At 59.1% G+C, this 56944-nt stretch carries 53 protein-coding genes (1 of these 53 cut by a window edge); 36 read left to right on the forward strand and 17 right to left on the reverse strand.

Annotated elements, in window-relative coordinates:
* Positions 1–367 precede the first annotated feature (367 nt).
* Positions 368–952, forward strand: coding sequence for a polyhydroxyalkanoate synthesis repressor PhaR (phaR, locus tag ACOYNB_RS08395; RefSeq protein ID WP_422838649.1), 585 nt, complete (start codon positions 368–370; stop codon positions 950–952).
* Here the strand turns inward: phaR and ACOYNB_RS08400 are convergent.
* On the reverse strand, positions 935–1480 hold the full coding sequence (locus ACOYNB_RS08400; protein WP_422838650.1) for an arylesterase: 546 nt from the start codon (positions 1478–1480) through the stop codon (positions 935–937). The two genes, phaR and ACOYNB_RS08400, sit on opposite strands and share 18 nt — an antisense overlap.
* Before the next feature lie 155 nt (positions 1481–1635).
* Between ACOYNB_RS08400 and ACOYNB_RS08405 the strand changes: the two genes are divergently transcribed.
* Both ACOYNB_RS08405 and rlmB read left to right on the forward strand, forming a co-directional pair.
* Positions 1636–2307, forward strand: a complete 672-nt coding sequence (locus tag ACOYNB_RS08405) for an ABC transporter ATP-binding protein (RefSeq protein ID WP_422838739.1) — start codon at positions 1636–1638, stop codon at positions 2305–2307.
* Between the two features lie 9 nt (positions 2308–2316).
* On the forward strand, positions 2317–3051 hold the full coding sequence (gene rlmB / locus ACOYNB_RS08410; RefSeq protein WP_422838651.1) for a 23S rRNA (guanosine(2251)-2'-O)-methyltransferase RlmB: 735 nt from the start codon (positions 2317–2319) through the stop codon (positions 3049–3051).
* On the opposite strand, the gene ACOYNB_RS08415 is transcribed toward rlmB, so the two are convergent.
* The 4 genes from ACOYNB_RS08415 to bfr all read right to left on the reverse strand — a co-directional run bounded on the left by ACOYNB_RS08415 (position 3052) and on the right by bfr (position 6774).
* The gene (locus ACOYNB_RS08415) at positions 3052–4221 is read right to left on the reverse strand and encodes an MFS transporter (RefSeq protein WP_422838652.1); all 1170 of its coding nucleotides are present in this window, start codon (positions 4219–4221) and stop codon (positions 3052–3054) included. It lies immediately after the preceding gene.
* Between the two features lie 44 nt (positions 4222–4265).
* Complete coding sequence (locus tag ACOYNB_RS08420) at positions 4266–5273, reverse strand: D-2-hydroxyacid dehydrogenase family protein (protein WP_422838653.1); 1008 nt, start codon at positions 5271–5273, stop codon at positions 4266–4268.
* A gap of 732 nt (positions 5274–6005) precedes the next feature.
* Positions 6006–6254: a (2Fe-2S)-binding protein gene (locus ACOYNB_RS08425; RefSeq protein ID WP_422838654.1), complete on the reverse strand. Its 249-nt coding sequence runs from the start codon at positions 6252–6254 to the stop codon at positions 6006–6008.
* A gap of 40 nt (positions 6255–6294) precedes the next feature.
* Positions 6295–6774 carry a bacterioferritin gene (gene bfr / locus ACOYNB_RS08430; protein WP_422838655.1) on the reverse strand — a complete coding sequence of 160 codons (480 nt, stop codon included), beginning with the start codon at positions 6772–6774 and terminating at the stop codon, positions 6295–6297.
* Positions 6775–7058: 284 nt separating this feature from the next.
* Between bfr and carA the strand changes: the two genes are divergently transcribed.
* The 4 genes from carA (at position 7059) to ACOYNB_RS08450 (ending at position 12549) form a co-directional block, all read left to right on the forward strand.
* A complete protein-coding gene (gene carA, locus ACOYNB_RS08435; RefSeq protein WP_422838656.1) occupies positions 7059–8237 on the forward strand; it encodes a glutamine-hydrolyzing carbamoyl-phosphate synthase small subunit in 1179 nt (392 codons plus the stop codon).
* Positions 8230–11505 (forward strand): carbamoyl-phosphate synthase large subunit, encoded by a 3276-nt coding sequence (gene carB / locus ACOYNB_RS08440; RefSeq protein WP_422838657.1) that lies wholly within the window; start codon positions 8230–8232, stop codon positions 11503–11505. The genes carA and carB overlap by 8 nt, the downstream gene beginning before the upstream one ends.
* 124 nt (positions 11506–11629) lie before the next feature.
* Entirely contained in the window at positions 11630–12106 is a 477-nt protein-coding gene (gene greA, locus ACOYNB_RS08445; RefSeq protein ID WP_422838658.1) for a transcription elongation factor GreA, read from the forward strand.
* A 2-nt stretch (positions 12107–12108) separates the two neighbouring features.
* A complete protein-coding gene (locus ACOYNB_RS08450) occupies positions 12109–12549 on the forward strand; it encodes a DUF4149 domain-containing protein (protein ID WP_422838659.1) in 441 nt (146 codons plus the stop codon).
* A gap of 54 nt (positions 12550–12603) precedes the next feature.
* On the opposite strand, the gene ACOYNB_RS08455 is transcribed toward ACOYNB_RS08450, so the two are convergent.
* Positions 12604–13071 (reverse strand): YhbY family RNA-binding protein, encoded by a 468-nt coding sequence (locus tag ACOYNB_RS08455; RefSeq protein ID WP_374255990.1) that lies wholly within the window; start codon positions 13069–13071, stop codon positions 12604–12606.
* Positions 13072–13088: 17 nt separating this feature from the next.
* Here ACOYNB_RS08455 and ACOYNB_RS08460 point away from each other — a divergent pair, with 17 nt between their 5' ends.
* From ACOYNB_RS08460 to glmM, 4 genes are all read left to right on the forward strand, one after another.
* Positions 13089–13763 carry an RlmE family RNA methyltransferase gene (locus ACOYNB_RS08460; RefSeq protein WP_422838660.1) on the forward strand — a complete coding sequence of 225 codons (675 nt, stop codon included), beginning with the start codon at positions 13089–13091 and terminating at the stop codon, positions 13761–13763.
* 223 nt (positions 13764–13986) lie between these two features.
* Positions 13987–15891 (forward strand): ATP-dependent zinc metalloprotease FtsH, encoded by a 1905-nt coding sequence (gene ftsH / locus ACOYNB_RS08465; protein ID WP_422838661.1) that lies wholly within the window; start codon positions 13987–13989, stop codon positions 15889–15891.
* A 57-nt stretch (positions 15892–15948) separates the two neighbouring features.
* A complete protein-coding gene (gene folP, locus ACOYNB_RS08470; protein WP_422838662.1) occupies positions 15949–16779 on the forward strand; it encodes a dihydropteroate synthase in 831 nt (276 codons plus the stop codon).
* 59 nt (positions 16780–16838) lie between these two features.
* Positions 16839–18170, forward strand: a complete 1332-nt coding sequence (gene glmM / locus ACOYNB_RS08475) for a phosphoglucosamine mutase (protein ID WP_422838663.1) — start codon at positions 16839–16841, stop codon at positions 18168–18170.
* Positions 18171–18237: 67 nt separating this feature from the next.
* Here glmM and ACOYNB_RS08480 read toward each other — a convergent pair whose 3' ends face one another.
* The gene (locus ACOYNB_RS08480) at positions 18238–18747 is read right to left on the reverse strand and encodes a fasciclin domain-containing protein (RefSeq protein ID WP_422838664.1); all 510 of its coding nucleotides are present in this window, start codon (positions 18745–18747) and stop codon (positions 18238–18240) included.
* Positions 18748–18982: 235 nt separating this feature from the next.
* On the opposite strand from ACOYNB_RS08480, the gene pstS reads away from it, so the two are divergent.
* The 7 genes from pstS (at position 18983) to phoR (ending at position 25652) form a co-directional block, all read left to right on the forward strand.
* Positions 18983–20017: a phosphate ABC transporter substrate-binding protein PstS gene (pstS, locus tag ACOYNB_RS08485; RefSeq protein WP_422838665.1), complete on the forward strand. Its 1035-nt coding sequence runs from the start codon at positions 18983–18985 to the stop codon at positions 20015–20017.
* A gap of 165 nt (positions 20018–20182) precedes the next feature.
* Positions 20183–21142, forward strand: a complete 960-nt coding sequence (gene pstC / locus ACOYNB_RS08490) for a phosphate ABC transporter permease PstC (protein WP_422838666.1) — start codon at positions 20183–20185, stop codon at positions 21140–21142.
* The gene (gene pstA / locus ACOYNB_RS08495; protein ID WP_422838667.1) at positions 21139–21996 is read left to right on the forward strand and encodes a phosphate ABC transporter permease PstA; all 858 of its coding nucleotides are present in this window, start codon (positions 21139–21141) and stop codon (positions 21994–21996) included. The genes pstC and pstA overlap by 4 nt, the downstream gene beginning before the upstream one ends.
* Before the next feature lie 37 nt (positions 21997–22033).
* On the forward strand, positions 22034–22819 hold the full coding sequence (gene pstB, locus ACOYNB_RS08500) for a phosphate ABC transporter ATP-binding protein PstB (protein WP_420817498.1): 786 nt from the start codon (positions 22034–22036) through the stop codon (positions 22817–22819).
* A gap of 46 nt (positions 22820–22865) precedes the next feature.
* Positions 22866–23573 carry a phosphate signaling complex protein PhoU gene (phoU, locus tag ACOYNB_RS08505; protein WP_374256007.1) on the forward strand — a complete coding sequence of 236 codons (708 nt, stop codon included), beginning with the start codon at positions 22866–22868 and terminating at the stop codon, positions 23571–23573.
* Positions 23574–23590: 17 nt separating this feature from the next.
* Positions 23591–24292 (forward strand): phosphate regulon transcriptional regulator PhoB, encoded by a 702-nt coding sequence (gene phoB, locus ACOYNB_RS08510; RefSeq protein WP_422838668.1) that lies wholly within the window; start codon positions 23591–23593, stop codon positions 24290–24292.
* 151 nt (positions 24293–24443) lie between these two features.
* Positions 24444–25652: a phosphate regulon sensor histidine kinase PhoR gene (gene phoR / locus ACOYNB_RS08515; RefSeq protein ID WP_422838669.1), complete on the forward strand. Its 1209-nt coding sequence runs from the start codon at positions 24444–24446 to the stop codon at positions 25650–25652.
* A gap of 9 nt (positions 25653–25661) precedes the next feature.
* On the opposite strand, the gene ACOYNB_RS08520 is transcribed toward phoR, so the two are convergent.
* The 4 genes from ACOYNB_RS08520 to trxA form a co-directional block, all read right to left on the reverse strand.
* A complete protein-coding gene (locus ACOYNB_RS08520) occupies positions 25662–27371 on the reverse strand; it encodes a hypothetical protein (RefSeq protein WP_422838670.1) in 1710 nt (569 codons plus the stop codon).
* Between the two features lie 105 nt (positions 27372–27476).
* Positions 27477–27734 (reverse strand): type B 50S ribosomal protein L31, encoded by a 258-nt coding sequence (locus tag ACOYNB_RS08525; RefSeq protein WP_374256014.1) that lies wholly within the window; start codon positions 27732–27734, stop codon positions 27477–27479.
* Positions 27735–27893: 159 nt separating this feature from the next.
* On the reverse strand, positions 27894–29159 hold the full coding sequence (gene rho, locus ACOYNB_RS08530) for a transcription termination factor Rho (RefSeq protein ID WP_422838671.1): 1266 nt from the start codon (positions 29157–29159) through the stop codon (positions 27894–27896).
* Between the two features lie 282 nt (positions 29160–29441).
* Positions 29442–29771 (reverse strand): thioredoxin TrxA, encoded by a 330-nt coding sequence (trxA, locus tag ACOYNB_RS08535; protein WP_374256017.1) that lies wholly within the window; start codon positions 29769–29771, stop codon positions 29442–29444.
* 302 nt (positions 29772–30073) lie between these two features.
* Between trxA and ACOYNB_RS08540 the strand changes: the two genes are divergently transcribed.
* Complete coding sequence (locus ACOYNB_RS08540; RefSeq protein WP_422838672.1) at positions 30074–31834, forward strand: HDOD domain-containing protein; 1761 nt, start codon at positions 30074–30076, stop codon at positions 31832–31834.
* Here the strand turns inward: ACOYNB_RS08540 and ACOYNB_RS08545 are convergent.
* Positions 31821–32858, reverse strand: coding sequence for a quinone-dependent dihydroorotate dehydrogenase (locus ACOYNB_RS08545; RefSeq protein WP_422838673.1), 1038 nt, complete (start codon positions 32856–32858; stop codon positions 31821–31823). The two genes, ACOYNB_RS08540 and ACOYNB_RS08545, sit on opposite strands and share 14 nt — an antisense overlap.
* A 193-nt stretch (positions 32859–33051) precedes the next feature.
* Between ACOYNB_RS08545 and ACOYNB_RS08550 the strand changes: the two genes are divergently transcribed.
* Positions 33052–35397, forward strand: a complete 2346-nt coding sequence (locus ACOYNB_RS08550) for a Tex family protein (protein ID WP_422838674.1) — start codon at positions 33052–33054, stop codon at positions 35395–35397.
* 12 nt (positions 35398–35409) lie between these two features.
* Here the strand turns inward: ACOYNB_RS08550 and ACOYNB_RS08555 are convergent, their stop codons facing one another.
* Together ACOYNB_RS08555 and ACOYNB_RS08560 are read right to left on the reverse strand one after the other, a co-directional pair.
* Complete coding sequence (locus tag ACOYNB_RS08555) at positions 35410–37701, reverse strand: heavy metal translocating P-type ATPase (RefSeq protein ID WP_422838675.1); 2292 nt, start codon at positions 37699–37701, stop codon at positions 35410–35412.
* Positions 37702–37738: 37 nt separating this feature from the next.
* On the reverse strand, positions 37739–39226 hold the full coding sequence (locus ACOYNB_RS08560; RefSeq protein WP_422838676.1) for an acetyl-CoA hydrolase/transferase family protein: 1488 nt from the start codon (positions 39224–39226) through the stop codon (positions 37739–37741).
* 145 nt (positions 39227–39371) lie between these two features.
* On the opposite strand from ACOYNB_RS08560, the gene ACOYNB_RS08565 reads away from it, so the two are divergent.
* The 9 genes from ACOYNB_RS08565 (at position 39372) to ACOYNB_RS08605 (ending at position 49656) form a co-directional block, all read left to right on the forward strand.
* Positions 39372–40253 (forward strand): LysR substrate-binding domain-containing protein, encoded by an 882-nt coding sequence (locus tag ACOYNB_RS08565; RefSeq protein ID WP_422838677.1) that lies wholly within the window; start codon positions 39372–39374, stop codon positions 40251–40253.
* 20 nt (positions 40254–40273) lie between these two features.
* Complete coding sequence (locus ACOYNB_RS08570) at positions 40274–41344, forward strand: phospholipase (protein WP_422838678.1); 1071 nt, start codon at positions 40274–40276, stop codon at positions 41342–41344.
* 52 nt (positions 41345–41396) lie between these two features.
* The gene (locus ACOYNB_RS08575) at positions 41397–42743 is read left to right on the forward strand and encodes a hemolysin family protein (protein ID WP_422838679.1); all 1347 of its coding nucleotides are present in this window, start codon (positions 41397–41399) and stop codon (positions 42741–42743) included.
* Between the two features lie 137 nt (positions 42744–42880).
* Complete coding sequence (locus ACOYNB_RS08580) at positions 42881–43615, forward strand: TetR/AcrR family transcriptional regulator (RefSeq protein ID WP_422838680.1); 735 nt, start codon at positions 42881–42883, stop codon at positions 43613–43615.
* 103 nt (positions 43616–43718) lie between these two features.
* Positions 43719–45128 (forward strand): 3-oxoacyl-ACP reductase, encoded by a 1410-nt coding sequence (locus ACOYNB_RS08585; RefSeq protein ID WP_422838681.1) that lies wholly within the window; start codon positions 43719–43721, stop codon positions 45126–45128.
* 28 nt (positions 45129–45156) lie between these two features.
* Positions 45157–46017, forward strand: a complete 861-nt coding sequence (locus tag ACOYNB_RS08590; RefSeq protein ID WP_422838682.1) for a MaoC family dehydratase — start codon at positions 45157–45159, stop codon at positions 46015–46017.
* Between the two features lie 57 nt (positions 46018–46074).
* Positions 46075–47364 (forward strand): acetyl-CoA C-acetyltransferase, encoded by a 1290-nt coding sequence (locus tag ACOYNB_RS08595; protein ID WP_422838683.1) that lies wholly within the window; start codon positions 46075–46077, stop codon positions 47362–47364.
* Between the two features lie 36 nt (positions 47365–47400).
* Positions 47401–49146 carry an AMP-binding protein gene (locus ACOYNB_RS08600; RefSeq protein WP_422838684.1) on the forward strand — a complete coding sequence of 582 codons (1746 nt, stop codon included), beginning with the start codon at positions 47401–47403 and terminating at the stop codon, positions 49144–49146.
* 57 nt (positions 49147–49203) lie between these two features.
* A complete protein-coding gene (locus ACOYNB_RS08605; RefSeq protein WP_422838685.1) occupies positions 49204–49656 on the forward strand; it encodes a GNAT family N-acetyltransferase in 453 nt (150 codons plus the stop codon).
* On the opposite strand, the gene ACOYNB_RS08610 is transcribed toward ACOYNB_RS08605, so the two are convergent.
* The 3 genes from ACOYNB_RS08610 to ACOYNB_RS08620 are packed head-to-tail and all read right to left on the reverse strand — an operon-like array spanning position 49648 to position 51939.
* Entirely contained in the window at positions 49648–50631 is a 984-nt protein-coding gene (locus ACOYNB_RS08610) for an NRDE family protein (RefSeq protein WP_422838686.1), read from the reverse strand. The two genes, ACOYNB_RS08605 and ACOYNB_RS08610, sit on opposite strands and share 9 nt — an antisense overlap.
* Positions 50632–50640: 9 nt before the next feature.
* The gene (locus ACOYNB_RS08615; RefSeq protein ID WP_422838687.1) at positions 50641–50970 is read right to left on the reverse strand and encodes a DUF4936 family protein; all 330 of its coding nucleotides are present in this window, start codon (positions 50968–50970) and stop codon (positions 50641–50643) included.
* A 6-nt stretch (positions 50971–50976) separates the two neighbouring features.
* A complete protein-coding gene (locus tag ACOYNB_RS08620) occupies positions 50977–51939 on the reverse strand; it encodes a YgfZ/GcvT domain-containing protein (RefSeq protein WP_422838688.1) in 963 nt (320 codons plus the stop codon).
* A gap of 87 nt (positions 51940–52026) precedes the next feature.
* On the opposite strand from ACOYNB_RS08620, the gene mltG reads away from it, so the two are divergent.
* From mltG to ACOYNB_RS08655, 7 genes are all read left to right on the forward strand, one after another.
* Positions 52027–53019: an endolytic transglycosylase MltG gene (gene mltG, locus ACOYNB_RS08625; protein ID WP_422838689.1), complete on the forward strand. Its 993-nt coding sequence runs from the start codon at positions 52027–52029 to the stop codon at positions 53017–53019.
* On the forward strand, positions 53016–53633 hold the full coding sequence (tmk, locus tag ACOYNB_RS08630) for a dTMP kinase (protein WP_422838690.1): 618 nt from the start codon (positions 53016–53018) through the stop codon (positions 53631–53633). Before mltG ends, tmk begins: the two co-directional genes overlap by 4 nt.
* Entirely contained in the window at positions 53630–54700 is a 1071-nt protein-coding gene (gene holB / locus ACOYNB_RS08635; protein ID WP_422838691.1) for a DNA polymerase III subunit delta', read from the forward strand. The genes tmk and holB overlap by 4 nt, the downstream gene beginning before the upstream one ends.
* Before the next feature lie 96 nt (positions 54701–54796).
* Entirely contained in the window at positions 54797–55237 is a 441-nt protein-coding gene (locus ACOYNB_RS08640) for a PilZ domain-containing protein (RefSeq protein WP_374256044.1), read from the forward strand.
* 40 nt (positions 55238–55277) lie between these two features.
* The gene (locus tag ACOYNB_RS08645) at positions 55278–56063 is read left to right on the forward strand and encodes a TatD family hydrolase (RefSeq protein WP_422838692.1); all 786 of its coding nucleotides are present in this window, start codon (positions 55278–55280) and stop codon (positions 56061–56063) included.
* A gap of 142 nt (positions 56064–56205) precedes the next feature.
* Complete coding sequence (locus ACOYNB_RS08650; protein ID WP_422838693.1) at positions 56206–56418, forward strand: hypothetical protein; 213 nt, start codon at positions 56206–56208, stop codon at positions 56416–56418.
* A 144-nt stretch (positions 56419–56562) separates the two neighbouring features.
* On the forward strand, positions 56563–56944 hold the 5' portion of the coding sequence (locus ACOYNB_RS08655) for a DUF47 domain-containing protein (protein ID WP_422838694.1). Its footprint extends 266 nt past the window's final position; the window shows 382 of its 648 coding nt (coding positions 1–382); it begins with the start codon at positions 56563–56565; the stop codon falls past the right edge of the window.

Here is a 56944-nt window from a genome sequence, read left to right on the forward strand (position 1 = left end):
GCGTAGCTCAGTTGGTTAGAGCACCACCTTGACATGGTGGGGGTCGTTGGTTCGAATCCAATCGCGCCTACCAGATTTGGTAGAAAAGCCGATCAGCGTCAGCCGATCGGCTTTTTTGTTGCCTCACTGCGGATCGGTCTCTGGATCGGGTTAGGGTAATGTCTTATATAAGATATAATTTCAGTCATTGATTACCCCCCAATCCAGCCCCCGACCCCGGGACCTCTGGAAAAAGTGAAGAAACCGCCCACAAGGCGGTTTCTTCCTTTGTGCGCTCAATTTGTTGAGTTCTGCGCGGCTCGTGGCGCTTAGAGAATTCAGTCGCTGAATCCCCTCCTACAATGCTTCGAGAACACAGGAGCAGCTCATGAGCGTAACGCCACGAAAGTCCACCCGCAAAGAAGCAGAACCTTCAACCTCCGCCGAATCGACGGAGCAGGGTGCGCAGTCGGGCGCCAGTGCTGGTAGCGTCCGATCGATCAAGAAGTACCCCAATCGACGCCTGTACGACACGCAGACCAGCAGCTACATCACGCTGGCTGACGTGAAGGACATGGTGCTGGCTTGTCAGCAATTCGTGGTGCTGGACGCCAAAAGCGGTGAAGACCTGACCCGCAGCATCCTCTTGCAGATCATTCTGGAAGAAGAAACCGCCGGGGTGCCCATGTTCTCAACGCAGGCCTTGGCTCAGATCATCCGTTTTTACGGCCACACCATGCAAGGGTTGATGGGGAACTATCTGGAGCAGAACATCCAGTCCTTCATCGACTTGCAGGGGCGGTTGGCAGAGAACTCCGTGGCCAACCTCCAGCAAAACCCGCTGATGCAAAACTTCATGGGCGGCTACATAGAGCAAACCCAGCAAATGTTTGCGCAAATGCAGCAGCAAATGAGCAAACAGGCCGAGACGCTGATGGGGAGCCTCGGGGCAGGCCTAGCGCCCAAGAAGTAATGGCTTGAGAGCAGGCCACACGTTGTCCAGCAAAATGGGGTGGCCTGCAGCCGTTGGGTGAATGCCATCGGCCTGGAACCATTTGCTCGCATCGGGGCGGTCGGCGATGCCCTTCAAGAAAAACGGCACCAGTGCGCACTTGGTTGTTTTTGCCAAGTCGGCGTACATCGCGGCGAAATCCTGTGTGTACCGCTTGCCGAAGTTGGGGGGCATCTGCATGCCCACCAGTACAACGCGCGCACCTTGGCGGACTGAGGCCTCAATCATGTTTTGCAGGTTTTGGCGCGTGCTGGTTAGCGCCAAGCCCCTGAGCGCATCGTTCGCGCCCAACTCAATGACGACCACCGACGGCTGATGCGCCTGCAGCAAAGCTTGCAACCGAGCCTGCCCGCCAGAAGTCGTTTCACCGCTGATGCTGGCGTTTTCAACCTGCCAGTTCGGGCGCTCAGCCTTCAGTCGGGCCGATAGCAAAGCCACCCATCCCGCACCACGAGGCAACCCATACTCGGCAGACAGACTGTCACCCAAGATCAGGATCTTTTTTCCTGACCTGGTGTTGGCCCGGGCTTGCGAGCCCCAGGCAAGTCCCCAAAAGAGCGAAAGAGCGACGCGTCGCGTAAAGTTCATCTGACCGGACCCTTAATGCGCAGCACATGAATATCAACACCACCCAGCATGATTTGATGGACAGTCATGCCCTCGTCGCCAAACGGTTGGGTAAGCGCGTGGGTGACTCTACAGGTGAGTTGACCATCTTGCACGACATCGATCTCCAAATCCCACGCGGTGAGACGGTTGCGATTGTGGGGGCGTCCGGCTCTGGCAAAAGCACACTTCTGTCTCTGTTGGCGGGGCTGGATACACCCACCGATGGCGAGGTTTGGCTGTGTGGTCGCGCCCTGTATGCGATGACTGAAGACGAGCGCGCTGCTCACCGAGCCCGACACGTTGGTTTCGTTTTTCAGAGTTTTCAACTCATCGGTCATCTGACCGCGCTTGAAAACGTGATGCTTCCGCTGGAATTGCGGGGTGACAAACAAGCCAAGGCCAAGGCCGAGGCCATGTTGATCCACGTGGGTTTGGGGCAACGTCTTGAGCACAAGCCCGCGCTCTTGTCCGGTGGAGAACAGCAACGTGTTGCCCTCGCGCGCGCCTTTGTCGTTCGGCCGGATATTTTGATGGCCGACGAGCCAACGGGCAGTCTGGACCATGCAACCGGGCAAAACATCATGGATCTGATGTTCAAGCTCAACGCTGAGGCTGGCACCACACTGGTACTGGTGACGCACGATCTGGGCATTGCTGAACGCTGTCATGCGCGAATTCAGATCAATGCGGGGCGCCTGAGCGGTTAGGATGCTCGCATGAGTCTGAAACTGCTATTTGGCTTCCATGCCGTTACCGTACGCCTGAAGGTTGCGCCTAAAACCATTCGTGAATTGCATGTTGACGCGTCTCGGCGCGATCAGCGGATGAAGCAGTTTCTCGCCAAGGTCGAAGAGGCAGGACTGAAAGTCATCGAAAGCGATGACGATCACCTGCAAAAACTGTGCGGCACCCATCGACACCAAGGCGTTGTGGCCCGTGTTGAAGTGGTGCAGCAGGCGCGCTCGTTGGACGACCTGCTCGATTCTTTGACTGAGCCACCACTGCTGCTGGTACTGGATGGCGTGACGGATCCGCACAATCTGGGCGCCTGCTTGCGCGTTGCAGACGGCGCGGGGGCTCATGCGGTGATTGCGCCGAAGGACCACGCTGTGGGCATCAATGCTACCGTCGCCAAGGTGGCTAGCGGTGCAGCCGAGACGGTTCCTTACTTCATGGTGACCAATCTGGCCCGTACGCTCAAGGAATTGAAAGAGCGGGACATCTGGATCATTGGTACGTCTGATGATGCGCCACACGGTCTCTATGACGTGGACCTCAAGGTCGCTACGGCGATTGTGCTGGGCGCTGAGGGCGATGGCATGCGCCAACTGACCCGCAAGAACTGCGATGACTTGGTCAGCATTCCCATGATGGGCTCGGTGGACAGCCTCAATGTGTCCGTGGCCAGCGGCGTGTGCCTTTACGAAGCTCGTCGTCAGCGCATGGCTTGATCACGGAGATCGCTGTAGCAGTGCTGCATCTCGACGCTGCTGCACGGACCAAGCCCAGCCACTCAAGCTCAGCGCTACCATCATCCATGTCAGGCTGAGCCAATGCAACTGGCTGTAGCCATGATGATCGAGTACCCATCCGCCGCCCGATGCACCCATGGCGTGCCCCAGGTAAATGGCGGATGTGTTCAGTGCCATGAGCGCGGGAGCCAACCTGGGTGACAAACCGCCCAATCGGGCTTGCTGTCCAGAGTTGGTGGCAAAGCCGCTCAAAGCCCAGGGGATGAAAACCAGCGCCAGAGCTGGCAGTGTGTGCGCCAAAGGCCAGATCAGCAAACTGATGGCCATCAGTCCCAAAGTCAAGGTCACCGCAGGGGCAGCGCCCACGCGGTCGACCATGCGATTGAGCAACAGATTGCCCCCCAAGGCCAACGAGCCAAACCAGGCAAACATCAAGCTGATCTGCTCCGGACTGGCGCCAAAGTCGTACTTGTAATAGGGGGCGGCATAAGCTAGCAGGGAGTACTGCCCTGCGCTCTGACATGCCGTCACGAGGACGACAGCCATCAGCAGTGGTGATGTCAGGACTTTGCGCCAGGCGCGCCAAGACAAGGCAGGGGGGCGAATACCGGTCGGGACGTGACGATGAATCAGCCATGCAACTGCTATTGCGCTAGCGGCGATCAACCACATGGCGATGCGCCAGCCAAGCCGCTCACCGATCCACGCTGCCATGGGCATGCCGACGACGGATGCAATCGACCACCCCATGAAAACGAACGTGATCGCCCGCCCACGGTGTGCGGGGGTGCTCATATAGCCCATGGCTGCCGCCGCCTGGGGTGTGAACACCGCTGCAGACAGAACAGTTAGCGCCCGAATGGGCCATAACCATTGGTAGGTGGGCGCCATCGCACAAAGAGCATGCCCTATACCGTACCAAATCATGGCCCAGCAAAGCAGTGCACGCCGATCAATACGCGATATCAGCCCTGCCAATATGGGGGCGCCGCCCCCCATCATCATGGCCGCAATGGCGATCAATTGACCGCCAGTGGCGACTGTGATGTCCAGATCCATGGTCAGATCGTTGAGCGTTCCGCCCACAACCATGACACCGCACCCAATCACAAAGTTGCCCGCCAGCAAACTCCAGCGGATGCGAGCCATGCTCGCAGAGGACCGCGTTCGTTCAAGCTCCACGTCTGGCTGCCTTAGTGCGGGACGCGAAGGGCCTCGGGATTCAGGATGTTGGTTGGCTTGCCAGCGATGTAGTTCAGCAGGTTATCGAAGGCCTCGCTGAACAAATGCTCGTAGTGATCCTGCTCGACGAAGCCAATGTGCGGTGTGCAAACAGCATTCTCTAGGCGCAGCAACGGGTGCCCCTGGAGAATGGGCTCACTTTCAAACACATCCACTGCCGCCATGCCGGGGTGCCCACGGTTGAGCGCTGCGACCAAGGCGCCGTCTTGCACCAATTCTGCGCGGGAGGTGTTGACCAGCAGTGCGGTGGGCTTCATGCGCGCTAAATCTTCCAGCGTCACGATGCCGCGCGTGTCGTGACTGAGGCGCAGGTGAATGCTCAACACATCGGACTCGGCAAAAAAAGCCTCACGGCTTTCTGCTGCCATGTACCCGTCGGCCAAGGCCTCATTTCTGGCGCGCTCACTTCCCCAAACGGTCACGTGCATGCCAAATGCCTTGCCGTAGCCTGCCACCAGTCGCCCGACTCGGCCATAGCCCCATACGCCCAGATTCTTGCCGCGCAAAAGCATGCCGACGCCGAAATTGGTTGGCATGGAGGCCGACTTCAGTCCCGCCTGCTGCCAGGCGCCGTGCTTAAGGTTGCCAATGTACTGGGGCAAGCGCCGCATGGATGCCATCACCAGCGCCCACGTCAACTCTGCTGGCGCAACAGGGTCACCAGCGCCTTCTGCCACGGCGATCCCCAACCTTGTGCATGCATCAATATCAATGTGGTCACCCGCTCTGCCGGTCTGACAGATCAGGCGAAGCTTCGGCAGCTTTTCCAGAAGTGCCTTGGGAAGGTGGGTGCGCTCGCGAATCAGCACAAGAGCTTCAGCATCTCGCAGGCGGATGGCCAACTGGCCGGTGCCTTTGACGGTGTTGGTGAAGACTTTGGCGGAAAGCCCATCCAATTTGGACGCGCAATGGAGTTTGCGTACGGCGTCCTGGTAATCGTCAAGAATGATGATGTTCATGGGGCTGTCGGCGTTTCAGCCCGTCATTGTGCAACAACGCCTGCGTCAAATGCGCAGTGACAGCATTAAATTTCATCACCAAGTCGTTGATTTAACGGACCCGCAGGAGGCTGGGTTGGTGATCTCTTGAGGACGAATCGGGAAAACCATGTCCAGTGCATCCAGTCGTTTTTGCGCTTCCATCTGCCCTCTGTGAAGCGCGACAACGCGAAATACGGCTGGGCGCAAGTGCCAGAGCTCCCTCAGTGAGCGTGACACGGCAATGCTGTCCCTGACCTCATCTGCCTGAGCCGACTGAAGGTCCCACAGTGCACGCTCAAACTGAGCCTTGACGCCAGCCAGGCCCGACAGGGGAGGGAGTGTGGATGGCAGGTGTTCCAGGTCTCGAACCCAGCGCCAGAACATCTTGGGCCATTTCAACCAGACTGGATCTGGCTTTCTACGCAATGGAGGTGGTGGCGTATGAGTGCGGCGTGCTTCGACTGAGCTAGACGAATCGGGCACGACACTCAGTCGTGAGCCATTGAAGGTTGGCCTCGCCAGTCGCCCCGACGGCTTGCAGCGCACCGCGTTGCTTGCCCCTGAGGGCGATTGGCTGTCAGAAAAGAATTGTGAAGCCATGACATCCTCGCTTCTGCCGCTTGAGTCGGCCACTTGCTTCGGATATCGGACAAATGCTGTGCTGAGTTGATTGGAGTTTGGGTGAACAAATACCGAAAGGAGGGCGGTGCATCAAGCCGCTGAGGCCAGCATGAGGGAGGGCTTGAGATCGAGACGTTGCCACCCTCGGCTGGAAGCGTCATCAAAGACAGTTCGTGCACAGTCCTCACAACGACCACAACATGTCGCCACGCCGGTCTCCATCTGCAACTCATCAAAAGACGAGCAGCCTTGTTGCGCGCGCCGCGTGATTTCGCGATCGGAGATGCGGTTGCAGACACAAACAATCATGGGGGCCCCACAGCGTTTCGATGCGCACATTCTAAATGCGAATGATTTGCATGTAAACAGTGGTCGCGCATCAAGTTGGGATATCACCCATGATGGACTGCAGATAGTTCTGGACGCCGACCTTGGTCAGGAGGTCGATCTGCGTTTCCAGAAAGTCGATGTGCTCCTCGGTGTCATCCAGAATTTTCTGGAAAATGTCTCGGGAGACGTAGTCGCGTACCGCCTCGCAGTGCGCAATACCTTCCTTCACAGTTGCCTGCGCGGCAGTCTCCAATTTCAAGTCGCACTCGAGAATCTCGGGGACGTCCTCCCCGATCAGTAGTTTGCCGAGGTCTTGCAGATTGGGTAGGCCATCCAGCGTGAAGATCCGCTCCATCAGCATGTCGGCATGCTTCATCTCGCCGATCGACTCTTCGTACTCTTTCTTGGCGAGCTTGCTGAAGCCCCAGTGCTTCAGCATCCGATAGTGCAGAAAGTACTGATTGGTTGCAGTCAATTCGTTTTTCAGTTGCGCGTTCAGCAACTCGATCACACGTGCATCGCCCTTCATGGTGAACCTTTCGTATCTGCGGCCTTTGCCGAAGGTGAAGATAGACAAAGTACTGTCAGAGTGTGAACCAAATGGCATCTATATGCCATGCGTTCCCACCCTAAGGCTGCGGAAAGCCCGCTCTTCGGTTATACTCCTAAGGTTTACCCGCAACCATCCCCGCCTAGCGAAACCCCGAACGTTTCCTTAACTGGACTCGACCTGTCACGCGCGCGCTCAGCTTCAGCAGAGTGCGGCGTCACGAGGGCAGAGCTGGGCGCGCACAACAAACGGAGAATGAACCCGTGCTGCCCGTACTGCCCCAAGCTCTTCTGGCCCTCGCAGACGGCACGGTCTTTCTAGGCACTTCGATCGGCGCTGCCGGTCACACAGTTGGCGAAGTGGTGTTCAACACCTCTTTGACCGGCTACCAAGAGATCCTCACCGACCCGAGCTACTGCAAGCAGATCGTCACGCTGACGTATCCGCACATCGGTAACTATGGCGTGAACGGTGAAGACGTCGAAGCCTCGAAAGTCCATGCCGCTGGTCTGATCATCAAGGATCTGCCCATCCGCACTTCCAACTTCCGCCAGAACCAAACGCTGTCGCAGTACCTGCAAGCCGAAGGCACGGTTGGTATCTCCAACATCGATACACGCAAGCTGACCCGCATTTTGCGCACCAAGGGTGCACAAAATGGTTGCATCGTTGCGCTGACTGTTGGCGAGAAGATCACTGACGCCGTCATCGCCGATGCCGTGGCCAAGGCCAAGGCAGCACCCAGCATGGCTGGCCAGGATCTGGCCCAAGTGGTCACCCGCAACGACGTGGCCGAATGGACCGAAACCGAGTGGAAGCTGATCAACCCTCAGCTGGACGGCAAGCCTGGCTTTGGCAAGGTTGAAAACGCCCAGTTCCACGTTGTGGCTTACGACTTTGGCGTGAAGCGCAACATCCTGCGCATGCTGGCCGAGCGCGGCTGCAAGGTCACCGTGGTGCCTGCCAAGACGCCTGCGGCCGAAGTGCTGAAGTACAACCCCGATGGCATCTTCCTGTCCAACGGCCCCGGGGACCCCGAGCCTTGCGACTATGCCATTGCCGCAGCCAAGGAACTGATCGAAACCGGCATCCCCACCTTCGGGATTTGCCTGGGTCACCAGATCATGGCCCTGGCCTCTGGCGCCAAGACCTACAAGATGCCTTTCGGCCACCACGGCGGCAACCACCCCGTGAAGGACTTGGACACCGGACGCGTGAGCATCACCAGCCAGAACCACGGTTTCGCTGTGGACGCCAAGACGCTGCCCGCCAACATGCGCGCCACGCACATCTCTTTGTTCGATGGCACGCTGCAAGGCCTGGCCCGTACCGACAAACCCGCTTTCTGCTTCCAGGGTCACCCTGAAGCCTCGCCCGGACCGCATGACATCAGCTATCTGTTCGATCGCTTCGTGGCATTGATGGAGAAGAAGAATGCCTAAGCGTCAAGACATTAAAAGCATCCTGATCATTGGTGCCGGCCCGATCATCATCGGTCAGGCCTGTGAATTTGACTACTCTGGCGCCCAAGCCTGTAAGGCCCTGCGTGAAGAGGGTTACAAGGTCATTCTGGTCAACAGCAACCCTGCGACCATCATGACCGACCCGAACACGGCCGACGTCACCTACATTGAGCCCATCACGTGGCAAGTGGTAGAGCGCATCATCGCCAAAGAGCGCCCCGATGCGATCCTGCCCACCATGGGTGGCCAGACCGCGCTGAACTGCGCACTGGATCTGCACAAGCATGGCGTGCTGGACAAGTACAAGGTTGAAATGATCGGTGCCAACGAGCACGCGATCGAGAAGGCCGAAGACCGCCAGAAGTTCAAGGAAGCCATGACCAAGATTGGTCTGGACTCCGCCAAGTCGGGCATTGCCCACAGCATGGAAGAAGCCTGGGCTGTGCAAAAGCGCATTCAGGCCGAAATCGGTGGATCCGGCTTCCCCATGGTCATTCGCCCCAGCTTCACGCTGGGCGGCACCGGCGGTGGCATTGCCTACAACCCTGAAGAATTCGAAGAAATCTGCAAGCGTGGTCTGGACCTTTCTCCGACCAACGAGTTGCTGATTGAAGAATCCCTGATCGGTTGGAAAGAGTACGAAATGGAAGTGGTTCGCGACAAAGCGGACAACGCCATCATCGTTTGCTCGATCGAAAACCTGGACCCCATGGGCATCCACACCGGTGACTCGATCACTGTGGCACCAGCCCAGACCCTGACCGACCGCGAATACCAACTGCTGCGTAACGCATCGATCGCCATCCTGCGCGAAATCGGTGTGGAAACTGGCGGTTCGAACGTGCAGTTCTCGATCAACCCCGACAACGGCCGGATGATCGTGATCGAAATGAACCCCCGCGTGTCGCGTTCGTCGGCACTGGCTTCCAAGGCAACCGGCTTCCCGATTGCCAAGATCGCGGCCAAGCTGGCTGTGGGCTTCACCCTCGACGAGCTGAAGAACGACATCACCGGTGGCGCCACCCCGGCCTCGTTCGAGCCGTCGATTGACTACGTCGTCACCAAGATCCCTCGTTTCGCTTTCGAGAAGTTCCCCGCCGCCGACAACCGTCTGACCACTCAGATGAAGTCTGTGGGTGAGGTGATGGCCATGGGTCGCACCTTCCAGGAATCCTTCCAGAAAGCCCTGCGTGGTCTGGAAACCGGCATCGACGGTCTGACCGAGCGCAGCACCGACAAGGATGAAGTGATCGAAGAGATCGGTAACGCCGGTCCCGAGCGCATCCTGTTCTTGGGTGACGCCTTCCGTCTGGGCATGACCCTGGATGAAGTCTTCGAAGAGACCAAGGTGGACCCCTGGTTCCTGGCTCAGATCGAAGACATCATCAAGACCGAAGAGCAAGTCAAGGCGCGCAAGCTGGAATCGCTGTCGGCTGAAGAGTTGCGCTATCTGAAGAAGAAGGGCTTCTCGGATCGCCGCTTGGCCAAGCTGATGGGCACCGACCAGCACGCTGTGCGCAAGGCCCGTCACGCTCTGGGCGTGCGTCCTGTGTACAAGCGGGTGGACACTTGCGCTGCCGAGTTCGCCACCCAAACCGCCTACATGTACTCGTGCTACGAGAACGAAGGCGGCGAGTGCGAAGCCGATCCGACCGACAAGAAGAAGATCATGGTGCTGGGCGGTGGCCCGAACCGCATCGGTCAAGGTATTGAGTTCGACTACTGCTGCGTCCACGCTGCCCTCGCGATGCGCGAAGACGGCTACGAGACCATCATGGTCAACTGCAACCCGGAAACCGTGTCGACCGATTACGACACCTCGGACCGTTTGTATTTCGAGCCCGTCACCCTGGAAGACGTGCTGGAAATCGTGGCCAAGGAAAAGCCGGTTGGCGTGATCGTTCAGTACGGCGGTCAAACCCCGTTGAAGCTCGCGCTGGACCTCGAAGCCAATGGCGTGCCCATCATCGGCACCACGCCTGACAGCATCGACATCGCGGAAGACCGCGAGCGCTTCCAGGCGCTGCTGCACAAGCTGGGCCTGAAGCAGCCGCCTAACCGCACCGCTCGCGCTGAAGACGAAGCCATCAAGCTGGCCAACGAGATTGGCTATCCGCTGGTGGTGCGTCCGTCTTACGTGTTGGGTGGTCGTGCGATGGAAATCGTGCACGGTGACAAGGACCTGGAGCGCTACATGCGCGAAGCGGTTCGTGTCTCCGAGAAGTCGCCTGTGCTGCTGGACCGCTTCCTGAACGACGCGGTCGAAGTCGACGTGGACTGTATTGCTGATGGCACCGACACCATGATCGGCGGCATCATGGAGCACATCGAACAGGCTGGCGTTCACTCCGGTGACTCTGCTTGCTCGCTGCCTCCTTACACCCTGAGCGCCGAACTCCAAGATGAGTTGCGTCGCCAGACCGCGCTGATGGCCAAGGCCCTCAACGTGGTGGGTCTGATGAACGTGCAGTTCGCCATCCAGGGCGATGTGACCAAGGGTCTGAACGACGCGACGGTCTACGTGCTGGAAGTGAACCCGCGTGCCTCGCGCACCGTGCCGTACGTGTCCAAGGCCACCGGTCAGCCTCTGGCCAAGATCGCCGCGCGTTGCATGGCTGGTCAAAAGCTGTCGACCCAGAAGTCGCCTGACGGCCAAGCACCTCGCGAAGTCGTGCCGCCTTACTTCACGGTCAAGGAAGCCGTTTTCCCGTTTAACAAGTTCCCAGGCGTGGACCCCGTCCTCGGCCCTGAAATGCGTTCGACCGGCGAAGTCATGGGCGTGGGCGAAACCTTCGGCGAAGCCATGCTGAAGTCGCAGTTGGGCGCGGGTTCACGTCTGCCGACCAAGGGGACCGTGTGCATCTCCGTCAAGGATGGTGACAAGGCGCGTGCCGTGGCTGTGGCCAAGGATCTGATCGATCTGGGCTTCAGCGTGGTGGCCACAAAGGGTACTGCTGCAGCCATTGCGGCGGCTGGTATCCCTGTGAAGCCGGTCAACAAGGTGAAGGATGGCCGTCCGCACATCTCTGATGCGATCAAGGCCGGTGAAATCCAGCTGGTGTTCACCACCGTGGACGAAACCCGCACGGCAATTGCCGATTCGCGCAGCATCCGTCAGGCCGCACTGGCCAACCGGATCACCTACTACACGACCATGGCTGGTTGTGAAGCAGCGGTGGAAGCGATGAAGCATCAGGCAGACCTGACCGTTTATTCGCTGCAAGAACTGCACGCCAAACTGCACTAAACTGTGCGCTTAGCCCCGGGTGCTGCGGCACCCGAGGCACCCTGACACATCCACGGGCCGCGCCCTCTCTCCACCGCAAGGTGGTGCCTGGGACGCGGCTCGGTTTATTTTGCGAGACAAAACCATGTCCACAATTCCTATCACCAAGCGCGGCGCCGAAAAGCTCAAGGAAGAGTTGCAGCGTCTCAAGCACATTGAGCGTCCTGCCGTGGTCCAAGCCATCGCCGAGGCCCGTGCTCAAGGTGACCTGTCGGAAAACGCAGAGTACGACGCCGCCAAGGACAAACAGGGCTTCATCGAAGGTCGTATCAACGAGATCGAAGGCAAGCTGTCGGCTGCCAAGATCATCGACCCCTCCGAGCTGGACGCTGGTGGCAAGGTCGTGTTCGGCGCCACGGTCGAGATGGAAATCGAAGCCACTGGCGACATCGTGACGTACCAGATCGTGGGTGACGACGAAGCCGACCTGAAGCACGGCCTGATTTCGATCAGCTCGCCGATCGCGCGCGCGCTGATTGGCAAAGAAGCGGGCGACGTGGCCGTGGTGCAAGCCCCCGGTGGCGAGCGCAACTACGAAATCATCGAAGTCCGCTATATCTGACGATGAAGTTGACTCGCATTCAAACCTTGCTGGCCACGCTGTGGGCTGGCATGGTCTTGACGGTCGGTGGCTTGGCGGCTCCGGCGCTGTTCAGCGTGCTGGAGCGTCAGGCTGCGGGGCTCGGGGCAGGACGCATGTTCTCCATCGAAGCCCGCGTCAGTTTCGTGTTCGCGGTGCTGATCTTCTTGCTGGAGCGCCGCAGGGTGCGCGATGCGGTCGAGGCAGGGCAATCGGCCAGCGCCGTGAGTGCAACGCTCTTGCTGGCATTGGGTGCGCTGTTTTTGACGATCATGGGTGAGTTCGTCTTGCACCCGTTGATCGAAACCGCCAAAGCCGGGCAGGCGACCACACTGTCGTTCGGTGCCTTACATGGGATTTCCTCATCCCTCTATTGGGTAAAAGCCCTGCTGATTGGCGTGCTGGCCTGGCGCCAAACCCAATAAAAAATGCCACATCGCCCAAGTGGGCGTGTGGCATGGACGAAACCCGTTCGGGAATCAGCTTGGCTTTTTGCTCGCAACGCGCTTCTTGGCGCGCTTGATCAAGCCGCCAGCGGTCACACGTTGGTTGCCCATCACCTGAACCTTTTTGATCTCAGGGCGGCGCAAGCCGCTCTTGGAGAACTTCAGAATCTTCACTTCGCGAGGCGCAGCGCCTCGGCCTTCCTTAGGTTCAGCGCTCACCTTTTCGGGAATCGGGCGCCACAACACCAGCAGTTTGCCGATGTGTTGAATGGGGGCTGCGTTGAGTTGGTCGCACATTTGCGCGAAGATTTCTTCGCGGTTGGCGCGGTCGTCGCCCAGAACACGAACCTTGATCAGGCCATGGGCCTTGAGTGCGGCATCGGTTTCCTTGAGGACGGCAGGAGTCAAGCCATCGCCACCGATCATCACGACCGGATCCAGATGGTGGGCGTCAGCGCGCAGTGCGCGGCGCTCGGAGGTAGTCAATTGAATTGCAGGCATACCGCTATTATCCAACCATGAAAGTCAAAACCAAAAGTAAAAAGGTCAACAAGGCATGGTTGAACGACCATGTGACCGATCCCTACGTGCGTCTTGCACAAAAAGAAGGCTTTCGATCGCGTGCCGCCTACAAGCTCAAGGAAATTGACGAGGCGCTCCATCTGATCAAGCCCGGGCAGTTGGTCGTCGACTTGGGTGCGGCCCCAGGCGCCTGGAGCCAGTACGTCCGACGCAAGTTCGCCCCCAAGGATGCGGGTACCGGTGGCGCGGCAGTGGGTGAATTGAACGGCACCATCATCGCGCTGGATTTGCTCGATTTTGAACCCGTTGAAGGTGTGAACTTCATTCAGGGAGACTTCCGCGAAGAAGAAGTCCTGCAGCAATTGCAGGCCGCAGTGGGTGATCGCCCCGTTGACGTGGTGATCTCGGACATGGCTCCCAATCTCAGCGGGATTCAGGTGTCAGACGCCGCGCGCATCGAACATCTGATCGAACTGGCCATCGATTTCGCCCAGCATCACCTCAAGAAAGACGGTGCGCTGGTCTGCAAGGTCTTCCATGGCAGCGGGTACAACCAACTGGTTGAAATGTTCAAGGCGAACTTCCGCATCGTGAAACCAATCAAGCCCAAAGCGTCCCGAGACAAATCTGCTGAAACTTTCTTGGTCGGCATCGGTCTGAAGGGGCGATGAATTTTCTTGATCGCGGTGTTTATGCCCTGGAAAACCGGGGCAGATAAGGGGTATGAGGCGAGCAGGGCTACTCTTGACTCGTCTAGAATCATCCCCACATACCGCGAAGACCTTGCAGATTTTTTTCAATTTCGCAAGGTCGATGAGGTTTTCGATAGCTGTTTGGGTCGGGAGATGCGTCCGCATCAGCCCAGACAGGTTTGAATGGGTTTAAGGAGCCGCGGTGAACAATCAATGGTTCTCCAAGATTGCAGTCTGGCTGGTTGTGGCACTGGTGTTGTTCACCGTGTTCAAGCAGTTCGATCGTGTCAGCACGGGTGGTAGTCAGATCGGCTACTCCGACTTCCTGGAGGAGGTCCGTGCCAAGCGCATCAAGAACGTCACCTTGCAAGAAGGCAATGGCGGCACAGAAATCATTGCTACCACCACGGATGACAAGCGCATCCGCAGTACCGCGACCTATCTGGACCGCGGCCTCGTGGGCGACCTCATCAACAACGGCGTCAAGTTCGACGTCAAGCCCCGCGAAGAGCCTTCGCTCATCATGAGCCTGCTCATTTCCTGGGGTCCGATGCTGCTGCTGATCGGCGTGTGGATCTACTTCATGCGCCAGATGCAGGGCGGCGGCAAGGGTGGGGCATTCAGCTTCGGCAAGAGCCGTGCACGCATGCTTGATGACACGAACAACAGCGTGACCTTCGCAGATGTGGCCGGTTGCGATGAAGCCAAGGAAGAAGTCAAAGAATTGGTGGACTTCCTGCGTGACCCCCAAAAGTTCCAGAAGCTGGGCGGGCGGATTCCGCGCGGCGTGCTGATGGTCGGCCCTCCCGGTACGGGTAAGACCCTGCTGGCCAAGTCCATCGCTGGCGAAGCCAAAGTTCCGTTCTTCACGATCTCGGGTTCCGACTTCGTGGAAATGTTCGTCGGTGTCGGCGCCTCGCGCGTCCGTGACATGTTCGAACAAGCCAAGAAGAATGCACCTTGCATCATCTTCATCGACGAAATCGACGCGGTCGGTCGTCACCGTGGTGCCGGCTTGGGCGGCGGCAATGACGAACGCGAGCAGACCCTTAACCAGATGCTGGTCGAGATGGATGGTTTCGAGACCAATCTGGGCGTGATCGTGATCGCGGCCACCAACCGTCCTGACATCCTGGATCCGGCCCTGCTGCGCCCCGGTCGTTTCGACCGCCAGGTCTATGTGACCCTGCCCGATGTGCGCGGCCGTGAGCAAATCCTGAACGTCCACATCCGCAAGGTGCCGGTCGGTCAGGACATCAAGGTCGATATCTTGGCCCGTGGCACCCCCGGTTTCTCGGGTGCTGACTTGGCCAACTTGGTGAACGAAGCGGCTTTGTTCGCTGCGCGTCGCAACGGTCGCGTGGTGGAAATGCAGGACTTCGAAAAGGCCAAGGACAAGATCATGATGGGCCCCGAGCGCAAGTCCATGGTCATGCCAGAGGAAGAGCGCAAGAACACCGCATACCACGAAGCTGGTCATGCGCTGGTGGCTCGCCTGCTGCCCAAGACCGACCCTGTGCACAAGGTCACCATCATCCCGCGTGGTCGCGCGCTGGGTGTGACCATGCAGTTGCCCGAAGGCGATCGTTACAGCATGGACAAGAGTCGCATGCTGGACACCATCTCGGTGCTGTTCGGTGGTCGAATTGCTGAAGAAGTGTTCATGAACCAGATGACCACCGGTGCATCGAACGACTTCGAGCGTGCCACGGCCATCGCGCGTGACATGGTGACCCGTTACGGCATGACCGATGAACTTGGCCCCATGGTGTACGCCGACAACGAAGGTGAAGTTTTCCTGGGTCGATCGATCACCAAGACCACCAACATGTCTGAAGAGACCATGCAAAAGGTGGACAAGCAGATCCGCAAGATCATCGATGAGCAGTACGCCATTGCGCGCAAGCTCATTGAAGACAACCAGGACAAGATGCACACGATGGCAAAGGCCTTGCTGGATTGGGAAACCATCGATGCCGAGCAAATTGACGACATCATGGCTGGCCGTGAGCCCCGTCCCCCGAAGGATTGGACGCCCCCCAGCAATCGCAACAACGGGGGCGCCAAGCCTCCGATGAGCGCAGACGGCGCGCCTGCTGCGGTCTGATCGCTGTCGCAGCATCACCAACGGGGCTTCGGCCCCGTTTTTTCATGCGGGATCCAGATGTTTTGGCACACCACACGCTTTCAGATTGACCTGAGTTCGCCCAAGGTGATGGGCATCGTCAATGTCACGCCGGACTCGTTTTCGGACGGCGGGCGCCACAACCAGACGGCAGACGCCTTGGCGCATTGCGAGCAACTGCTGCGTGAGGGCGCCGACATGCTGGACATTGGGGGGGAGTCGACCCGTCCGGGGTCGCCCACCGTTCCTGTGGAAGAGGAATGGCGGCGTGTGGCGGGAGTGCTCCAGGGGGCTCTGGCCCTGGGAGTTCCGATATCGGTCGATACCTGCAAGCCGGAGGTCATGGTGCGCGCGCTCGACATGGGAGTCGACATCATCAACGATGTCCGTGCCTTGGAAGCGCCTGGCGCCATCGAGGCCGTGGCGCGTCATCCGCAATGCGGGGTGTGCCTGATGCACATGCAGGGCACGCCGCAGACCATGCAAGATCGCCCGTCGTACCCCGACGTGGTAAGTGAGGTGTTCGCTTATTTGGCGTCCAGAGTGCAAGCCTGTCTGGATGTAGGTTTGCCTTCCGCACACATTGCGCTGGATCCCGGCATCGGCTTTGGCAAGACTCCCGAACATAACTTGCTGTTGTTGAGGGAGCAGAGCCGTTTGCTTGCCCTGGGTTACCCCTTGCTGATCGGGTGGTCGCGCAAGTCCACGCTTGGGCACATCACCGGCAAGCCGGTGGGCGACCGATTGGCGGCCAGCCTTGCAGCGGCCTTGGCCGGTGTTCAGCGGGGCGCGCACATTGTGCGGGTTCACGATGTTGGCGCAACGGTCGATGTCCTCAAAGTATGGGCTGCAGCCGGATTGCCGGGTTGATGCGGCAATTCGCGCGACAATCCACCGATTGACTTGAAATTACAGAAGCGTTCGCTGACATGTCTCGACAATTCTTCGGCACAGACGGTATTCGCGGTACCGTGGGCCAATCTCCCATCACCCCTGATTTCGTGTTGCGACTGGGCCATGCGGTCGGGCAGGTTTTGCGCCGAAACGAGGCGCGTCCCACCGTGTTGATTGGCAAGGACACGCGGATATCCGGCTACATGCTCGAATCTGCGTTGGAAGCCGGTTTTTCGTCGGCTGGCGTGGATGTGTTGTTGACCGGTCCGCTGCCGACTCCGGGCGTCTCTTACCTGACGCGGGCTTTGCGCCTGAGCCTGGGCGTGGTGATCAGCGCCTCGCACAACCCCTTTGGTGACAACGGCATCAAGTTCTTTTCTGCACAGGGCGAAAAGTTGCCCGATCAGTGGGAATTGGATGTGGAGTCGGCCTTGCAGGATGCGCCACGTTGGGTGGACTCGGCCACGTTGGGGCGTGCGCGCCGCATTGAAGATGCACGGGGACGCTACATCGAGTTTTGCAAGGCCACTTTTGCGCCTCATCTGTCGCTGCGCGGCTTGAAGCTCGTGGTGGATGCCGCCCACGGCGCGGCGTATCAGGTTGCCCCGGCTGTGTTTCACGAGCTTGGCGCGGAGGTCATATCGATCGGTTGCGCCCCGGACGGGCTGAACATCAATGCAGGCGTGGGTGCAACGCACCCTGAGGCGCTGATAAAAGCCGTGCAAGAGCACAAGGCAGACTACGGCATTGCCCTCGACGGGGATGCCGATCGACTGCAATTGGTTGACGCCTCGGGGCGTTTGTACAACGGCGACGAGCTTTTGTATGTGATGGTTGCCGACCGCCTGGCTCAGGGCGAAGCCGTCAAGGGGGCTGTAGGCACATTGATGACCAACATGGCCGTGGAACTGGCGCTGCAGTCGAAAGGCATCGAGTTTGTTCGCGCCAAGGTGGGCGACCGGTATGTGCTGGAGGAGTTGACTGCGCGCGGCTGGCAACTTGGTGGAGAGGGGTCCGGGCACCTCTTGGCGTTGGATCGCCATACCACTGGAGACGGCATCGTCAGTGCGCTGCAAGTTTTGCAGGCGGTGGTACGCAGCAAAAAGTCTGTGACAGATTGGCTGGACGGTGTCTCCCTGTTTCCTCAGCGCTTGATTAACGTGCGGCTCCAACCAGGGCAAGACTGGAAGAGCAATGCCAAGTTGGCAGAGGTTCAGCGCGAGGTCGCCTCAGAGCTGGAGGGGAAGGGGCGCGTTTTGATCCGGGCATCTGGGACCGAGCCCCTCCTTCGGGTGATGGTAGAGGCTCAGGATCAAACGCTGGCTGATGTGTCGGCGCAGAAACTCGCAGACGCCGTCACGGCTTGATCTGATTGGGCATGAAAAAGCCGGCCACATGGGCCGGCTTTTTTATTGGATGACAGCGCGTTTGCAGTTATTTCTTTTTGGGTGGGGTCAGAACGGTGTCGATGACATGGATGACACCGTTGGTGGCAACCTTGTCTGCCGAGGTGACCATGGCGTCTTCCACGGTCACAAAGTCGCCAGCCTTTGAGATGCTGATCTTCGCGCCTTGCAGTGTTTCCTTTGTGCTGCTGCCGGTGATGTCGGTCGACTTGATCACGCCTTGCACGATGTGGAAGTTCAGCAGATTCTTCAGCGCTTCAGGATCTTTGCTGAGCTTGCTCAAGGTTTCTGCGGGCAGGGCCTTGAACGCGGCATCGCTAGGGGCAAAGATGGTAACAGGACCATTAGCGCCGAGTTGTGCCGCCAAGCCAGAGTCTTGGGCCAGTTTGTTAAATGTGCTCAGTTCCTGCTCAGCAGCAATGGTGGCGCTCAACGTCACAGGCCCATTGGCCACCTGAGTGTTGGCACAGCCTGTGATGTTCAGGGCCGTTGCCAGGACTGCGGCCAGAATCAGGTGGTGGCGAGGGATCAGTTTCATCTAGGTCTCCGCGTTCAGCTATATGACTTACAGAAGTAATGCCGACACGATAGAAATCAACCGTGACGAATTGGTGACGAGATGGTGACGGATGCTGTCACAAACACCAATTTGAGCGCGGCGAGTCATTTGTGACAGCTTCTTCTTGTTTGTCACATGGCCGTCACAATCGACTCATAAAGTCTGCCTTGACCAAATTCTGACTGTCATTAGTTTTGACAAGAAAGGCGTACTCATGAGCTTCAAGATGATTCGCACCGCAGCAGCCGTCGCGCTGGCCGTGATGTCGGGTGCAGTGTTGGCCCAGGATGTGACCGGCGCGGGCGCCACATTCCCCGCTCCCGTTTACGCCAAGTGGGCGGCCGGTTACAACACCGCGACCGGTGTGCGCATCAATTACCAGTCCGTTGGTTCTGGCGCCGGCATCAAGCAAATCAAGGCCAAGACGGTGGACTTCGGTGCATCCGACATGCCTTTGAAGGACGACGAACTGGCCAAGGACGGTCTGATCCAGTTCCCCACGGTGATTGGCGGCGTGGTGCCTGTGGTCAACGTGAAGGGCATCCAGCCCGGTCAACTGAAGTTGACGGGCGAAGTGCTGGGCAACATCTACCTGGGCAAAGTGACCAAGTGGAACGACCCCGCCATCGTGGCGCTGAATCCTGGCTTGGCTTTGCCTGATGCGCCCATCGCACCGGTGCGCCGCGCCGATGGTTCGGGCACCAGCTTCATTTTCACGAACTACCTGTCTAAGGTGAACGCTGAGTGGAAGGCCAAAGTTGGTGAAGGTACCGCTGTGAACTGGCCCACCGGTGCCGGCGGCAAGGGCAACGAAGGCGTGTCGGCTTTCGTCCAACGCCTGCCCAACTCGATCGGCTATGTCGAATACGCCTATGCCAAGCAAAACAAGATGTCGCACGTGGCTCTGAAGAATGCCGCTGGCAACTTCGTGCAGCCTGATGACACCAACTTCAAGGCCGCTGCAGCCAGCGCCGAGTGGAACAAGTCGTTCTATCAGATCCTGACCAATCAGGCTGACAAGAATGCCTGGCCCATCAGCGGCGCCACGTTCATCCTGATGCACAAGTCGCAAGATAAGCCAGCTCAGGCCGCCGCAGCACTGAAGTTCTTTGAATGGGCTTATGTGACCGGTGACAAGACTGCCGCAGATCTGGAATACGTGCCACTGCCCGCATCGGTGAAGGATCTGGTCCGCAAGCAATGGGCGTCGATCACCGACACCGCCGGCAAGACGGTTTCGTACAAGTAATTGCCTCTGAACGGGCGGGCTGCATCTGATTGCTGCTCGCCCGGTCAGGCTTTGACTGATGATTTTGGAAGCACTTCTCCATGGAGGCGTTCGATGACCGCCATACTCCCTGCTGGCATGAGTGATGCCGCAACAGTAACCTCGCGAGATGCGAAACGCCGCCCCATGACAACTCCTCCCTCTCGTCGCGTACAGGCCCCTTGGGCTGACGCGGTTTTTGCCATGTTGGCCCGCGGTGCGGCCTTCATGACCCTGGCCTTGCTGGTCGGGATTCTGATTTCTCTGGTGCTGGGCGCCATGCCCGCCATCCAGGCCTATGGCCTGAGCTTCCTGTGGCGTACCGAATGGGACCCTGTGCAGGAGCAGTTCGGTGGCCTGGTGATGATCTACGGCACTTTGATGACCTCGTTCATTGCCTTGCTGATTGCTGTGCCGGTCAGCTTTGGTATTGCCTTGTTCCTGACCGAACTGTCGCCCTCTTGGTTGAAGCGCCCGCTGGGGATCGCAGTGGAATTGTTGGCCGCGGTGCCGTCGATCGTGTACGGCATGTGGGGCTTGCTGGTCTTCGGGCCCATTTTGTCGACCTATGTGCAGCAGCCTCTGCAGAGCCTGACGCAAGGGGTGCCATTCCTGGGTGCCTTTTTCTCGGGTCCCCCCGTGGGGATCGGCATCCTGTCGGCCGGTGTCATCCTGGCCATCATGATCATTCCTTTCATCGCCTCGGTGATGCGTGACGTGTTTGAAGTCACGCCTCCATTGCTGAAGGAATCGGCCTACGGGCTGGGCTCAACCACATGGGAGGTGGTCTGGAAGGTCGTGCTGCCGTACACCAAGACCGGTGTGGTTGGTGGTGTCATGTTGGGTCTGGGGCGTGCACTGGGCGAAACAATGGCCGTCACTTTTGTGATCGGCAACATGAACCAGCTGAACTCGCTGTCGGTGTTCGAAGCGGCCAACAGCATCACGTCTGCTTTGGCCAACGAGTTTGCCGAAGCCAATGAAGGTTTGCATCAAGCCTCGTTGATCTATCTGGGTCTGATTCTGTTCTTCATCACCTTCGTGGTGCTGGCCTTCTCCAAGGTGCTGCTGTCCCGACTGAAGAAAAATGAAGGAGCGCGTTCATGAGCGCTGACATCCAAACAATCCGTGCGCGCAAGTACGCGTCGCGCAAGCGCATCAACGCGATTGCGCTGACCATGTCTCTGCTGGCCATGGCCTTCGGTCTGGTGTGGCTGATCTGGATCTTGTTCGAGACGGTCAAGCTGGGGCTGGATGGCCTGGGTTGGACCACGTTCACCCAGATGACCCCGCCGCCACAAGAAGAGGGGGGGCTGGCCAATGCGATTGCTGGGTCCTTCCTGATGGTGGGCTTGGCCACGCTGATCGGTACACCCGTGGGTGTCATGGCTGGCATCTACCTCGCAGAGTATGGAGAGCGCGGCTGGCTGGGCAGTGCCACGCGCTTCATCAACGACATCTTGCTGTCGGCACCTTCCATCGTGGTGGGCCTGTTCATCTATTCGGTGGTCGTGGCACGCATGCACACCTTCTCGGCATGGGCCGGTGTGTTGGCCTTGGCCCTGATCGTGGTGCCGGTGGTCATTCGCACCACTGAAAACATGCTGTCGCTGGTGCCGCATGCGTTGCGGGAAGCAGCCTATGCACTGGGCACGCCCAAGTGGCGCGTGATCATGACCATCACGCTGAAATCAGCCCGTGCAGGCGTGATCACCGGCATCCTGCTGGCAGTGGCCCGTATCTCGGGTGAGACGGCTCCGTTGCTGTTCACGGCCCTGTCCAACCAGTTCTGGTCGGCTGATCTGGGGCAACCCATGGCCAGCCTGCCGGTCACCATTTTCAAGTTTGCGATGAGCCCGTATGAGAACTGGCAGAAGCTGGCATGGGCTGGCGTCTTCCTGATCACCGTGGGTGTCCTGGTGCTCAACATCATCGCTCGAACCATGTTCCGCCAGCGCTGATCGGCGCGGCTCAAAGATATTGACGGAGATCCATCTCATGGACGCCAAGGTTTCCAACCCCACCGCCAACAAGGCCAAGTTGGCCGTTCGCAATCTGAACTTCTACTACGGCAAGTTCCACGCGTTGAAGAACGTGAACATGGAATTGCCCGAAAACCGCGTGACGGCTTTCATTGGTCCCTCCGGCTGTGGCAAGTCGACCCTGCTGCGCACCTTCAACCGCATGTTCGAGCTCTACCCTGAGCAGCGCGCGGAAGGGCAGATCCTGCTGGACGGGCAGGACATCCTGACGTCGAAGGAAGATGTGTCGCTGATTCGCGCACGCGTGGGCATGGTCTTCCAGAAGCCCACCCCGTTCCCGATGTCGATTTACGAGAACATCGCGTTCGGCGTGCGCCTGTTCGAAAACCTGTCTCGCACCGAGATGGATGAGCGCGTGGAGTGGGCCTTGAAAAAGGCTGCACTGTGGAACGAAGTCAAGGACAAGCTGAACCAGTCGGGTTCGGGCTTGTCGGGTGGTCAACAGCAACGTCTGTGCATTGCCCGCGGCATTGCCATCAAGCCCGAAGTGCTGCTGCTTGACGAACCATGCTCCGCGCTGGACCCCATTTCGACCGGCAAGGTGGAAGAACTCATTCACGAACTCAAGGACGACTACACCGTCCTGATCGTGACCCACAACATGCAGCAGGCGGCGCGTTGCTCGGATTACACCGCCTATATGTATCTGGGCGAGTTGATTGAATTCGGCGCCACCACGGACATCTTCATGAAGCCCAAGCGCACCGAGACCGAGGACTACATCACCGGTCGTTTCGGTTGATGCACACGCGATATAAAACCAACAACATCAAGTGAAGGATAGGGCGATGACTGAAAAACACTTGTCCAGCCAGTTTGACAACGAACTGAGCGGCATCTCGACCCGTGTGCTGGAAATGGGCGGCCTGGTGGAATCCCAGTTGGCACAAGCCATGGAGGCACTGACCCATTTCAATGGTGATCTGGCCAGTCGCATCCTGGTCCAGGAAGAACGCGTGAACCAAATGGAGATGGAGATCGACGCCGACTTGTCGACCATCATCGCCCGTCGTCAGCCAACTGCACGCGACCTGCGCCTGCTCATTGCCATCTCCAAAACGATTGGCAACCTCGAGCGTGTCGGTGATGAGGCCGCCCGCGTGGCCCGCACGGTACAACGCCTGATCAACACCGGTGTGTCAAGCCGCTTACGCTTGCCCGTGTCGGACGTGTCGTTTGAGGCGTCGTTGGCCACTGCATCGTTGCGCAAGTCCCTGGATGCATTTGCCCGTCTGGATATTCGCACAGCACTGGAAGTGATCAAGAGTGACAACGAGATCGATGCAGAGTTTGACGGTCTGATGCGCAAGCTCATCACCTACATGATGGAAGACCCCCGCACCATTTCGGCGTCGATCGACTTGGTGTTTGTGGCCAAGGCCATTGAGCGTGTGGGTGACCATGCAAAGAACCTGGCTGAGCAAGTGATCTACATCGTCAAGGGGACCGATGTGCGTCACAACTCGCCTGAGGCGGTTGAGTCCATCATCAAGTAATTGATCGGGAGCGATCTATGAGCAGAGTGCTGGTCGTTGAAGATGAGTTCGCGATTGCCGAGTTGATTGCGCTGAACTTGCGTCACGCAGGGTTTGATGTAGCCGTGGCGCACAACGCTGACGAGGCACAGACCGAGGTCGACAAGGTGTTGCCAGATCTGGTCCTGCTGGACTGGATGCTGCCGGGCCAATCGGGCTTGAGCATTGCCAAGCGCTGGCGTGGTGTCGCCCGCACCAAAGACCTGCCCATCATCATGCTGACAGCCCGAGCAGAAGAGACCGACAAGGTTGCCGGGCTGGATGCGGGCGCCGACGACTACCTGACCAAGCCATTCTCCACGCAGGAGTTGATGGCTCGGGTTCGGGCCGTGTTGCGTCGCAAGGCGCCCCAGGCACTGGATTCTGCTGTGGAGATCGCAGGCCTGAAGCTCGACCCTGCCACTCGTCGTGTGAGTCGCGGTGATCAGGAAGTGAAGATCGGCCCAACCGAGTTCAAGTTGCTGCACTTCTTCATGACCCATCCTGAGCGCGTTCATAGTCGTGCGCAGCTGCTGGACCGGGTCTGGGGCGACCATGTTTTCATTGAAGAACGTACGGTCGATGTGCACGTCAAACGTCTGCGCGAGGCCTTGACGCCCGTGCAGCGCGCACAGCTGATTGAAACCGTTCGGGGTGCAGGCTATCGCTTGACACAACAGGTCGCTAACGTCGCGGCCTAACTTAAGCCTACTGGTTATCGTGGATACAACTGATTCGTGGCTGTTGTCGCGTGTTGGCGCTCGCCTGTTGTCTGCTGCTGCAGGGGGCGTCGCAGGCTGGGTGATAGGTGATCGAATGGGCTACCCGGGCACGATGTGCGCGGTCGGCGCAATGAGTTCGGTATTGGTCATCTCGGTGGTGGATACCTTGCGAGGCCATCGGCTTTTGGATTGGTTGCGCGTGCCCGAGGGCGTGGCACCGACATTGCCGGGCATGTGGGGCGAATTGGCCCATCGCATGCAGCGTGTGCTGCAATTGCGGGAAATGGCCACCAATCAGGAGCGCGATCGACTCGCTCAATTCCTGGCCGCCATTGATGCGTCACCCAATGGCGTGATGCTGCTCGATGCCAGCGATCACATCGACTGGATCAGTTCTGCTGCAGCCGACCATTTTGGGTTGAATCAACACCGTGACATTCAACAGCGTGTCACGAATCTGGTGCGCCAGCCTGCCTTTGTGGAGTACCTCTCGAACGGCAATTTTACCGAGCCGCTGAAGTGCCCAATGGGCCATGGCTCCAAGAACTGTTTGCAGGTTTACGTCCGGCCTTATGGCGATGGGTTGAAGTTGGTCTTGTCCCAAGACATCACCGAGCGCGAGCGTGCTGACACCATGCGCCGTGATTTCGTTGCCAACGTCTCGCATGAAATTCGCACGCCTTTGACGGTGTTGGCGGGCTTCATCGAGACCATGGCAACGTTGCCGTTGACCGAGGCCGAGCGGGCGCGGGTCTTGTCGCTGATGTCGCAGCAAGCCGAGCGGATGCAGCACTTGGTTTCGGATTTGCTGACGCTGGCGCAGATCGAAGGCAGCCCCCGTCCACCTTCCAATAATTGGACAGGTGTATCCAAGCTGATGGACCGCATTGAAAACGATGCGCAAGGATTATCCAGAGGACGTCATACCTTGATGTTCAGCCTGCCTCAGCCGTGCAAACTCTGTGAGATTTCAGGGGTTGAAAGTGAATGGCTGAGTGCGATGGGCAACTTGGTTTCCAATGCCATTCGCTACACCCCTGAAGGGGGCAGCATCACGGTGACATGGTCCAGTACGCCAGAAGGTTCAGCCGAGTTCAGCGTGCGCGACACCGGGCCAGGCATTGCGTCAGAGCACCTGCCTCGTTTGACAGAGCGCTTTTACCGTGCCGATGGCAGTCGCTCACGTGACACGGGCGGTACCGGATTGGGTCTTTCCATCGTGAAACACGTGATCCAACGACATGGCGGTGAACTCCGCATCACCAGCGAAGTTGGAAAGGGCTCCAATTTCACGCTGCATGTTCCAGCAAGCCGAGTCCGATACGCCACGCCGGCGTAAAGCAGTCCTTCAGGGTAGAGAAACCGCTGCAGGCCGGCGATAGACAACGATCTGTTCGGAGTTGCGTGTACGCTGGTTGAATTGCGCCACGCGCTCCCATCCTTCGACGGATGGTGCCGTGTCGCGGCCGCCAATGCGAAGCAAAAGCGCGTCACAGCGAATCGAGGCGGAGCGTTGGCTGGCTGGCTGACCGTTGACTTGGTAGCCACCAAAATACTCCAACCCAGTCAACAGGCCGACAGGCACTTCTGGTGCGCACAGCAGTGTTTTTGTTGGCACCGTGGTACTGATCTTGTTGATCAAGGCGCGATAACTGCGAGCCTGATCCAGAATGGGTAGCCACAGCGTCATGAACAGGAGCCAGCATAAGGCCACCCCACCGGCGGGCAACACCAAGCTCTTCCACAGGGCATGGCTGTGTCGAGCGGTTCGCCAGCGAACGAGCGCCAGCCAGAGAAGCGTGCCAAGCAGCGCAGCCAACAAGGCTGTCAGTGAGAAGTAGGCCTGTGTGCCGGGTACCAGTTTCGCAATGCGCTCAGCAGTTTTGGCGGGTGCGCCGGTATGCAAGGAAATGTAGCCCACCCAAATCAGGCCAGCGCACACGGTAAAAAAACAGACCGAAAACCAATCGAGTGCGGCGCCAAGTCCGCGCTGAAGAATGGGGAGCGCAAATGAGGCCAGAACCGCCAAAGCTGGCAATGTCACGAGCATGGCTCGCTCATTGCCCCCCATGGCAACTGATGCGCAAAATCCGATCAGCGCCAACAACAGCGGTACCGCGATATGCCGGTACGTGATCTGGCGTCGCCAATACCACACGGTCAGCGCGGCGAGGGGCAGGGTGGGCCAAGTAAACCAGACCACCAGCTTTGGAATGTCCATCACGCGCTGAGCCGCGTCGAGGCGCCAGGCCCAGCCAGACAAGCCGATCGTGCTGAGCAGCGTTGCCAAGGACGTCGCAGTCGCAGTTGCCGCGAATACGAACCAGAAATGATGACGCAGTTCAGTTTGACGTGAGTGCCAGCAAACCGCCATCCCAGCCAAACCGGATAAGACCGCGACTGTCGGGCTACCACTGGCAGCCATCACGGGAAGGGAGAGGATTGCGGCCCACCTCGCCTGAATCGGGTGATATTGAGCCGAAGAAAGACTGTACAAAAAGGCCACGCTGCCGGTGAGTTGGAGCAACTCTGGCGTGGTTTCATGCCCCAGTTGCAGCAGGCCCAAAGAAGCGATCAATGCCAGCAAGGCACCATCGGCCAGTGCCCTTGCATAGTCTTGCGGGCGAGCTTCGCCCCCAAAGGCCAACGGAAGGGGTTGGGCAGCATCCGTCCGAGCCAAATGGTAGGTGCTGTACCAGGTCAGCGCCAAGATCAGCGAGAGCAACAGTGCAAACGGGATGCGCGCAGCCAGCGCCGGGTCAATCCAGGGACTCAGCGCGGAGATGAAGGCACCGCCCAGCCAGTAGGGCAGTACGCCACCCGACGTTGGCAAGATGCCACCGACATTCGGGTGCAACCATGACGCCTGACCAAGTGCCACGCTCCACATGTGTCCGAACGATGCGATGTCTTCGTTCTTCCAGGGGTCTCGCCCAATCAGGCCCGGAATGACATAGGCGGCACAAAACAGCAGGAGCGCCCAACGGGGCAAGCGCTGCACCGCCTTCTGGGTAACCAGAGCGGGAGTGATGAAGGGGGCCTGCGAACGGGTGGTCATGCGATGTGTGGCTCGGGCAGGGCAGAAACGAAAAAGGGCAGCATACAGCCACCCTTTTGAGATTCAAGTGCAGGAGCGCAGAAGACCTGCGCTCGGCACACAAGATTACTTGCGGAATGCAGCAAACTTGTTGCGGAACTTCTCGACGCGGCCGCCCAGGTTGTCGACGCTCTTTTGTTGGCCGGTGTAGAAGGCGTGCGATTCGGAAGAGGTTTCCAGCTTGAACAGGGGCAGTTCACGGCCGTCTTCCAGCTTGATGGTTTCCTTGGTAGGAGCGCAGGAACGGGTCACGAACTTGAAGCCGTTGGACTGGTCCAGGAAAACGACTTCACGGTAGTTGGGGTGAATACCTTGCTTAGGCATGTGAGAAACCTCTTGCTGTTTGCATCATCGGTAGCCACCAGACCCCATGTCTGGCACTTTCCGACAGCCGGAAAACGGCGGATTGTAGCAGATAAAAAGCCCCGATCGCAAGGCGAGCGGGGCTTGTTGGACATGTCAAGCATGCCCTCGCTCCAGGGGTCAGCCCCCACGACGCATCATGTCGAAGAAATCGTGGTTGTTCTTGGTGGAGCGCATCTTGTCGAGCACGAACTCCATCGCCTCGATCTCGTCCATCGGGTAGAGCAGCTTGCGCAAAATCCAGCTCTTTTGAAGGATTTCAGCCTTGAGCAGCAACTCTTCGCGGCGGGTGCCGGACTTGTTGATCAGGATGGACGGGTAGACACGCTTTTCGGCCATGCGGCGATCCAGATGGATTTCGCAGTTGCCAGTACCCTTGAACTCTTCGTAGATCACTTCGTCCATGCGGCTGCCGGTATCGACCAGGGCGGTGCCGATGATGGTCAGTGAGCCACCTTCTTCAATGTTGCGAGCCGCGCCAAAGAAACGCTTGGGGCGTTGCAGGGCGTTGGAGTCCACACCGCCGGACAGCACCTTGCCGGATGAGGGCAATACGTTGTTGTAGGCGCGAGCCAGTCGGGTGATCGAGTCGAGCAAGATCACAACGTCTTTCTTCAACTCGACCAGACGCTTGGCACGCTCGATCACCATCTCGGCAACCTGCACGTGGCGCTGAGCGGGTTCGTCGAACGTGGAACTGATGACTTCGCCGCGCACGGTGCGCTGCATTTCGGTCACTTCCTCAGGGCGCTCGTCCACCAGCAGCACGATCAGGTGCACTTCAGGGTGGTTGGCAACCAGGGCGTGAGCCAGGTTCTTCATCATCACGGTCTTACCGCTCTTGGGCGGTGCAACCAGCAACGCTCGCTGACCCTTGCCGATTGGCGCGATCAGGTCAATGATCCGGCTGGTCACGTTGTCATCGCCCCGCACGCCATCGCTTTCGAGCTTGAATTGCTCGTCAGGGAACAGCGGCGTGAGGTTTTCGAACATCAGCTTGTTCTTGTTGACCTCGGGGGCGATGCCGTTGACGCGATCGACCTTGACCAGTGCGAAGTAGCGCTCGCCATCTTTGGGCACGCGCACTTCGCCTTCGATCATGTCGCCGGTGTGCAGGTTGAAGCGGCGCACCTGGCTGGGCGACAGGTAAATGTCGTCCGTGCTGGCCAGGAAGCTGGTGTCCAGCGAGCGCAGGAAGCCGAAGCCGTCAGGCAAGACTTCAAGCACGCCGTCGCCGAAGACCTGTTCGCCGGCCTTGGCGCGCTTCTTCATGATGGCGAACATCAACTCTTGCTTGCGCATGCGAGCGACGTTCTCGATTTCGAGGGCTTCGGCCATCTCCACCAATTTGGAGATGTGCAACGCCTTCAGTTCTGACAAGTGCATGGATGGGGACCCTGAACGAAATCTGACCAGCGCAACATCACCCTTTGAAGGAGCAATGAGCCAGGCAGAAGAAAAACTCGTGGGTGAATGGACAAGAGGCCACGGGGCCATCGTTTGTCGAGGTGAGGTCAGCCGGGAAGGCGCCCTGTGAGGGCCATTCGCTGCGACACCGTCAGTCTGATGTTGTCAGACTGCTTCGACGAACACCGACCAAAAAACCGGTCAGCGAACGCATTATAGATACATAAATGGCGAAGGCCTGTAAGGGCCCCGCCAAGACGCTTACAGGTTGGCGTCGATGAAGGCTGTCAGTTGCGCCTTGGACAAGGCGCCAACCTTGGTTGCAGCCAGCTGACCATCCTTGAAGATCATCAGCGTGGGGATGCCGCGGATGCCAAACTTGGCAGGCACATCGCGGTTTTGGTCCACGTTCATCTTCGCAACGTTCAGACGGCCAGCGTAATCCTTGGCGACTTCGTCGAGGATCGGGGCGATCATCTTGCAGGGGCCACACCACTCGGCCCAGTAGTCCACCAGCACAGGCTGTGCAGACTGGAGGACATCTGCTTCGAACGAAGCATCAGAAATGTGTTTGATCAAGTCGCTGCTCATGTAATTGTCCTTGGGGGAATTTGACGAGCGACATCTTCCTTACGGTGCGTCGTCAACGTGTGGGGAATTCTGACACAGAAGCTGTGCGGGGGTCATGGCAGGACGCAAACCCATTTCTATCGCGTTGATAGCCAACGTCCAACCGTTGCTTCCATGATCATGCGCTTACAAAAAACTTCGCAATATGAAATAGAAGGGTGTTTATGCACTTGGCCGCCGCATTGAAGGTCTTGTTTTGTTGTGCAATACGGGAGTAACAAAGGGCAACCACGTTCCAAGGATCTTTCGTTTTGCAAGCGACCATGGCCACCGCCGCAACACAACAGCAGACAGCACCGCGACAGTTCGCGCGCTTTCAGTTGCTGCGCATGCTCGGTCGGTCGCTGGCATCGGCTGTCTGGCTGGCGATGGATCCGCGGCTTCAACAAGAAGTGTTGGTCGTGGTGCCCCGAGCCCAACCGGCCAACGTGCGCGAGCGTGAAAACTGGATGGCGGATGTCCAGGCTGGGGCGAGACTGCGGCACCCACGGTTGTCCGAGGTCCTGGAAGTCGGTCTGCACGAGGGGTGGCCCTTCGTGACCTATGCCCGGGGTACCGGGATGACTTTGGCTGAACGGGTATCCACGGGATCCAGTCTGACGCCTGTTGAAAGTGTGCAGATCATTGCGGAAGTGCTCGAAGGCGTGGCTTACGCCCACGAAGCCGGCGTGGCGCACCATGACATTGGCTTGCATGACGTGTTGCTGGATGCCAATGGGCATGCGCAATTGCTGGGGCTCGGCGCCGGACTGGCCCGACTCGCCCCTGGTGACGCGCGTGCACAGCACATGGGGCGACAGGAACTTCGTCTGGCTTCAGAGCGCGACGTGCTGATGTGCGGCCTGTTGCTACACCGCTTGCTGGCCAATCACCCGGCACTGGATGATGCAGACATTGGCAGTGCGGCTGGCCGAGTCGGTGTCGAGATTGTTCGTTTGCCCTGGACAACCCCGCATCCGGTTCCGGAAACCTTGCGTGCGATTGTCAACCGATCGACAGACCGGCAGCACCGGCAGCGCTACCTGAATGCGCGCACGCTGCTGGGTGCGCTGCATGGCTGGATCAAGACCAATGCAGACGAGGCCGGAGGCCCGCTGGCATTGCTGCTGGACCGATTGAATTCGGTTGGAACATTGCCTTCGCGCCCGGGCATGGAGCGTGCGCTGGTGGGGGCGTTGTCGCAGGAGATGCTGCGCGTGGACGATTTTGTCGACGTGCTCGTGATGAACCCGGCGCTGACATGGGAAATGCTACGTGCTGTCAATACAGCATCGTTTCGGAGTCAAGGCGTCGATGAGGCAGTAAGTACCTTGTCGCGTGCGGTGATGCTGCTGGGGCAACAAGGAATTCGCAAAGTGGCCGCCACGGTGCGTGCATGGCCGGGTGCCTTGGGGGCTCAGGCCAGTTTGACGCATACGGGTGAGACACCTGCCGTTGTAGCGCTGCAGCATGAGCTTCGGCGCACGTGCCTGGCGGGTGCCATGGCCCGCTTGTTGGCGCCATTTACCATCCACGACGAAGAGGCGTCAGTGTCAGCCATGTCCCAGAGATTGGGGCGCTTGCTGATCCACTATCACTTCCCTGACGAGGCTGCGCAGATTCACCGTTTGATGCAACCGTCGCCTGCGACCGAGCCAGACGCCAAGCCCACGCCGGGCATGCAACTGGAAACGGCGGTGAGTGCTGTGCTGGGTGTCAATCTTGATGATTTGGGCGGTGCCGTGCTGCAACATTGGGGCATGCACGAACGCATTGTTCACGCCGGGCGTCCTCTTCCCAGAGCAACGCCAGTACGCCACCCAGGCTCGCCTGAGGAAACCCTGCGCGCCGTGGCCAGTCTGGCCAATGAGTTGACCGATGCGCTTCAAATGGAGCCCACAAAGGTGCCCAGCGCGATCCATCAGGCCTATTTGCGTTATGCGCGTGCGCTGGAATTGAGCTCGAAAGAGTGCCTGCAAACGATCGAGCAGGCCACCCGTCTGGTCGACGGGGGCCGCAAGCCTGAGTCGCTTAACCCAACTTGAGTGCCTGAGCGCACTCTTTGACCAGCGCCGGGCCGCGATAGATCAGACCCGTGTAGATCTGCACCAGATCAGCCCCGGCATCGATCTTGGAGCGCGCATCAGCGGCGCTCATGACGCCACCCACCCCAATGATGGGGAAGCGTGGACCCAATGCCGCACGCAGTTGACGAATCACCTGATTGCTGGCCTCCAGCACGGGGGCACCACTCAAGCCGCCGGTTTCCTCGGCGTGCTTCATGCCCTGAACCGCGTCACGAGAAATGGTCGTGTTGGTGGCGATCACGCCGTCGATGCCATTCTTCTGCAACGTGGCCGCAATCACACCAACTTGCGTTTCGTCCAAGTCAGGTGCGATCTTGACGAACATCGGAACGGTACGGCCGTGCTGTTGAATCAGCTGCTGGCGACGCTCTTGCAGTTGGCCCAGCAATGCATCCAGGGCCTCGTCGCTTTGCAAGGCACGGAGGTTTTTGGTGTTGGGTGAGGAGATGTTGACTGTGACGTAGTCGGCGTGCGGGTACACCCCTTCCAGGCAGAGGAGGTAGTCATCCACGGCACTCTCGATGGGGGTCACCGCGTTCTTGCCAATGTTCAGCCCAAGGATGCCGCCACTTTGACGGAAGCGCGCACGCTTGACGTTGGCCAGAAAAGCATCCAGCCCTTCGTTATTGAAACCCAGGCGGTTGATCAGTGCATTGGCTTGTGGCAGGCGGAACATGCGAGGCTTGGGGTTGCCGGGTTGCGCCTTTGGCGTGACCGTGCCCACTTCAACAAAGCCAAAGCCCATGGCGCCCAGCCCGTCAATCACCTGACCATTTTTATCCAGGCCTGCAGCCATCCCGATGCGGTTGGGGAAGGTGATGCCTGCCACTTCGACGGGGTCCTGCACGCGCTCGCTGCCCCACAGGCAGGCCAGAGGCGTGTTCTGAAACCGGGCCAGGCCCGCGATGGTCAATTCGTGTGCCGTTTCCGGGTCCAGGTTGAACAGCACGGATTTGGGCAGAGAGTAGGGCAGCAGAGCCATAAGACGGCGATTGAGCGACGTAGTCGACAGTTGACGGCAAACCTCTATTGTCCCCGATCTGGGCGCACTTGTGCCCCATGTGAGCCATCAAGTCGCTGTGGCAAACTGCGCGACCTTGATGCTCGTGCTTGTCTCGCCAGTTGATGCGGGACGATTGCGGCGATGTTTGAATGTTTCTCGACAAGGCCTGAGCTTGGACAAGATCCTGATGCAATTGGCGGCCGAACTGAAGGTTCGTCCCGCACAAGTCAACGCAGCTGTCGAACTGCTCGACGGTGGTGCCACGGTTCCTTTCATTGCCCGATACCGCAAGGAGGCCACCGATGGTTTGGACGACACCCAACTGCGTGATTTGGAGGCACGCTTGGGCTACCTGCGTGAACTGGAAGACCGGCGCGCGGCCGTGCTCAAGAGCATTGACGAGCAAGGCAAGCTGACGCCGGAGTTGCGGGCCGCCATCGAGTCCGTGCCCACCAAGCAAGAGCTGGAAGACCTTTACCTGCCATTCAAGCCCAAGCGTCGCACCAAGGGCATGATCGCCTGCGAGGCAGGTATCGAGCCCTTGGCCGATAAGCTGTTTGCAGACCCGAGCCTGGACCCTCAGTCGGAGGCCGCTGCGTTTGTGAACGCAGATGCCGGCTTTGCTGACACGTTCGCGGTGCTGGATGGCGTCCGGGACATCTTGTCTGAGCGCTGGGCGGAAGATGCCACGCTGATCGGCAAGATGCGTGACTGGCTGTGGTCAGAAGGCCTGTTCAAGTCCAAGCTGATGGATGGCAAGGACGAGAACAACCCCGATGTCGCGAAGTTCCGCGACTACTTTGACTACGATGAACCCATCCGGACCGTGCCCTCGCACCGCGCATTGGCGGTGTTCCGTGGACGCACGCAAGAAATCCTGGATGCCAAGCTCGTGCTGGATGAGGAAGTCATTCCTGGCAAGCCCTCCCTGGCAGAAGGTCGCATCGCGGTCCACCTGGGCTGGAGCCACAGCAAACGTGCGAGCGATGACCTGATCCGCAAGTGCATTGCTTGGACGTGGAAGGTCAAGCTCTCGCTGAGCTTGGAGCGTGACCTGTTTGCCCGCCTGCGTGAAGACGCCGAGGCCACCGCCATCAAGGTGTTCGCAGAAAACCTGCGCGACCTGTTGTTGGCAGCGCCTGCTGGCAAGCGTGTGGTCATGGGCTTGGACCCTGGCATCCGCACCGGCGTAAAGGTGGCAGTGGTGAGCGATACCGGCAAGGTGCTGGATACGTCGACCGTGTACCCCCATGAGCCGCGCAAGGACTGGGAAGGCTCGATCCATACGCTGGGCCGCTTGTGCGCTGCCCATGGGGTCAACCTGATCGCTATTGGCAATGGCACAGCCAGTCGAGAGACAGACAAGCTCGCGGCCGATTTGATCAAGCGTATTCAGCAGATGGCCCCGGGCACCCCCATTGAGAAGGTGGTCGTGTCGGAAGCCGGTGCGTCGGTGTATTCGGCGTCCGAATTCGCGTCCAAGGAATTGCCTGATCTGGATGTGAGTTTGCGTGGCGCGGTATCGATCGCACGTCGCTTGCAGGACCCACTGGCCGAGTTGGTCAAAATCGACCCCAAGAGCATTGGAGTCGGGCAATACCAGCACGACGTCAATCAGAGCGAATTGGCTCGGACACTGGATGCCGTGGTGGAAGACTGCGTGAACTCGGTGGGTGTCGATCTGAACACGGCTTCAGCGCCTTTGTTGTCACGGGTTTCGGGTCTGAGCACGGCTGTGGCCAACAGCATTGTGCGCTGGCGTGATGCGAATGGCGCGTTCAAAAACCGCAAGCAGTTGATGGATGTGGCTGGGTTGGGCGCCAAGACGTTTGAACAATCAGCGGGGTTCTTGCGCATTCGTGATGGCGACAACCCCTTGGACATTTCCGGCGTTCACCCCGAGACCTATCCGGTGGTGGAGAAGATGCTGACGAGTACCGGCAAGCAAATCGGTGACCTGATCGGCAAGAGTGATGTGCTGCGCACGATCAAGCCTGAAGCATTTGCCAATGACAAGTTCGGGGTGATCACCGTCAAGGACATCTTGACTGAACTGGAAAAGCCGGGGCGCGATCCTCGCCCGGACTTCAAGGTGGCACGCTTCAACGACGGTGTCGAAGACATCAAGGACCTGAAGGAGGGCATGGTTCTGGAAGGGACCGTGTCCAACGTGGCGCAGTTTGGCGCGTTCGTGGATTTGGGGGTACATCAGGACGGTTTGGTCCACGTTAGCCAGTTGTCCAACAAGTTTGTGACCGATGCGCGCGAGGTGGTCAAAACCGGCGACATCGTCAAGGTCAAGGTGATCGAGGTCGATCTGGCGCGTCAACGCATTTCGCTGACGATGAAGCTGGACGCCGCGACGGGGCCGAAAGGCTCGGGTGCCGCACGGGACAACAGCTTCCGTCCTGCTGCGCGCAACGAGCGCCAAGGTGGTGGGCGGGGCGCTCCCGCACCCGCTTCGCAGGGGCAGTCCGCGATGGCAGCGGCCTTTGCCAAATTGCAGACCAAACGCTGAGCGACTTGCCGTTCAGACTCGGGCGCGAACCAGTCTCAAGCCGTTGAACACCACGATGAGGCTGGCGCCCATGTCTGCAAACACCGCCATCCAGAGGGTGGCGTGCCCCGCCAAGGCCAGCACCAGGAACACCGCTTTGATGCCCAGAGCGATGCCGATGTTCTCTTTCAGGATGCGCGCGGCCCACTGACTGAGCCGGATGAACTGCGAGATTTTGCGCGGGTCGTCATCCATGATGGCCACGTCAGCGGCTTCCAGCGCGGTCGCGGTGCCGGCTGCACCCATAGCCATGCCAATGTGGGCGCGCGCCAAGGCGGGGGCGTCGTTGACGCCGTCTCCGACCATGGCAACGGGGCCGTATTGCGCAGTCAATTGCGCCACCGCACTCAACTTATCTTCGGGAAGAAGATTGGCACGCACATCCTCAATGCCTGCGGCTTGCCCCACCACAGCCGCGGTGGTGGGGTTGTCGCCGGTGAGCATGACGGTGTGAATGCCCATGGCCGACAAGGCTGCAACGGCAACCGAAGATTCTGGCCTCACGGTATCCGCCACCGCAATGATGCCAACGGGATGGTGCGCATTGGTCAGCACCATGGCCGTCTTACCTTGCGATTCAAACGATGCGAGCAAGGCTTCCAAATCAGGAGAGCACAAACCGCGCTCTTCGACCAGTCGATGGTTGCCCAACTGCCAGCGCTCGCCGTTGACGTCACCTTGAACCCCACGGCCGGCCAAAACGCTGAAATTCGTCACTGGCGATAAAGCACCATCACCGCCTTGCGCTTTGGCTGCCGCCACGATCGCTTGTGCCACAGGGTGTACGCTATGGCTGTCCAGGCTGGCCGCCATGCCCAGAGCTTGTGCAGACGTCCATCCTTGCAAGGGATGCACATCGGTCACTGCGGGGCGCCCTGTGGTCAGCGTGCCGGTTTTGTCCAATGCGACCGCGCGAATCTGACGGCCCCCTTCCAGGTGAGCACCGCCCTTCACCAGAATGCCCATGCGCGCGGCTGCAGCCAAACCACTGACCACCGTCACAGGCGTGGAAACCACCAAGGCACAAGGGCAGGCAATGACCAGCATCACCAAAGCTTGGTAAAGCCAGTCATGCCACGACCCCTGCGTGAGCAGCGGGCCTGCGAGTGCCACGACCACGGCAAAGGCCACCACAGCAGGGGTGTAGTAGCGCGCAAACTGATCAACGAATCGCTGAGTGGGGGCACGTTGCGCCTGCGCCTCTTGAATGGCTTTGGCGATGCGCGCCAGGGTGCTGTCGCCAGCCACCGCAGTGACTTCGGCCTCAGCCACGCCATCGGTCACGATGCTGCCGGCGAAGAGCGGATCACCGGGCTGTTTGTCGACCGGCATGCTTTCGCCAGTGATCGGTGCCTGATTGAGGGCTGCGTGCCCCACTGTGATCTTGCCGTCCAGCGGGACGCGCTCTCCGGTCTTGATGCGAATGCGCGCACCGACTTGAACCTGCCTGACTGGCACCTCAACCCAGTCATGGCTTCGCCAGACGGACGCGGTATCCGGCGCATGCTCTGACAGCGCCGAGATGGCATGACGTGCACGCTCCAGCGACAGTGCCTCAATGGCCTCTGCGACCGCGAACAGGAAAATGACCATGGCGGCTTCAGCCCAATTACCAATCGCCAAGGCACCGGCCACAGCCAGCGTCATCAAAAAGTAAATGTTGAGCGTGAGGTGGCGCAGCGCAATCCATCCCTTTTTGAGGGTGGGGCCACCTGCCGTGGCGATCGACAACACAGCCAAGGCCAGCACAGCCATGTGTTGCTCTTGCCCGGTGATCCAGGCGACGCTCTCAGCCAGCACCGCAGCAAGGCCCGACGTCACCAGCAGCCCCTTGGTGCGAGAACTGAGTGCAGGGGGGAGCGGGGCGACGGCTTCGCCGTCTGTCAGCAAGACGGGCACCATGCCGACGTCGAGCAGTGCATCGGCCACCGCACTGACATCGTCCAAGCGGTGATAGACCGTCAGCTCACGCGCCAGCAGGTTGAAGTCGAGTCGAATCACACCGTTCAGCCCTTCGACGCGCTGGCGAATCAGGCGCTCTTCCGTCGGGCAGTCCATGGCGTCAATGCGGTAGCGCACGCGGTTGGCATCGACTGGGGGCGGTGGGGGAGGTGACACCTGCTGGGCCTGGGTGGCAGGGCCACAACAGGTGTCGATGTGCTCATGGTCGTGATCGTGATGGGCTCCCGACGCAGAGGCACGAGCCGGCGCTTGTGGCGCCACAGCAATGGGAATGACGCGGTGTCGACGGGAGTTCTCTTGCATGCGGGAATTTTGGCATGCCCCGTCGGCCGGTCGAAAGTCAGAGCATGGAGCCCGTTTGCTGATAGCGGGTATGCCACGCGAACGCCTGCTGCAACAGGTGTGGCGTGTGGCCACCGTGTCGACAGGCTTCGTGGAAATAGTCCTGCAAGGCTGGGCGGTAGGCGGGATCCACACAGTGGCGAATGATCTGAACGGCGCGCTCACGCGGCGCCAGTCCGCGCAGGTCCGCCAAGCCATGCTCGGTCACGATCACGTCGACGTCATGTTCCGTGTGGTCCACGTGGGTCACCATGGGCACGATGCTGGAGATGGCGCCATACCGCGCAGTGGATTTGGTGACGAATACCGACAGGTGGGCGTTGCGCGCAAAGTCGCCCGAGCCACCAATGCCATTCATCATGTGCGTGCCGCCCACGTGGGTGGAATTGATGTTGCCGTAGATGTCGCACTCCAGCGCCGTGTTGATGGTGATGAGGCCCAGGCGACGAGTGATCTCGGGGTGATTGCTGACCTCTTGGGGGCGCAACACCAGTCGCGGCTTGTACTGCTCGATGTTGGCGAGCACGCGATCGTAGGTGTCTCTCGACAGCGTGATCGACGATGCAGACGCAAATTCCAGTTTGCCGCTGTCAATCAACTCAATGGCGCTGTCTTGCAACACCTCGGAGTACATCTTGAGTTTCTGGAAGGGGGAGTCAATGAAGCCATGCAGCACGGCATTGGAGATCGTTCCAATGCCGGATTGCAAAGGCTGCAGAGCAGGAGAGAGTCGGCTGGACTTGACTTCGTGGCGCAAAAACTCGTCGAGGTGCCCGGCAATGGCGTTGGTTTCCTCGTCCGGCGGCAACACGTTGGAAGGACTGTCAGCCTTCTCCGTGATCACGATCGCAGCAATTTTGCTGGGGTCGATGGCAATGTGCGGCACGCCAATTCTTTGCTCGGGTGAAATCAGCGGGATGGGCTGACGGTAGGGGCGGTACGTCGGAATGAAGATGTCGTGCAGCCCCTCCAGCCCTAAAGGCATCTTCAAATTGATTTCGACGATGACCTTGCGCGCCAGGATCGCAAAGCTGGCCGAGTTCCCCACGGATGTGGTGGGGATGATGGCGCCTGTCTCCGTGATGGCCGTCGCTTCAATGACCGCAATGTCCACTGGCGGAAGTTGTCCGGATCGGAGTTGCTCCACCGTTTCGGACAAATGTTGATCCAGAAACATCACCTCGCCGTGGTTGATCTTGCGGCGCAAGGTGGCATCCGACTGAAATGGCATGCGGCGAGAGATCGCATTGGCTTCGCTGAGCACTTTGTCGATGTCGTTACCAAGCGAGGCGCCTGTCATCAGGGTGATCTGCAGCGGCTCATGGCGTGCACGCTCTGCCAAGGCCAACGGCACGGCCTTGCAGTCGCCCGCACGAGTGAACCCACTCATGCCGACCGTCATGCCGTTTTCAAACAAGGATGCAGCATCGTGAGCGGACATGACTTTGTCGCGCAACCGAGCCAAACGAATGCGATCTTCGTACATCGAGTCTCCAAAAGCGGGGGCAACAGGGGCTGGGCGTGGCAATGCCAGGGGCCATGCACCTCTAATGGATTCAGTATAAAAATCCACGTTAATTCCATGTGCGACTTATATTCATGGCTGCCATTCATATTTCGCATGCCAGATCATGGACATCCGCGCCATCCGCTACTTCGTTGAAACCGTTCGGCACAACAGCTTCACCCACGCAGCCAACGAGTTGTGCGTGACGCAGTCCACCGTGAGCAAGATGGTTCGGCAGTTGGAAGACGAGCTTGGTCACGCCTTGCTGCATCGTGAAGGCCGCGGAGTGCGGCTGACAGACATCGGGCGAGTGGTGTTCGAGCGCGGGCAAGAGGCACTCGGCGTGATGCAGCGCCTGCAACGCGACATTGCCGACCTGACGGAGTTGTCTCGGGGCCAGTTGACGGTTGGCATCCCGCCCACGGTCAATTTGTTTTTCCCGGCGATCATCCAGAGCTTTCGGCGGGCGTACCCATTGATCGAACTCACCATTCAAGAGGCGGGTGGCAAGGTGATCGAAGAGCGTGTGCAGTCCGGCGAACTGGAAGTGGGCGTGACGGTCTTGCCTGTGGCGCCTCAAAGCGGTTTAGCCTCGTCGGAGCTTGGCAGTTTTCCGATTTGCCTGGTTGGCACTGCCAAATCGGCCTGGGCTGACCAAGCGATGCCGGGCCTGGGCGTGCTGCATGGCCAGGACGTGGTGATGCTGAACGACGATTACTCCCTGTCTCGCCGCTTGCAAATGGCACTGGATCAAGCTGGCGTTCGCCCTCATGTGGTGGCGCAAAGCGGTCAGTGGGACTTTTTGCTGTCGATGGCACTGGCGGGCATGGGCACCGCGTTGTTGCCCCAACCCTTGCTGGATCGCTTGCAGATGCCCGCCGATGCTGTGGTCAGGCCACTGCACGTACCAGACTTGTTGTGGCAGGTTGGCCTGATCTGGCGAGCAGACCGATACCTCTCGCACGCTGCTCGGGCATGGCTGGCAGTCTGTGAGCACACTCGATGAAACCGGTATGCTCACCGGCCATGAAAGCTTTGCACATCTACGTTGGTGCTCGTGCGCGTCAACACATCGCTTCGCATGGATTGTTTCCGCAACACGTTCGCGTGGTTCCCGCTGCGGCAGGTGGGCCCAAAGGGCTGATCCTCAATCATCTGGATCAGCAACTGTTTGGTGACTGGTTGCCTCAAGGTGGTCATGCCGTGCATCTGGTTGGCGCATCCATTGGCGCATGGCGCATGGCGACCGCAGCCATGCCACAAGCTGAACAAGCCTTCAAGGACTTGGCGTCAGGCTACATCCAGCAGCATTTCGAGCCCGAGCCAGGGCGCAAGATGCCGACCCCGGGCAAGGTTTCGCAAGGCTTCATCGATACCCTGCGTGGCTTTTTCGGTACCGAGGTGAATGCCATGCTGCAGCACCCCCAGTACCAACTTCACATCCTGACCTCACGTGGCAAACAAGTGTTGCGCCGTGGAACGCCTGCGCGAACCGCCATGGGCTTTACCGGCTTGGCCCTGAGCAATGCAGTCACCCGCAAGGCGGTGGGTTTGTTTCTGGAGCGAACGATGTTCTCGACCTCGGGCGAGTCTTTGCCCGTGCCGCTGAACGACCTGCCAACCGGGCGTGTCGAACTCACGCCCACCAACTTCATTCCAGCCATGCTGGCCTCGTGCTCGATCCCGTTCATGCTGAACCCGGTGGATGACATCCCGGGCGCCCCGCGGGGATCGCATTGGGATGGCGGCATCGTGGACTACCACTTTCATTGGCACTACTCAGCCATGAAGGAGGGCCTGGTGCTGTACCCGCACTTTCAACGTCAGGTCGTTCCCGGTTGGCTCGACAAGGCATTGAAGTGGCGCCACAGCGCGAGCCCCTGGCTCGATAACGTGATCGTGCTGGCGCCCAATCCCGAATGGGTGGCCACCTTGCCGGGCGGCAAATTGCCTGATCGGAAGGACTTCACGCGGATGAACTTTGCTGACCGCACACAGGCTTGGACCCAAGCCGTTGCTGAAGCACAGCGGTTGCGTGAAGACTGGGAGAGCTGGCTCGCCAGATCGTGTCCGATTGATGAATTGAAGGTGCTTTGATTCACCGCACCCGCGCGCGTCACATTCATCCTGGCTGGCTACACTGTGTGCCATGGACTCTACAAGCAGCCTGCTCCTGATCGTTGTGCTGATTGCAGCCAGCGCATTCTTTGCCATTTCTGAACTGGCCGTTGCCGCATCCCGGCGCGTTCGACTGCGTCAGATGGCAGAGCAGGGTGACGACCGTGCGCAGCGTGTCCTGAACGTGCAGGACGAGCCCGGCGACTTCTTCACGGCAGTGCAGATCGGTATGAACACCGTCGCCATACTGGGTGGTGTGGTGGGTGAAGACGCCTTTGCGCCGCTGCTCCGCGAGGCCCTGTCGCGGACACAACTGGGCAATGAGTGGGTCACGACCTTGAGTTCGGTGGGCTCGTTCGTTCTGGTCACCAGCCTGTTCATTTTGCTGGCCGATCTGGCGCCCAAACGTTTGGGCCTGAATGCACCTGAGCGCGTCGCTGTCTGGATCGTTGGCCCCATGCACCTATTCTTGTCCTTGGTGCGGCCGATTGTGTGGTTCTTCACCCGCGTCACGGACGGCTTGTTTCGCATCCTGGGCTTGCCTGCCCGACGAGACGAGGCCGTGACCTCGGACGACATCCTGGCCATGGCAACCGCGGGTGCCGAATCTGGCGCCTTGGCGGCAACGGAACACCGCGTGATCGAAAACGTGCTGGAGCTTGACACACGCCTTGTGACCAGTGCCATGACCGCACGCGACAGCATCATTCACTTCCTGGTGGACGACAGCGAAGCCCTTATCCGTGCACGCATTGACGAGTACCCACACTCTACTTATCTGGTTTGCGACGGCGACATCGATCATGTTGTGGGCTACGTGGATTCCAAGCACCTGCTCAGCCGCGTTCTGAAAGGCGAACCAATCACCTTGAGTTCTGAAGGACTCATCCAGAAAGTATTGATGGTTCCGGACCGTCTGACCTTGTCGGAAATGCTTCAGCAATTTCGACAGGCGTACGAGGACTACGCCGTCATCGTCAATGAATACAGTCTGGTGGTGGGGATCATCACGATCAACGATGTGATGAGCACGGTGATGGGGGGTCTCATGGCTCCCCCCGAAGAAGAACAAATCGTTCAGCGTGATGCAGATTCCTGGTTGATCGATGGCGTCACGCCGATTGAAGACGTTCTGCGCGCACTGGATCTGAACGAACTCCCCAGTCAGGATGAGTACGAGACACTGGCCGGCTTTCTGATGGTGATGCTGCGGCGCATTCCCCGTCGCACAGACGCCGTGTCTTGCAGTGGTTTCCGCTTCGAGGTGCTCGACGTTGACAGCTACCGGATCGACCAGGTCATGGTGAGCCGAGAGAAGACGCCTTCCGCGACGGGCAATGCCCTCGATGGAGATGAGGCACCGGCCAACAAGCCTTGATCGCTGGATCCCCCTATGTCGGGGGAAAAGCGGCGCCACATTCAATCGAATCGCACATAACGTTTCGAGTCGAATACCATACGCTCCATTCATAAAACGGTCGTTTGAAACGAACGTACCGAGGAGACAGTATTTCGATGACACAGGCGACCGCACGTCTGACTCCGGCCGACACCAAGACCCGCATCCTCGATGCAGCCGAAGCGCTGTTCATCGACGGCGGCTTTGACTCATTGTCGATGCGGCAAATCACCACTTCCGCTGGCGTGAACCTCGCGGCGGTGAACTACCACTTCGGCAGCAAGGACGCTCTGATCGAGGCTGTTCTGGGGCGCCAGTTGGACCCCTTGAACGACGCGCGCAATGCGCTGCTGAGCACGTTCGAAAGTCAGCTTGGTGGCAGCATGACGTGTGAGCATGTGCTGATCGCCATGTTCCTGCCAGCTGTTCGTGCCAGCCGCAGTGGTGCCCCCGGCGCAGAGCGGTTTCTTCACTTCCTGGGGCGCGCATACACCGATCCATCTCCTGTGGTTCGCTCCTTCATCGACACCCACTATCTCGAGACGCTGGCGCGATTCTTCTTCGCGTTTCAGAAGACCTTGCCTGAGCTGGATCGCCAGGATCTGGGCTTCCGCCTGAACTTCGCGATGGGCGCATTGGCTGGCATTTTGGCCGGCGGCAACACGCAGCGTCTGATGCGCGAGTTCACGCAAGGGCAGGGCGACAGCGAAGCGCTGCTCCTGAGTCGACTGATTGCCTTGATGGTTGCAGCCCTGAAGGCGCCATTGCCGGGCCCGCAAGACACCTCGCATTTCGATGCCATCGTGAGCTTGCCCGGCGTGGCCGATGCGGCCACGCCGCGACGCAACTGATTCGTTTCCCCTGTGATGCAGGCATCGGCCTGCATCCGATCGCAACCAGGCCAGATGCAACGGCGTTGTGCCGGGGCGGGCCATTTGTACGACGAGTGATCCGATGAAAGACGGTTATCTGGACTTCGCCAACTCCGCCATGGGTGCCAAGCTGATCAATGCGCTGGGGCTCCCCAAGCCTTTGAACCTTGAGCGTTATCAGCCAGGCCAGCCAGTGATTCAAGGGACCGTGCTGGTTGGTGGTGGTGGCGCGCCTGAATTGCTGGGCAGTCTCGCGACCATGTTCAAGTGCATGGGAGCACAGACTCTTGCACACGAACGTTTGCCGCAATGGGTCGCTGTGGCGAATCTGGCCGGGCTGACGACAGGCCGATGGGGCGGTAATGGTCAAGCCGGCGAAAAGGTCAAAGCACTGGTCTTCGATGCCACCGGGCTGGCGGACAGCACCCAGTCTGACGCGCTGTACTGGTTCTTCCATGATGCTGCACGCTCGCTTTTGCCATGCGGCCGCATCATCGTCCTGGGGCGCCCACCCGAGTCCTGCTCGTCGCCGCGCAAAGCAACCGTTCAGCGTTCGCTCGAGGGACTGACACGCTCGCTTGGCAAGGAGTTGAAGAAAGGAAGCAACGCACAGCTGGTGTACGTTGCTGAAGGAGCTGAAGACAACATCGAATCCACACTGCGCTTCTTGCTGTCACCACGCTCGGCCTATGTTTCGGCACAAGTCATTCGCGTTGGCAAAACTGTTGGGCAACTGACAGCCCCCCTTGATTGGGACCAGCCGCTGGCCGGCAAGAAGGTGCTGGTCACGGGTGCCTCTCGGGGCATTGGTGCAGCCATCGCTGAAGTGATGGCTCGCGACGGCGCCCAAGTGATCTGTCTCGACGTGCCGCAGGCATTGGACGGGCTCAACGAGGTCGCCAAGAAGCTGGAGGGCAAGAGCCTGGCACTGGACATCGGTGCGGCCGATGCGCCCCAGAAGTTGGTGGAGGCAGCCAGAGCCGACGGCGGATGGGATGTCATCGTCCACAACGCAGGCATCACCCGCGACAAGACCATCGCCAACATGAAAGAACACCTGTGGCAGATGGTGGTTAACATCAACTTGTCCACCCAAGAGCGCATCAACGAAGCCTTGGTGAACGCTGGCGCACTTAAACAAGGCGGCCGAATCGTCTGTGTGTCATCCATCTCCGGGATTGCCGGCAACATGGGGCAGACCAACTATGCGGTCTCCAAGGCCGGTGTGATCGGCATGGTTCAAAGCAGTGCACCGATCTTTGCCGAGCAAGGCATCACGATCAACGCGGTGGCTCCAGGCTTCATCGAAACACAGATGACCGCCGCCATCCCGTTTGCCATCCGTGAAGCAGGGCGACGCATGAACTCCATGAGTCAAGGCGGGCAGCCCGTGGACGTCGCAGAGGCCATCGCCTGGTTTGCCAGCCCAGCATCCAGCGGTCTGACCTCCAACGTGATCCGCGTTTGTGGCCAGAGCCTGATTGGCGCCTGACCCCCAACAGACAAAAGGCGGTATCCCCATGAAAGTCGTTGAGGTTAGGCGCCTGCCCAGCCCCATTGCGCTGAATTTCGGCGCTCTGCGAGCCAGCAGCAAACGCCCTGGGGTCGTCACGGCGCTACCGGACGTCATGTATGTCAGGCCGGAAGTCGTGGTCGATGCACACAAGGTTTCGTCGTACGCCAAGGTGTGCGGCTTTTGTCCGGCCCATGGTGTCTCCATGCTGTTCCCGCATCTGGAGGCCTTCCCTCTGGCCATGATGCTGTTTGGCTCCGCTGACTTTCCGTGGCCGGCGATGGGCATCGTCCACTTGGCCAATCAGGCCAAACAGCACCATCGACTGCACATCGGCGATGTGCTGCGCATCGAGGTGCAAACAGGCCAGCTTTATAAGCATGACAAGGGGCAAGTCTTCACCTTGCACGCCAGAGCCTTGCGTGCCGACGTTCTGGTCTGGGAAAGTACTTGGACCTTGTTGCGCACCGGCATTCGCCAGCCTGTGGGGCAACCGTACGTCAGTGCCATTCAGGACGACGCCCCCGTTGCCAGGCAGGCCGATTTTTATGCCGATGCGGGCATTGGCCGGCGTTACGGCAGGGTGTCCGGTGACATCAACCCCATTCATTTGTCGAGCTTCACCGCCAAGTTTTTGGGCTTCAACCGGGCCATCGCGCATGGCATGTGGACCAAGGCACGCGCATTGGCCACGCTCATGCCCCGAGAAGCGGTCAACGAGGCAGAAATCGCCGTGGAGTTCAAGACGCCGCTTTTCTTGCCCGCACGCGCCTCACTGTGGGCCAACCGAACCGACCGGGGGGCGGTCTTTGAAGTACGCAATGCCAAGGGTGACAAGCCACACCTCAAAGGGCGTGCAACGTATTGAGCCCCCACGCCCCCACTGCAACCAACTGATTACCGATTGATTCAAAGGGACCCCAACATGAACACCGTTCGTCGCGTCGCCATCATTGGCGGTAACCGCATTCCATTTGCTCGTTCCAACACCGTTTATTCCAAAGCATCCAATCAGGAAATGCTGACGGCGGCCTTGCAAGGCCTGGTTGATCGGTTCAACCTCCATGGCGAGCGCATGGGCGACGTCGCTGCCGGCGCGGTGATGAAACACTCGCGTGACTTCAATCTCGTACGCGAATGCGTGTTGTCCACCACGCTGGCCCCCGAAACACCCGCATTCGACCTTCAGCAGGCCTGCGGTACGGGGCTCGAAGCGGCCATGCTGGTAGCCAACAAGATTGCGCTCGGTCACATCGAGTGCGGCATCGCCGGCGGCGTGGACACCACCTCCGACGCGCCCATTGGCATCAACGAGAAGATGCGCAAAATCCTGATGGAAGCCAATCGTGCCAAGGGGACGGTCGCGCAACTCAAGGTCATGTCCAAGATTCGCCCCAGCATGCTGATCAAGCCTGCCATTCCCCGCAATGGCGAGCCCCGTACCGGCTTTTCAATGGGTGAACACGCTGAGTTGATGGCGCGCGAGTGGGGCATCAGCCGTGAAGATCAAGACCAGTTGGCTTGCGCAAGCCATGCCAACATGGCTCGCGCGTACAAGGATGGCTTCTTTGCCGATTTGATGACGCCTTTCCAAGGCGTGAGCAAGGACAACAACCTGCGCGAGGGACTGACCATTGAAAAGCTGCGCTCCTTGAAGCCCTGCTTCGACAAAAAGGTGGCGCCCGGTCAAGGCACCTTGACCCCCGGCAACTCTACCCCACTGACTGACGGCGCCTCGGTGGCGTTGTTGGCCAGCGAAGAATGGACCAAAGCCCGCAACCTGCCCGTGCTGGCGTATCTGACCTTCAGCGAAGTGGCCGCAGTTGACTTCTTCAACAAGAAGGAAGGGCTGCTGATGGCCCCAGCCTACGCCGTGCCGCGCATGCTGCAACGTGCAGGCCTCACCTTGCAGGACTTCGATTTCTACGAAATCCACGAAGCATTCGCAGCGCAAGTCCTGTGCACACTCAAGGCATGGGAGGCCCCCAAGTTCTGCAAAGAGCGACTGGGCCTGGACAAGCCGCTGGGTTCCATTGACCGCAGCAAGCTCAACGTCAATGGCAGTTCGCTGGCCGCTGGCCACCCCTTCGCGGCAACGGGTGGGCGCATCGTGGCGTCGCTGGCCAAGATGCTGGCGCAGAAGGGCTCGGGCCGCGGCCTGATCTCGATCTGCGCGGCGGGTGGTCAAGGTGTCGTCGCGATTGTGGAGCGCTGACCGCCCCGATTAGCCCAATTACAAGAGGAGACAGGCATGAGCGTTTCAGCAGCAGTTGTGGCCCCACAGGATGGCCAATCCATCGTCAACGCGGATGGCTCGACCAATCGGATCTGGTTGTCGTCGTATGTGGCCGGGGTGGCGCACGACATTGACGTCAACAAGTACCGTTCTTTGGGGCAATACTTTGACGAATGCATTGCGAAGTATCGCGAGCGGCCGGGCTTCGTGAGCATTGGCACGGAGATGAGCTACGACCGACTGGATCGTCTCGTCAACGCATTTGCCGGCTGGCTGCAAGGGCAGGGCATCAAGAAGGGCGACCGCGTCGCCATCATGCTGCCCAACACCTTTCAGTACCCAGTGTGCTTGTTTGCCATCTTGCGCATCGGCGCGGTGGTGGTCAACGTCAACCCGCTGTATACCGCCCGAGAGTTGAACCACCAACTCAAAGACAGCGGTGCTGAAACCATCATCGTGATGGAAAACTTTGCGGGCACGTTGCAAGAAGCCATGGCGGGAACGCAACTCAAGCGCATCGTGCTCACGCAAATCGGCGATTTGTTGTCTGACGGCTTGCTCAATCTGAAGGGGCGTGCACTGAACTTTGCCATCCGCAAGGTTCAGAAAATGGTGCCACCCTACAAGCTGCCCGGCGCGATCTGGATTCGTGACGCATTGAAGTCTGGCGCACGCTTCCAGGTTCGCCGACCCGACGTTCAGCCCGAAGACCTCGCGTTCCTCCAATACACCGGCGGCACCACCGGTGTGGCCAAGGGCGCCATGCTCACGCACCGCAACGTCCTGGCCAACTGCCAGCAAGCGTTGGCGTTTGCTGAAGGCCAGTTGACCGGTGACACCGAGACAGTGGTCACGCCGCTGCCGCTGTATCACATCTTCTCGCTGACGGTGAACTGCCTGATTTTCATGGCGCTCGGCGGTCGCAACATCCTGATTGCCAATCCACGCGACACCAAGCGCGTGATGATGATTCTCAAAAACGAGAACTTCAGCGGCATCACCTGTGTCAACACGCTTTACGCGTCATTCCTGGACGATCCGGACTTCCGCAAGCGCGATTTTTCCAACCTGAAATTGGCAGTTGCCGGGGGCATGGCCCTGCAACGCAATATCGCCGAGCGATGGAAGGAAGTCACGGGCAACTCCATCGTGGAGGGCTATGGCCTGACCGAGTGCTCGCCCATCGTCACGCAAGCGCCGGTTGACATCCACAACCCTGGTCCCGCCTTTACCGGCAGCATTGGTGTTCCCGTCCCCTCGACCGAAGTTCGCTGTCGTCGTGACGACGGCTCCTGGGCCGATATTGGTGAGCCCGGCGAGCTGTGTGTGCGCGGCCCTCAGGTCATGAAGGGCTATTGGAAGCGCCCCGAAGAAACCGCCAAGGTCATTGATGCCGAGGGCTGGCTCGCCACCGGTGACATTGCCGTGATGGACGAAAAGGGCTTCCTGAAAATCGTGGACCGCAAGAAGGACATGATTCTCGTGTCGGGCTTCAACGTCTACCCGAACGAAATCGAGGACGTGATCGCCATGCATCCTGATGTAAAGGAAGTCGCGGCAGTCGGCGTGCCCGATGAAGTCGCTGGCGAGCGCGTGAAAGTCATCATCGTGCCGCGCAACCCCGGCTTGACCAAGGAAGCCGTGCTGGAACACTGTCGCAAGGGGTTGACCGGCTACAAGATCCCTCGCATCGTGGAGTTCCGCAACGAAGAATTGCCCAAGACACCCGTTGGCAAAATTCTGCGTCGAGAACTACGCTGACTTGGTGATTGGCTGCCTGCGCTAAGCTTTTGGGCAAACCACTTGGCGCAGTACAGCATGCCAACCCTACGAACCGGCACATGGGATGAATTGGCGCCAGTCGCACGACTTGTGCGGCTGGCCGTTTTCGTTGACGAACAAGGCATCCCGGAGTCCGAGGAGTGGGACGACGATGACCGTCATGCCCTGCATGTCGTGGCGTTTGACAAGACCATGCTGCCTATCGGCACCGCTCGCTTGATCTACGCAAACGAACCCACAGGCCACGCTCGCATTGGCCGCATGGCAGTCATGAAGCCGCATCGCGGTGAAGGCACAGGGCGCTTGATGCTGGAACAGCTTCTGGCAGAGGCCCAGGCCATGGGCATCACAGCACTGTCGCTACACGCTCAAGTTCAGGCCAAAGCGCTGTATGAACGCTGTGGATTCACCGCAGACGGCCCTGTGTTCGACGAAGTGGGCATTCCTCATCAACACATGAGCTTGCGCATGGCCACATGCTCACGATGACTTGATCAGGCTTCGTGCACGTGATCGCTTGATGGCCGACACCTCGCTGAGCGCATGATTGTCTTGCTCTTGCACTTCAGAGCTCTCAAATGCCTCATCCGTCGCCCGACTGGATGGCGGTACGGGTAACGTGGCCTGAATCTTCGCCACATCGGCCATGCCCATGGTGTGGCGGGGGGGCCAGTTCTTCAAAGTCACACGGCGCATCAGCGCCAAGCTGGAGCTCGCGCTGTACGTCCGCTCCAGCACATGGGTTACCAAGCGCTTGTTCACCCGCTCTGTGACCACCACGGTGGAGCAGCGTGTCCCATAACGGTTGTCTGCCGTTCGGATGAATGGCGCCGACAATGCACGCTCCAGCGCCAAAGGCACACCTGTTTCCGGCAGTTCGGCATCGTGTGCAACCGCAGGGTCCGCCAGTGCGGTCAACAACCGATTGGCCAAATCCTCACTGTCATCAGACTGCGAGATGGCCGACTTCATGGCCGACTTGAGCCGACTCACCTTGGGCCAAGGTGTGTTGAGTTCGGCATTCGACAGCCCATACACGCCCTTTTGCAGTCGCTCAGGATGGACACGGCGGTTATTGAGCCAGAAACACTCCCCCGTCAAGAAGTCCACGGCCAGCATATTAAAGCCGTTATAACCCGACAGCGCGAGTTGAGGCCACAACTGCGACATGTGACGGTCACCACGCAACCAAAGCGGCACGATGTCGCCGCGAGAGGGCGCTGCCGGATCAACGTCCTTGGGATTTCGGATGTTGGTCACCAGACCCAGCCGCCCTTGCGCCGTCAGCCCCAACCACGTTCCGCCGGCATGTAGGTCGCGCCCCCCCAAGATGGGCGCGCCACCATGTTCAGGCTCCCACCACCCGAGCCGCGCGGCGGGGCGCTCGAAAAACTCATCGCGATTCGAGGCCAGAACAAACGGGAAACGGCTACTTTGATCAAGCGCCAGAGATACCAGACACATGGTTGATTTTTATCTGGGCGCGTCGAACTCAAGCGCCGGCATGTCTTCAAACGTCTCACAGTGACGTTCACCCAATAGCCCCGCAGGCAGGCAGTCAATCTGCTCTTGAAGCAACTGCATCCAGGCCGGGTCAATGCCTTGCGGGTGTTCGTACACCTCCATCCAGGTCTGGCTGGTCAGGCCAGCCTGCATGCAGTCACTGCGGCGCATCAACCGAACTTGCAAACCAGGCACGCTGCGCTGCAATGAACACTGCACACCTTCAACGGCCTGACGTGCTTGCACCACCTTGTCTGTCTCGACACGGTAATAAATGAACAGAGACCGGTGGTTGACCATAAACCCTTAGGCAGCCTCTTCAAACGGAACGGCGTAGGGTACCGCGTCAAGCTGCAGCCGTGGCCCGTCAACTGAGCCGAGATGCAAAGTGTGCACGCGAGCGGCCAATTTCAATTCGATCAACGCGGAACAAACGTCAGGCTGCCCGGGCATGGGCGCGGCATTGATGACCAGCCCAACAGGCTGAGTGGGGTCGTCCTGCGCAAAAATCTCTTGCCCCGTCGCGACCTGACCGGCGACATGCGCTATGAACGCTCTGCGCTTGGTCGTGCCACGGTACTGGCTACGGGCCACCACCTCCTGACCTGGATAGCACCCTTTTCGGAAGTTCACGCCGCCGATCAGTTCAAAATTGATCATCTGTGGCACAAATTGATCCACCGTGGCCTGCTCGATTCTGGGCAGGCCGCTCATGACTTCCAGCCACAACCACTGATCGGACGACATGGCAGTCATGGCCGACAGCACCTGCTGCGAAGCGCTTTCTGCGCCCAACCACAGTGCGCGAGGAACACCCTGCACATCCGGCAAACGGATCAGCCATGCCTGCTCCAAAGCCACGCAAGCCCACACGTCGGCGTCAGCAACGGCCGGGAAGTGCGCAAGCAAGGCTTGGCCGGCAAGACCAATGACCTTGATGCTGGCACGTTGGTCCGACAAGCGCGTCTTGGCCCGCAGCACAAACATCGACAGCCGCTTGGTCAGGTTGGACACCAAGCCAGCATCTGTCAGCAAATAACATTGCTCAGGCTGAGGCCGAAGCACAATCAGACTGGCCTGCATTCGGCCTTTAGCCGAGCAAAAAGCGGCCAATCGCGCCTCATCCGCCCCCAGACCATTGATGTCTTGGCTGAATTGGCCGTGCAGAAACGTGGCAGTGTCGGGGCCTGTCGCTTCAATCACACCCAAATGGGAGAGAAGCAGGGCGCCACCCCATGACTTTGTATCGGGAAGATGGATCTCGCTCATCCGATCATTATCATCACGGTCGACATGCCATACATCACTTCACCACGGTTCTCCCCGTCACCAACTCGGCTACACGGCTTCGGCCTGATGAGCTTGCTCGCCGTCGTGGCGATCTCAGCGATTCTTTTGGCGTCGTCTTGCTGGTGGTGGGTCAACAACCCTTTGGCACTGAAATCCCCCTCGGTGGACCTGACGGTTGAAGCCGGCAGTACCCCAAAGGAAATTGCGAGGGACTGGGTCGATGCGGGCGTACAGACTGACCCCTGGTTGCTCTACCAATGGTTCAAGCTGTCTGGGCAATCTCGCCAGATCAAGGCCGGAGGCTATGAAATCACCTCGGGCGCTACACCTCGTGATTTGCTTCGCATGATGGTTCGAGGCGATGAAAGCCTCTCCTTCGTGAAGTTGATCGACGGCTGGACGTTCCTCCGGTTCAGAGAAGAACTGAACAAGGCGGATGGACTCAAGCATGACACCACAGGCATGTCGGATCAGGCCATCATGACCGAGTTGGGCATGGCAGGCGTTCCGGCAGAAGGCCGCTTCTACCCGGACACCTATGCGTATACCAAAGGCACTTCCGACTTGGCAGTCATGCGTCGTGCGCTGCATGCCATGCAAAAGCAGCTGGACACAGCATGGGCCAGCCGCCGCCCCAATCTTCCGATTGCCTCCGCTGAACAGGCTCTGATTCTGGCCTCCATCGTCGAGAAGGAGACCGGCACAGAGGCGGATCGCCCCAAGATTTCCGCCGTCTTCAACAATCGACTGCGCATCGGCATGCCCCTTCAGACAGACCCCACGGTGATTTATGGCTTGGGTGAGAAGTTCGATGGCAATCTGCGCAAGATCGACTTGTTGACAGACACGCCCTTCAACACCTACACGAGGAAGGGCTTGCCCCCGACCCCCATCGCCATGCCCGGCAAGGCCGCGCTGTTGGCTGCGGTCAATCCTGCCGACTCCCGCGCGCTGTACTTCGTGGCCAGGGGGGACGGCAGCAGTGAGTTCAGCGCCACGCTGGCAGAGCACAATCGTGCAGTCAACCTGTATCAACGTAATCCTAGAAAGAGCCCATGAGCACAGGCCGTTTCATCTCGTTTGAAGGCATTGATGGCGCAGGCAAGACCACGCACATCGATGCACTGGAACGTCTCTGGCGCGAAGCAGGGCACGAAGTTGTCAGAACCCGAGAGCCAGGCGGCACAGATCTGGCCGAAAAGCTGCGCGGATTGTTCCTGCACGACGCCATGGACCCACTGACCGAAGCCTTACTGGTCTTTGCCGGTCGGCGGGACCACATCAAGCAAGTGATCGAACCTGCTCTGGCGCGTGGCGCATGGGTGCTGTGTGACCGTTTTACCGATGCCACCTTTGCGTACCAAGGTGGAGGCCGAGGCTTTGACCTTCAGGTGCTGACTCAGCTTGAAGACTGGGTGCAATCGGGCTTGCAACCTGATCTGACCTTGCTTTTCGATCTGCCGCCACAGGTCGCCGCTGCCCGGTTGACGCAGGCCCGGCAGCCCGATCGGTTTGAGGCGCAGGACCTGAATTTCTTTGAGCGGGTGAGGGCTGGCTACCGACAACGCATGGAGGCAGATCCCGGCCGCTTCGTCGTCATTGCAGCCGATCAGACACAGACCGAGGTTGCGCACGATATTGCGCAAGCACTGAAGGCACGGGACTTGGCATGAGTGAAGCCATTGCGACCACGCCACTGTGGCCGTGGCTCAAAGAGCCGCTCGCCGCAGCCATCCAGCAATTGGCAACGCATCATGCTGTCTTGCTGCATGGCGCCCAGGGCATCGGGCAATTCGAATTTGCCATGCACCTGGCCCGATCCTGGCTGTGCGAAGGACACTCAACGACTCAAGGCGCACGGATCGCATGTGGGCGATGCCCCAGTTGCCATTTGATCGATGCGGGTTCGCACCCTGATCTCATGGTCATCCTGCCCGAGGCACTGCAGGCGGCCTTGGGGTGGGGGCCTGCGTCGGCTGAGGTGTCTGAAAAGGCAGAAAAGTCTGAGGCCAAAAGCAAAAAACTGAGCAACGAAATCAAAGTTGAATCGGTTCGCGCAGCGGTTCAGTTTTCCCAGCACACCGCCTCCCGTGGTCGTGCGAAAGTCATCGTCCTGCACCCAGCGGAACGGATGAATCTGATTGCAGCCAATACGCTGCTCAAGACGCTGGAGGAACCTCCTGGTCAGGTTCGCTTTGTGCTGAGCGGCGCCACCCTGGATGAGTTGCTGCCGACCATTCGCAGTCGTTGTCAGGCTTGGCAACTTCCCGTTCCGGACACGGATTCAGCGGCGCAATGGCTGGCTGAACAAATGGACAAACCGTCATTGAACGACGCACAGGTGATTCTGGCTGCGGCGGGCGGACAGCCGCTGACGGCGCGCGACCACATCCAACTCGGACTGGATGCCGACGCCTGGTTGAGCCTCCCCAAGGCCGTTCAACAAGGCCAGCCCACACCACTCACTCAGTGGCCGCTGCCGCTGGTGGTGGACGCCCTGCAAAAGCTCTGCCACGACCTTGCACGCACGTCGGTCGGAAGTGAGCCGCGTTACTTTCCTGCCGGGGCATTGCCCACGCCACCTGAGCTGAATTTGCTCACGACCTGGTCACAGGAGTTGCGCAAGCTCAGCCGACATGCCGAGCATCCATGGAACCAGAATCTCAAGATCGAAACCTTGCTGCTTCAGGCCCGTGCGATCTTGCGCGTTCGAGCAAACGCCAAGACGAGAGCGGCTTGACCCCTCATTCGCGTGCTGTTTCAGTTCGTAAACCCCGACGCTTCGAGCGCAAATTCACGCTTGCACGCCTAGGCTCGGCGTTACACTCGCCAAACGATGAGTGATTTCCAAAGCACTGCTTTACCTTCTGCATTTGCACCCAGTGGGGCTGGGCGTTCGACGCCAGCTGCCGCTGGCGCGGGTGCGTCGAGCGCAGCGGGCCGCCCAAGCGTCATTCAGCTCGTGTTCCGGGAAAAGGGCGCGCTGTATGCCGCTTACATCCCTGCGTTCACAGATGGCGGTTTGTTCGTGCCCACAACGCGGGATTACAAGCTCGGCGAAGACATCTACTTGTTGCTCTCTTTGCCCGATGACAACCAACGCTACCCCGTAGCGGGCAAGATTGCCTGGATCACACCTGCCAACGCGTCGGGTGGCCGCACCCAAGGTGTGGGCGTTCGATTCCCTGCCGATGAAAAAACGCGACTGCTACGCGTCAAAATCGAGCAGATTCTTGGCACCAACATTTCCTCCAGCAAGCCGACTCAAACGCTTTAAGGCAAGATCGGCGCTTTGCTGACCTTGACCTTTTGCGCCCATGTTCGTCGACTCGCATTGCCATCTCAATTTTCCTCAGTACGCTGACTCGCTGGATCAGATCCGGGCGGAGATGAGCACCGCCAATGTCGATCGTGCGCTGTGCATCAGCACCACGATGGAAGAGTTTCCCCAAGTGCAAGCGCTTGCCGCCCGGTATGACAACTTCTGGGCGACGGTAGGGGTCCACCCAGACAACGAAGGTGTGGCCGAGCCAACGGTCGACGATCTGGTCACACTGGCTGCACTGCCCAAAGTGGTCGGCATTGGCGAAACCGGTTTGGACTACTACCGCCTGGAAGGTCGTACCGTTGAAGACATGGCTTGGCAGCGCGATCGTTTTCGCGTGCACATTCGTGCGGCCAGGCAAACAGCATTGCCACTCGTCATTCATACCCGCATGGCCAGTGACGACACCATCGCGATTCTGAAGGAAGAAGGTGAGGGCAACGCAAAGGGCGTCTTCCATTGCTTCACCGAGACCGAAGCCGTCGCGCGGGCGGCGCTGGATTTGGGCTTTTACATCTCTTTTTCCGGCATTCTGACCTTCAAGAATGCCGCAGACTTGCGAGAAGTCGCCCGATTTGTCCCTCTGGATCGATGCCTGATCGAAACCGACAGCCCTTACTTGGCACCAGCCCCTCACCGTGGCAAAACCAATTCGCCCGCATATGTGGCATTGGTTGCTCGTCAGTTGGCCGAGATCAAGGGCATCAGCGTCGAAGAAGTAGGGGACATCACATCGCAAAACTTTGAGACTTTGTTCTCGCTGGTGAAGTCGCACTGAGGGTTTACACAAACCCAGTCATCAGACCGTGTCAGACAATTTCTGACAAGAGGTTTGGTTTTTCGGCGACTACCGGCAATCAGGCCTCCAGCCTACAGTGAAGCCATCACATCGGACATATCACTTGAACCCGGAGGCCCCCATGCAAAAGCAAAGTCTGTACGCCAACCCGTTTGCCCTGATGATGGAACCACAAGCGGTGCTGGAAGCCATGGAAGGCTCCGAGCGTCTCAACCGCTTGCAGCGTCGCGTTTGTCGCCCGCTCGACAAGCCACTGATCCCGACCATTCAATGCGACGACTTGATGGACGATCTGGACGTGGAAATCGACAGCCGTCGCTATCACAACGACTGATCACGCCAGAATTTGCCGCTTTCATCAGTCTCGATGTAGCAAGCCCGTCCTAAGAGACGGGCTTTTTTGCATCTGAGCGGGTAAAATCCCGCATACACCAAGCGCGTGTCAGCACCATGACACCAACAGACGTGAGAACAATCCATGATTTTTGGAAAGCTGCTGCCCCGTGAGGGCAATTTTTTTGAACTGTTCAACCAGCACGCTGGTCACGTTGTGACTGCGGCCAAGGCATTTGCTGAATTGGTACAGAACTACGGCGACAACACCCTGCGCGACAAGCACAACCAGGATGTTGACAACGCCGAACATGCCGCAGACCGCATCACGGAAGAAGTCAACCGTCTGCTGCACACGACATTCATCACGCCCATCGATCGTGAGCAAATTCACTCGCTGATCAACACCATGGACGATGTGGCCGACCTGATTCAGGACGCTGCAGAAACCATGGCTTTGTACGATGTGCGCACTATGACAGACGAAATTCATCGTCTGACAGATTTGTGCGTCAAGTGCTGTGAGC

Source organism: Aquabacterium sp. (genome assembly GCF_049317225.1).
GTDB lineage: Bacteria > Pseudomonadota > Gammaproteobacteria > Burkholderiales > Burkholderiaceae_C > Aquabacterium.

Excerpts from the sequence above, each read along its gene's own strand:
- ACOYNB_RS08415 (WP_422838652.1), bottom strand. The coding sequence starts at position 4,221 with ATGGCTCGCATCCGCTGGAGTTTGCTGGCGGGCAACTTTGTGATTGGG.
- ACOYNB_RS08545 (WP_422838673.1), bottom strand. The coding sequence starts at position 32,858 with ATGGCTCTGCTGCCCTACTCTCTGCCCAAATCCGTGCTGTTCAACCTG.
- greA (WP_422838658.1), top strand. The coding sequence starts at position 11,630 with ATGTCCACAATTCCTATCACCAAGCGCGGCGCCGAAAAGCTCAAGGAA.
- ACOYNB_RS08585 (WP_422838681.1), top strand. The coding sequence starts at position 43,719 with ATGAAAGACGGTTATCTGGACTTCGCCAACTCCGCCATGGGTGCCAAG.
- ACOYNB_RS08605 (WP_422838685.1), top strand. The coding sequence starts at position 49,204 with ATGCCAACCCTACGAACCGGCACATGGGATGAATTGGCGCCAGTCGCA.
- ACOYNB_RS08570 (WP_422838678.1), top strand. The coding sequence starts at position 40,274 with ATGAAAGCTTTGCACATCTACGTTGGTGCTCGTGCGCGTCAACACATC.
- phoR (WP_422838669.1), top strand. The coding sequence starts at position 24,444 with ATGAGTTCGGTATTGGTCATCTCGGTGGTGGATACCTTGCGAGGCCAT.
- ACOYNB_RS08595 (WP_422838683.1), top strand. The coding sequence starts at position 46,075 with ATGAACACCGTTCGTCGCGTCGCCATCATTGGCGGTAACCGCATTCCA.
- ACOYNB_RS08460 (WP_422838660.1), top strand. The coding sequence starts at position 13,089 with ATGAAAGTCAAAACCAAAAGTAAAAAGGTCAACAAGGCATGGTTGAAC.
- phoU (WP_374256007.1), top strand. The coding sequence starts at position 22,866 with ATGACTGAAAAACACTTGTCCAGCCAGTTTGACAACGAACTGAGCGGC.
- ACOYNB_RS08480 (WP_422838664.1), bottom strand. The coding sequence starts at position 18,747 with ATGAAACTGATCCCTCGCCACCACCTGATTCTGGCCGCAGTCCTGGCA.
- phaR (WP_422838649.1), top strand. The coding sequence starts at position 368 with ATGAGCGTAACGCCACGAAAGTCCACCCGCAAAGAAGCAGAACCTTCA.
- ACOYNB_RS08455 (WP_374255990.1), bottom strand. The coding sequence starts at position 13,071 with ATGCCTGCAATTCAATTGACTACCTCCGAGCGCCGCGCACTGCGCGCT.
- tmk (WP_422838690.1), top strand. The coding sequence starts at position 53,016 with ATGAGCACAGGCCGTTTCATCTCGTTTGAAGGCATTGATGGCGCAGGC.
- ACOYNB_RS08615 (WP_422838687.1), bottom strand. The coding sequence starts at position 50,970 with ATGGTCAACCACCGGTCTCTGTTCATTTATTACCGTGTCGAGACAGAC.
- rho (WP_422838671.1), bottom strand. The coding sequence starts at position 29,159 with ATGCACTTGTCAGAACTGAAGGCGTTGCACATCTCCAAATTGGTGGAG.
- folP (WP_422838662.1), top strand. The coding sequence starts at position 15,949 with ATGTTTTGGCACACCACACGCTTTCAGATTGACCTGAGTTCGCCCAAG.
- ACOYNB_RS08575 (WP_422838679.1), top strand. The coding sequence starts at position 41,397 with ATGGACTCTACAAGCAGCCTGCTCCTGATCGTTGTGCTGATTGCAGCC.
- ACOYNB_RS08580 (WP_422838680.1), top strand. The coding sequence starts at position 42,881 with ATGACACAGGCGACCGCACGTCTGACTCCGGCCGACACCAAGACCCGC.
- carB (WP_422838657.1), top strand. The coding sequence starts at position 8,230 with ATGCCTAAGCGTCAAGACATTAAAAGCATCCTGATCATTGGTGCCGGC.
- rlmB (WP_422838651.1), top strand. The coding sequence starts at position 2,317 with ATGAGTCTGAAACTGCTATTTGGCTTCCATGCCGTTACCGTACGCCTG.
- ACOYNB_RS08405 (WP_422838739.1), top strand. The coding sequence starts at position 1,636 with ATGGACAGTCATGCCCTCGTCGCCAAACGGTTGGGTAAGCGCGTGGGT.
- bfr (WP_422838655.1), bottom strand. The coding sequence starts at position 6,774 with ATGAAGGGCGATGCACGTGTGATCGAGTTGCTGAACGCGCAACTGAAA.
- glmM (WP_422838663.1), top strand. The coding sequence starts at position 16,839 with ATGTCTCGACAATTCTTCGGCACAGACGGTATTCGCGGTACCGTGGGC.
- ACOYNB_RS08650 (WP_422838693.1), top strand. The coding sequence starts at position 56,206 with ATGCAAAAGCAAAGTCTGTACGCCAACCCGTTTGCCCTGATGATGGAA.
- ACOYNB_RS08645 (WP_422838692.1), top strand. The coding sequence starts at position 55,278 with ATGTTCGTCGACTCGCATTGCCATCTCAATTTTCCTCAGTACGCTGAC.
- pstS (WP_422838665.1), top strand. The coding sequence starts at position 18,983 with ATGAGCTTCAAGATGATTCGCACCGCAGCAGCCGTCGCGCTGGCCGTG.
- ACOYNB_RS08520 (WP_422838670.1), bottom strand. The coding sequence starts at position 27,371 with ATGACCACCCGTTCGCAGGCCCCCTTCATCACTCCCGCTCTGGTTACC.
- trxA (WP_374256017.1), bottom strand. The coding sequence starts at position 29,771 with ATGAGCAGCGACTTGATCAAACACATTTCTGATGCTTCGTTCGAAGCA.
- ACOYNB_RS08540 (WP_422838672.1), top strand. The coding sequence starts at position 30,074 with ATGGCCACCGCCGCAACACAACAGCAGACAGCACCGCGACAGTTCGCG.
- ACOYNB_RS08620 (WP_422838688.1), bottom strand. The coding sequence starts at position 51,939 with ATGAGCGAGATCCATCTTCCCGATACAAAGTCATGGGGTGGCGCCCTG.
- pstB (WP_420817498.1), top strand. The coding sequence starts at position 22,034 with ATGGACGCCAAGGTTTCCAACCCCACCGCCAACAAGGCCAAGTTGGCC.
- pstA (WP_422838667.1), top strand. The coding sequence starts at position 21,139 with ATGAGCGCTGACATCCAAACAATCCGTGCGCGCAAGTACGCGTCGCGC.
- ACOYNB_RS08610 (WP_422838686.1), bottom strand. The coding sequence starts at position 50,631 with ATGTGTCTGGTATCTCTGGCGCTTGATCAAAGTAGCCGTTTCCCGTTT.
- ACOYNB_RS08525 (WP_374256014.1), bottom strand. The coding sequence starts at position 27,734 with ATGCCTAAGCAAGGTATTCACCCCAACTACCGTGAAGTCGTTTTCCTG.
- ACOYNB_RS08450 (WP_422838659.1), top strand. The coding sequence starts at position 12,109 with ATGAAGTTGACTCGCATTCAAACCTTGCTGGCCACGCTGTGGGCTGGC.
- ACOYNB_RS08565 (WP_422838677.1), top strand. The coding sequence starts at position 39,372 with ATGGACATCCGCGCCATCCGCTACTTCGTTGAAACCGTTCGGCACAAC.
- mltG (WP_422838689.1), top strand. The coding sequence starts at position 52,027 with ATGAGCTTGCTCGCCGTCGTGGCGATCTCAGCGATTCTTTTGGCGTCG.
- ACOYNB_RS08420 (WP_422838653.1), bottom strand. The coding sequence starts at position 5,273 with ATGAACATCATCATTCTTGACGATTACCAGGACGCCGTACGCAAACTC.
- phoB (WP_422838668.1), top strand. The coding sequence starts at position 23,591 with ATGAGCAGAGTGCTGGTCGTTGAAGATGAGTTCGCGATTGCCGAGTTG.
- ACOYNB_RS08640 (WP_374256044.1), top strand. The coding sequence starts at position 54,797 with ATGAGTGATTTCCAAAGCACTGCTTTACCTTCTGCATTTGCACCCAGT.
- ACOYNB_RS08600 (WP_422838684.1), top strand. The coding sequence starts at position 47,401 with ATGAGCGTTTCAGCAGCAGTTGTGGCCCCACAGGATGGCCAATCCATC.
- ACOYNB_RS08555 (WP_422838675.1), bottom strand. The coding sequence starts at position 37,701 with ATGCAAGAGAACTCCCGTCGACACCGCGTCATTCCCATTGCTGTGGCG.
- ACOYNB_RS08560 (WP_422838676.1), bottom strand. The coding sequence starts at position 39,226 with ATGTACGAAGATCGCATTCGTTTGGCTCGGTTGCGCGACAAAGTCATG.
- holB (WP_422838691.1), top strand. The coding sequence starts at position 53,630 with ATGAGTGAAGCCATTGCGACCACGCCACTGTGGCCGTGGCTCAAAGAG.
- pstC (WP_422838666.1), top strand. The coding sequence starts at position 20,183 with ATGACAACTCCTCCCTCTCGTCGCGTACAGGCCCCTTGGGCTGACGCG.
- ACOYNB_RS08425 (WP_422838654.1), bottom strand. The coding sequence starts at position 6,254 with ATGTGCGCATCGAAACGCTGTGGGGCCCCCATGATTGTTTGTGTCTGC.
- ACOYNB_RS08590 (WP_422838682.1), top strand. The coding sequence starts at position 45,157 with ATGAAAGTCGTTGAGGTTAGGCGCCTGCCCAGCCCCATTGCGCTGAAT.